42 protein-coding genes and 6 pseudogenes (1 of these 48 running past the window's edge) are annotated in these 57,671 nt (G+C 56.5%); 28 read left to right on the top strand and 20 right to left on the bottom strand.

Annotated features, from left to right (window positions below):
- Positions 1 to 660 carry the 3' portion of a diaminobutyrate--2-oxoglutarate transaminase gene (gene ectB, locus YU3_RS0125180; RefSeq protein WP_027168820.1) on the top strand. Its footprint begins 600 nt before the window's first position, so only the last 660 of its 1,260 coding nucleotides appear in the window; the start codon falls outside the window, past its left edge; its stop codon occupies positions 658 to 660.
- On the top strand, positions 650 to 1,492 hold the full coding sequence (locus YU3_RS0125175; protein ID WP_027168819.1) for a hypothetical protein: 843 nt from the start codon (positions 650 to 652) through the stop codon (positions 1,490 to 1,492). The genes ectB and YU3_RS0125175 overlap by 11 nt, the downstream gene beginning before the upstream one ends.
- Positions 1,493 to 1,552: 60 nt before the next feature.
- Here the strand turns inward: YU3_RS0125175 and YU3_RS0125170 are convergent, their stop codons facing one another.
- Both YU3_RS0125170 and YU3_RS40775 read right to left on the bottom strand, forming a co-directional pair.
- Positions 1,553 to 1,741 (bottom strand): hypothetical protein, encoded by a 189-nt coding sequence (locus YU3_RS0125170; RefSeq protein WP_027168818.1) that lies wholly within the window; start codon positions 1,739 to 1,741, stop codon positions 1,553 to 1,555.
- Between the two features lie 150 nt (positions 1,742 to 1,891).
- Entirely contained in the window at positions 1,892 to 2,164 is a 273-nt protein-coding gene (locus YU3_RS40775) for a hypothetical protein (RefSeq protein WP_156913594.1), read from the bottom strand.
- 669 nt (positions 2,165 to 2,833) lie between these two features.
- Between YU3_RS40775 and YU3_RS0125160 the strand changes: the two genes are divergently transcribed.
- Positions 2,834 to 3,505, top strand: a complete 672-nt coding sequence (locus tag YU3_RS0125160) for a LuxR family transcriptional regulator (protein WP_245273660.1) — start codon at positions 2,834 to 2,836, stop codon at positions 3,503 to 3,505.
- A gap of 65 nt (positions 3,506 to 3,570) precedes the next feature.
- On the opposite strand, the pseudogene YU3_RS37480 reads toward YU3_RS0125160, so the two are convergent.
- Positions 3,571 to 4,378, bottom strand: a pseudogene (locus YU3_RS37480) (transposase); the annotation flags it as partial.
- A gap of 675 nt (positions 4,379 to 5,053) precedes the next feature.
- Here YU3_RS37480 and YU3_RS0125150 point away from each other — a divergent pair.
- The 10 genes from YU3_RS0125150 (at position 5,054) to YU3_RS0125095 (ending at position 21,227) form a co-directional block, all read left to right on the top strand.
- Positions 5,054 to 5,983 carry a 2-oxoglutarate and iron-dependent oxygenase domain-containing protein gene (locus YU3_RS0125150; protein ID WP_027168816.1) on the top strand — a complete coding sequence of 310 codons (930 nt, stop codon included), beginning with the start codon at positions 5,054 to 5,056 and terminating at the stop codon, positions 5,981 to 5,983.
- A 493-nt stretch (positions 5,984 to 6,476) separates the two neighbouring features.
- A complete protein-coding gene (locus YU3_RS0125145) occupies positions 6,477 to 6,896 on the top strand; it encodes a DUF2267 domain-containing protein (RefSeq protein WP_036259523.1) in 420 nt (139 codons plus the stop codon).
- 637 nt (positions 6,897 to 7,533) lie between these two features.
- Entirely contained in the window at positions 7,534 to 8,235 is a 702-nt protein-coding gene (locus tag YU3_RS0125140) for a hypothetical protein (RefSeq protein WP_027168814.1), read from the top strand.
- Between the two features lie 811 nt (positions 8,236 to 9,046).
- Entirely contained in the window at positions 9,047 to 9,466 is a 420-nt protein-coding gene (locus YU3_RS39695) for an SET domain-containing protein-lysine N-methyltransferase (protein WP_084508294.1), read from the top strand.
- A gap of 1,061 nt (positions 9,467 to 10,527) precedes the next feature.
- Complete coding sequence (locus YU3_RS0125125; RefSeq protein WP_027168811.1) at positions 10,528 to 11,277, top strand: SDR family oxidoreductase; 750 nt, start codon at positions 10,528 to 10,530, stop codon at positions 11,275 to 11,277.
- 1,068 nt (positions 11,278 to 12,345) lie between these two features.
- Entirely contained in the window at positions 12,346 to 13,329 is a 984-nt protein-coding gene (locus YU3_RS0125115) for a thiamine pyrophosphate-dependent dehydrogenase E1 component subunit alpha (protein WP_027168809.1), read from the top strand.
- A gap of 35 nt (positions 13,330 to 13,364) precedes the next feature.
- Positions 13,365 to 14,366 carry a transketolase C-terminal domain-containing protein gene (locus YU3_RS0125110; protein ID WP_051334077.1) on the top strand — a complete coding sequence of 334 codons (1,002 nt, stop codon included), beginning with the start codon at positions 13,365 to 13,367 and terminating at the stop codon, positions 14,364 to 14,366.
- A 663-nt stretch (positions 14,367 to 15,029) separates the two neighbouring features.
- The gene (locus tag YU3_RS0125105; RefSeq protein ID WP_027168807.1) at positions 15,030 to 16,508 is read left to right on the top strand and encodes an aldehyde dehydrogenase family protein; all 1,479 of its coding nucleotides are present in this window, start codon (positions 15,030 to 15,032) and stop codon (positions 16,506 to 16,508) included.
- 652 nt (positions 16,509 to 17,160) lie between these two features.
- Positions 17,161 to 18,342, top strand: a complete 1,182-nt coding sequence (locus tag YU3_RS0125100; protein ID WP_027168806.1) for a Xaa-Pro peptidase family protein — start codon at positions 17,161 to 17,163, stop codon at positions 18,340 to 18,342.
- A 413-nt stretch (positions 18,343 to 18,755) separates the two neighbouring features.
- Complete coding sequence (locus tag YU3_RS0125095) at positions 18,756 to 21,227, top strand: FAD-dependent oxidoreductase (RefSeq protein ID WP_027168805.1); 2,472 nt, start codon at positions 18,756 to 18,758, stop codon at positions 21,225 to 21,227.
- Positions 21,228 to 21,541: 314 nt separating this feature from the next.
- Here YU3_RS0125095 and YU3_RS41855 read toward each other — a convergent pair.
- Positions 21,542 to 21,716: pseudogene (locus YU3_RS41855) on the bottom strand (IS5/IS1182 family transposase); the annotation flags it as partial.
- Here YU3_RS41855 and YU3_RS37475 point away from each other — a divergent pair.
- The gene (locus YU3_RS37475; protein ID WP_084508318.1) at positions 21,634 to 22,038 is read left to right on the top strand and encodes a transposase; all 405 of its coding nucleotides are present in this window, start codon (positions 21,634 to 21,636) and stop codon (positions 22,036 to 22,038) included. The pseudogene YU3_RS41855 and the gene YU3_RS37475 overlap by 83 nt on opposite strands.
- A 255-nt stretch (positions 22,039 to 22,293) precedes the next feature.
- On the opposite strand, the pseudogene istB reads toward YU3_RS37475, so the two are convergent.
- The 3 genes and pseudogenes from istB to YU3_RS37465 form a co-directional block, all read right to left on the bottom strand.
- Positions 22,294 to 23,083, bottom strand: a pseudogene (gene istB / locus YU3_RS37470) (IS21-like element helper ATPase IstB).
- Positions 23,061 to 23,402 (bottom strand): hypothetical protein, encoded by a 342-nt coding sequence (locus YU3_RS0125080; RefSeq protein WP_027168804.1) that lies wholly within the window; start codon positions 23,400 to 23,402, stop codon positions 23,061 to 23,063. Before YU3_RS0125080 ends, istB begins: the two are co-directional and overlap by 23 nt.
- Positions 23,403 to 23,779: 377 nt before the next feature.
- Positions 23,780 to 24,670, bottom strand: coding sequence for a 4'-phosphopantetheinyl transferase superfamily protein (locus YU3_RS37465; protein ID WP_245273656.1), 891 nt, complete (start codon positions 24,668 to 24,670; stop codon positions 23,780 to 23,782).
- Between the two features lie 655 nt (positions 24,671 to 25,325).
- Between YU3_RS37465 and ehuB the strand changes: the two genes are divergently transcribed.
- The 6 genes from ehuB to YU3_RS0125045 all read left to right on the top strand — a co-directional run bounded on the left by ehuB (position 25,326) and on the right by YU3_RS0125045 (position 31,443).
- Positions 25,326 to 26,207 (top strand): ectoine/hydroxyectoine ABC transporter substrate-binding protein EhuB, encoded by an 882-nt coding sequence (ehuB, locus tag YU3_RS0125070; RefSeq protein WP_245273655.1) that lies wholly within the window; start codon positions 25,326 to 25,328, stop codon positions 26,205 to 26,207.
- Between the two features lie 96 nt (positions 26,208 to 26,303).
- Positions 26,304 to 26,963, top strand: coding sequence for an ectoine/hydroxyectoine ABC transporter permease subunit EhuC (gene ehuC, locus YU3_RS0125065; RefSeq protein WP_027168802.1), 660 nt, complete (start codon positions 26,304 to 26,306; stop codon positions 26,961 to 26,963).
- The gene (ehuD, locus tag YU3_RS0125060) at positions 26,960 to 27,628 is read left to right on the top strand and encodes an ectoine/hydroxyectoine ABC transporter permease subunit EhuD (protein WP_027168801.1); all 669 of its coding nucleotides are present in this window, start codon (positions 26,960 to 26,962) and stop codon (positions 27,626 to 27,628) included. The genes ehuC and ehuD overlap by 4 nt, the downstream gene beginning before the upstream one ends.
- A 111-nt stretch (positions 27,629 to 27,739) precedes the next feature.
- Positions 27,740 to 28,516, top strand: coding sequence for an ectoine/hydroxyectoine ABC transporter ATP-binding protein EhuA (gene ehuA, locus YU3_RS0125055; RefSeq protein ID WP_280797819.1), 777 nt, complete (start codon positions 27,740 to 27,742; stop codon positions 28,514 to 28,516).
- Between the two features lie 294 nt (positions 28,517 to 28,810).
- On the top strand, positions 28,811 to 29,275 hold the full coding sequence (locus YU3_RS0125050) for an Lrp/AsnC family transcriptional regulator (RefSeq protein ID WP_027168799.1): 465 nt from the start codon (positions 28,811 to 28,813) through the stop codon (positions 29,273 to 29,275).
- A gap of 482 nt (positions 29,276 to 29,757) precedes the next feature.
- Complete coding sequence (locus YU3_RS0125045; RefSeq protein WP_245273654.1) at positions 29,758 to 31,443, top strand: GMC family oxidoreductase N-terminal domain-containing protein; 1,686 nt, start codon at positions 29,758 to 29,760, stop codon at positions 31,441 to 31,443.
- 397 nt (positions 31,444 to 31,840) lie between these two features.
- Here YU3_RS0125045 and YU3_RS0125040 read toward each other — a convergent pair whose 3' ends face one another.
- Positions 31,841 to 32,986 (bottom strand): ArgE/DapE family deacylase, encoded by a 1,146-nt coding sequence (locus tag YU3_RS0125040; RefSeq protein ID WP_027168797.1) that lies wholly within the window; start codon positions 32,984 to 32,986, stop codon positions 31,841 to 31,843.
- A gap of 34 nt (positions 32,987 to 33,020) precedes the next feature.
- A complete protein-coding gene (locus tag YU3_RS0125035; protein ID WP_036259489.1) occupies positions 33,021 to 34,211 on the bottom strand; it encodes an aminotransferase class V-fold PLP-dependent enzyme in 1,191 nt (396 codons plus the stop codon).
- A gap of 1,060 nt (positions 34,212 to 35,271) precedes the next feature.
- On the opposite strand from YU3_RS0125035, the gene YU3_RS0125025 reads away from it, so the two are divergent.
- A complete protein-coding gene (locus YU3_RS0125025; RefSeq protein ID WP_036259487.1) occupies positions 35,272 to 35,805 on the top strand; it encodes a hypothetical protein in 534 nt (177 codons plus the stop codon).
- Positions 35,802 to 37,076, top strand: a complete 1,275-nt coding sequence (locus YU3_RS0125020; RefSeq protein ID WP_027168794.1) for a DGQHR domain-containing protein — start codon at positions 35,802 to 35,804, stop codon at positions 37,074 to 37,076. The genes YU3_RS0125025 and YU3_RS0125020 overlap by 4 nt, the downstream gene beginning before the upstream one ends.
- 92 nt (positions 37,077 to 37,168) lie before the next feature.
- Here YU3_RS0125020 and YU3_RS0125015 read toward each other — a convergent pair whose 3' ends face one another.
- The 11 genes and pseudogenes from YU3_RS0125015 to dndB form a co-directional block, all read right to left on the bottom strand.
- Complete coding sequence (locus tag YU3_RS0125015) at positions 37,169 to 37,660, bottom strand: hypothetical protein (protein ID WP_027168793.1); 492 nt, start codon at positions 37,658 to 37,660, stop codon at positions 37,169 to 37,171.
- Positions 37,660 to 39,639 (bottom strand): ATP-binding protein, encoded by a 1,980-nt coding sequence (locus YU3_RS0125010; protein ID WP_156913593.1) that lies wholly within the window; start codon positions 39,637 to 39,639, stop codon positions 37,660 to 37,662. The genes YU3_RS0125015 and YU3_RS0125010 overlap by 1 nt, the downstream gene beginning before the upstream one ends.
- Entirely contained in the window at positions 39,629 to 39,826 is a 198-nt protein-coding gene (locus YU3_RS0125005; RefSeq protein ID WP_027168791.1) for a CxC ATPase DNA modification system associated small protein, read from the bottom strand. The genes YU3_RS0125010 and YU3_RS0125005 overlap by 11 nt, the downstream gene beginning before the upstream one ends.
- The gene (locus YU3_RS0125000) at positions 39,816 to 41,777 is read right to left on the bottom strand and encodes a DEAD/DEAH box helicase family protein (protein WP_027168790.1); all 1,962 of its coding nucleotides are present in this window, start codon (positions 41,775 to 41,777) and stop codon (positions 39,816 to 39,818) included. The genes YU3_RS0125005 and YU3_RS0125000 overlap by 11 nt, the downstream gene beginning before the upstream one ends.
- Before the next feature lie 1,705 nt (positions 41,778 to 43,482).
- Positions 43,483 to 43,914: pseudogene (locus YU3_RS41850) on the bottom strand (sigma factor-like helix-turn-helix DNA-binding protein); the annotation flags it as partial.
- 494 nt (positions 43,915 to 44,408) lie between these two features.
- On the bottom strand, positions 44,409 to 45,497 hold the full coding sequence (locus YU3_RS37460) for a hypothetical protein (protein ID WP_027168788.1): 1,089 nt from the start codon (positions 45,495 to 45,497) through the stop codon (positions 44,409 to 44,411).
- Positions 45,498 to 45,734: 237 nt separating this feature from the next.
- The gene (locus tag YU3_RS0124985) at positions 45,735 to 46,907 is read right to left on the bottom strand and encodes a cysteine desulfurase family protein (RefSeq protein ID WP_027168787.1); all 1,173 of its coding nucleotides are present in this window, start codon (positions 46,905 to 46,907) and stop codon (positions 45,735 to 45,737) included.
- Complete coding sequence (gene dndE / locus YU3_RS0124980) at positions 46,904 to 47,275, bottom strand: DNA sulfur modification protein DndE (protein WP_027168786.1); 372 nt, start codon at positions 47,273 to 47,275, stop codon at positions 46,904 to 46,906. The genes YU3_RS0124985 and dndE overlap by 4 nt, the downstream gene beginning before the upstream one ends.
- Positions 47,256 to 49,256, bottom strand: a complete 2,001-nt coding sequence (dndD, locus tag YU3_RS0124975; RefSeq protein ID WP_027168785.1) for a DNA sulfur modification protein DndD — start codon at positions 49,254 to 49,256, stop codon at positions 47,256 to 47,258. Before dndD ends, dndE begins: the two co-directional genes overlap by 20 nt.
- Positions 49,253 to 50,740: a DNA phosphorothioation system sulfurtransferase DndC gene (gene dndC, locus YU3_RS37455; RefSeq protein WP_036259481.1), complete on the bottom strand. Its 1,488-nt coding sequence runs from the start codon at positions 50,738 to 50,740 to the stop codon at positions 49,253 to 49,255. The genes dndD and dndC overlap by 4 nt, the downstream gene beginning before the upstream one ends.
- Before the next feature lie 21 nt (positions 50,741 to 50,761).
- On the bottom strand, positions 50,762 to 51,805 hold the full coding sequence (gene dndB, locus YU3_RS37450; RefSeq protein ID WP_198021713.1) for a DNA sulfur modification protein DndB: 1,044 nt from the start codon (positions 51,803 to 51,805) through the stop codon (positions 50,762 to 50,764).
- Between the two features lie 117 nt (positions 51,806 to 51,922).
- On the opposite strand from dndB, the gene YU3_RS39690 reads away from it, so the two are divergent.
- From YU3_RS39690 to YU3_RS0124940, 6 genes and pseudogenes are all read left to right on the top strand, one after another.
- On the top strand, positions 51,923 to 52,228 hold the full coding sequence (locus YU3_RS39690) for a helix-turn-helix transcriptional regulator (RefSeq protein ID WP_036259479.1): 306 nt from the start codon (positions 51,923 to 51,925) through the stop codon (positions 52,226 to 52,228).
- A 429-nt stretch (positions 52,229 to 52,657) separates the two neighbouring features.
- Positions 52,658 to 53,119, top strand: a pseudogene (locus YU3_RS41845) (IS66 family transposase); the annotation flags it as partial.
- A 313-nt stretch (positions 53,120 to 53,432) separates the two neighbouring features.
- The gene (locus YU3_RS0124955) at positions 53,433 to 54,911 is read left to right on the top strand and encodes an NAD-dependent succinate-semialdehyde dehydrogenase (RefSeq protein WP_027168784.1); all 1,479 of its coding nucleotides are present in this window, start codon (positions 53,433 to 53,435) and stop codon (positions 54,909 to 54,911) included.
- A 12-nt stretch (positions 54,912 to 54,923) separates the two neighbouring features.
- Positions 54,924 to 56,323, top strand: a pseudogene (locus YU3_RS37440) (aminotransferase).
- A 264-nt stretch (positions 56,324 to 56,587) separates the two neighbouring features.
- Complete coding sequence (locus tag YU3_RS0124945; RefSeq protein ID WP_027168783.1) at positions 56,588 to 57,286, top strand: CoA transferase subunit A; 699 nt, start codon at positions 56,588 to 56,590, stop codon at positions 57,284 to 57,286.
- A 14-nt stretch (positions 57,287 to 57,300) separates the two neighbouring features.
- Positions 57,301 to 57,671, top strand: a 371-nt coding sequence (locus tag YU3_RS0124940) for a succinyl-CoA--3-ketoacid-CoA transferase (protein WP_027168782.1), incomplete at its 3' end; no start/stop codon positions are given.

The raw sequence follows: 57,671 nt of genomic DNA, 5'->3' as shown, positions 1-57,671 counted from the left end.
ATCATCCTGGAGCCCATCCAGGCAGAAGGCGGCATGAACACCGCATCCGCACCTTGGCTTTCAGAAATTCAGCGCATTTGCCGTAAGCACGACGTTGTTTTCATCGTGGATGACATTCAGGCAGGTTCGGGACGAACGGGCGACTTCTTCTCGTTCGAGTTCGCGAAAATCGAACCCGACATTGTGACCCTTTCCAAATCCCTAAGCGGTTCAGGTAATCCGCTGTCCATAGTTCTGATTCGCCCCGACATGGACATATGGAATCCGGGAGAACATAGCGGGACCTTCAGAGGCAATAATCTCGCCTTCGTGACTTCCGCGGCCATGTGCAGAATGTGGTCCGATAGGCTCTTTACTACAGCCGTCGAGCGGACGGCCGTCAGACTTCAAGAACACCTTGATCGCCTCGTTGCGCAGTTCCCCAAGTGCATCGAACAAAAGCGCGGCCGTGGTCTGATGGCCGGCCTCAAGTGCCGTTCAGCGGCCGATGTTAGCCGTGTGCACGATGTCGCGTTCGAAAACGGCCTGCTGATCGAATCCTCGGGACCAAATCGCGACGTCATCAAAGTCCTTCCGCCGATAACCATCTCAGATGACGAACTCGATGAGGGCATTGCCATCCTCGATCAGGCACTACAGGAGAAAACCAATGGCGACTAACCAAGTACCTCAAACGCCGGCCATATCGCCTCTCACGATCAAAGAACGAACCGGGTCGATCAGCACTGCGGAGATCATCTCGGTCCTGAAGGGTGAGACTACGGCACTGCACGTCAGCCAAGCTTTCAGCACCGAAGTAGCCCAGGAGATCACCACGAACTTTATTGGCAGCTCCGGTCTCAAGGAGCGCAAAGATGGCGTCCCCGGACAATATGTCGGCGCATCCCACTACAGGAAGGATGCAGCCACCTATTTCAAGGAGGCGGAAAATGCGAGGCCGCAGGTTGACGCCCTTTTTGGCAATTTAGTTGACCCCGTCCGAGCCCTATTCGACGCGTTGAAGCGCGAGCTTCACAAACGGGGCGTTGAATTGCGGCTGGCCCGTTCAGAACATGGCAAGGCCAATGTTTGTCGCGGTCTCAGCTGGTCTGGCAGCGGCACGTTTTCCTTGGACCCTCACGACGATGTCGCTCAAGTGTTACGTGCGGGGAACGATTACGAGCTTTCTGCGGTGGCGCACAACACTGTCGCAGCGCTCAACTTCTACCCCAGCGTGTCCGACGAAGGTGGCAATCTGCGGCTCTGGAGTCACAAGCCAACCGTCGCGGATCGAAAGTCGCAAGGTGTCGAGACCACAGGATATCCCTATTCGGCAGCTTATCTCGAGCCCGTGCCTTGTCGCGAGTTCCAGCTCAAGGCCGGGGATATCGCCCTGATCGATGGCGGTTTCGTTCACGGGGTTACCGGTCAAGCAGGCAACGGAAAGCGTCGTCTGGTGCTGAACAGCTTTTTAGGATTTGCGCGGCCGGATCTCGTTCTCTGGTGGACCTGACGTGAATGTCGCAGCCACTGACCGATATCTGCGGGCTATCACATCGGTCGCAAAGGGCCCTCAGTCGAGGCCCACCGATCCACAGGATCGGTCGAACTTGCCGCCGAACTGGCCGCTGCTGCGGGCCTGCAGGTCGCTCATCGCCTCGATGACGCTTGGCCCATTAGGAGCGGCTACCGCTTCAGAAACACTGCTGGCCGGCAGTTGTCTCGACATCAGAGGCGCGGCGTGCCAGCCGTTGGTGTTCATCGACGAAATGGAATCAGGCGCCTAGCGTGGCTGTCGCCTGAAATGCAACAGCTAAAGGCACCGACCCAGATCTTCATCGCCGGGCTGCGCTGCCATGGCTCAACGCCCCTTTCGTGGTCGACACCCGGTGAATCGGCGCATCTTTGAGACCTACGTCGAAACCACAGCTCGCTCCGACGCTGGCAAAGGTCTGTTGTCATCCTCGACAAATGGACTGCGCACGAGATAACGGCTCTCGCCAAGCCCAAGAAGGCCATCAGAACCATCGACGTTCTGTGGCAATCCGTTACAACCGCGTCCCCTACAGAGTGCAGAAAAGGTGAGAGCTGGAACGATGCCGAAATCAATAAAATGATCGCACATAAGCAACTCTTCCGCGCTCATGCCTTGGAGATAGCCATTGCCCGCGACGATATCGATCACCCCTTACAAAGCATAGGCATCCCTGGACCAAAGTCGAACGCATAAACCGCACCATCCAGAACGCCATCCTCAAGCGCTTCGAACTCCGTCGCCATCTCGCTGACTCTGTCAGCGCTAGAATTTCTCGAAGCGCCTAAAGATCCTCAAGGCCTTCCGCCTACGAATGACGATGTGAGGTCGTCGTTCTGAGATCCTTCTTCTCGGCAGGAAGGTTGCGCGCCGACCAGTGAGTAATCTGAACGGCGGTGCCAATCGATTTATTATGATGTGAAAGCGGAAAATTGCTATTGAGCTGAAGGTTTTGTGTTGTTTGTTGCGCTCGGTCGCGAAAACGAAGCACTGTTGTAACTTAAATTAACTCTACCAATTGCGGTGAAATGCTAGAGCTCAGGCGATGTTGGCCTGCCGATGACGATGTGGAGCCGTAGCCTCCGAGCCGGAATCTGTGGTGCGCCAAAGTGGCAACATCCAAACGAATGGCTACGGAGCAGAGCCTATGCAACCCCGGCGAAAGAGTGCTGTCACTGAATTTCGAGAGCTCTCACCGAGAGTGTCCGACCAGCTCTTTTTGTTACCCAGTTGAATTTTCCTGGGGCTGCCAGGGAGGCGTTCGCGGTCGAACTTGCCCGTTTTCTCGGCCGAACTCATGGCATCGGACAACCCAAGCAGTTGTTCGACCTGCTAACTGCTTTTGCCCTGAATTTTGATTGCCAGTGGGTCGCCTATGGCTCTCTCGCACGAGACCAGAAAGGCTTAAAGCCGGTGCGAGGCGATCCGGCGGTCATGCTGAATTACCCTGATGGATGGCGGGAACGCTATCTCGAAATGGGCTATGACAAGATAGACCCTATTATCAAGAGAGGTCGGAGGCGAATAGAAGCCTTTCGTTGGAGCGAGGTGTACAACGACGAAAGCACGACTGAAGACGAGCGGCGCGTTTTGGACGAGGCTGCCACCTTTGGCTTAAGGTCAGGCATTAGCGTCCCATTGCACGGCCCCGAGGGCAGCTTTGCGATCATGAACTTTGCTCAGGCTTGGGACGGTGAATTCCCAAATAGAACAATCACGTACTTGCAACTTGCGGCGTTACATTTTCATCTGAGGGTCGCGGAATTCGCTAGTGCGACAGGCATCGAAAGCACCTCTAACCTTTCCCCAAGAGAAAAAGAGTGCATCCTATGGACGGCGAAAGGGAAATCGTCGTGGGAAATAGGAAAGATTCTAGGGATATCCGTAAATACGGTTAATTTCCACATAAAAAACGTGATGAGAAAAATGGATGCTAGTAGCAGAATAACCGCTGCCATGGAAGTCATAAAGCGCGGGATAGTAGAATTATAGTTCGCACGACAACGTAGAAATATTTTTATATCGAAGTCATCACCGGGTAGTGTGTTGTGATGGAGAACAGCGCTCTTACACTTGGGGATATCGTCAGCGGTTTCATCAGCGAGACGCGGGAGAGCCTTGTTGCCGGCCAATCCGAAGAGGTAGTCGAGCGCGTTGTTATCGCACCAGGCCATGACCTGCGCCCGGCAATAGGTGGCCGTCTGTCGCCGCGGACCAGGGTTTGGGTGGCCGGCCGCGCGCGGATGCGCTGGACAAGCGGCGCAGTATGGCCGCGGATCTCCTTACCGGTGTCTTGCCAGGAGGCAGGATCACGGCGGTCGCGGCGTCACAGACGTGGGTCGGCAGGAAGCAGCGCTCGGCGTAATGGGCGTTGAAGAGCGAGAGCTGCTGATGGCCGTGAACGACATCAAGCGTATCGGCGATGTCGAGCGTCACGCTTTCGGGCGGCGCGGCATAGCTCGACAGCCACAGATCGACCAGCCCCCACCCGAGCCGGATGACGGTGCGTAGGTCTGGCAGGTTCTCTAGGCGCGAGCAGGTCGGCTGCGAGCGCAGATCAATCCCGCTGTCGGGCAGCCGTCCGCAGGCGAGCATGAAGGCCGGGTCGGTGCGCAACCAATCGAGTTCGTTGGCATGCTCGTAGCCGCAGGAGGTCGCAAAGATGCTTTCGCGCAGAATGTCGGCCATGGCGTGTCTCACCCATTGTGGAGCGCGCGAATTCTCGATCGCAGTGGACCGCCTGTCGGCCAGTTGCAAGCCCTCGCTCGGCCGCGGTCAAAGCATGACGCCGCTATCCGAGGTGATGCCTCCGCCATCAAACGGAGCTGTGATCTTCTTGCGCGTAACGTCCAGCACGCCTCGCATGAAGTGGACGCGGTGGTTGCCATTGTCTCCGACTGCGCCTGCTGACAGCTGCCTGAGGCCATGGGGGCACTATACAATCTGTTGTGAGGTGCAGATCCTGGGAAGCTACGACATCGAGCGGGTTCTGGCTAAGATTCGGTGAACCCGGCCAGGCTTTCGTTGATCATTACTAGGAAGGTCCCTTTACCCGCGGCCTTCTGAAATCGGACTGCAAAACGGGAAATGTTAAGCAGTGGTGGTCTGGTTTAAAGCTTTGCAAAAAATTCTTATCATATCTTGTATTGATGCAGCCGGATATTCGGTAGACATATAGGTAGAGATGTCGAACGCGCCCATGTGCATTCCGACGAATGGAGGAAGTCATCATGTACTTAAAACAATGGAAGTACGCTTTATCGTAGATGGCCTTAAAGGAAACCCGCCGCAACCGCCATGTCCAAGTCAGCATCGATCCTGATAGACCGGCCTGGAATACGTCGGGTGGACGCGTTTTTCGCGCAGCGACGTCCGGTCTGTTTGGCTGTGAGAGCCGGTTCGCAGCGGCGTCGCTCCCAAGGATGTGGGCAAGATGTGCCCGGGACACTGTCGAATCGTCCGCAGATATGTCGCGATGTACTGGCAGACTACTGAGTTTGCGACGAAGTTCACAGGCCAATGGACCAAGGATGAACAATTATGACCACACTACCACAAATATCACTGGAAAATCTGACAGCCGATAAAACACGGCCTGAAGAGCGCAAGCGCTTACGCATGGCATGCGAGGATTACGGGTTCTTCTACCTTGTCCAGCATGGCATCCCGAAAGAACAGATCGCGCAAGCCATCGAGGCCTCCCGGCGCTTCTTCGCGTTGCCACAGTCAACGAAGGAGCGCTTTGGTCACGCCGCTCAAGGGATCTATCCCACTATCGCCCGTGGATACAGTCCATTGCACGGGGAAATTCTACATCCCGACGCCGGCCGCGATCCAAAGGAAGTGTTCGATCTCGGAATCGACAGCGAAGGCGACCGTCGTCCGTTTGCTGGGAGCACGCTGCTTCCGGATGAGGTCTTGGCTCCTGGTTTCGCGCGAAGCCTGCTTGCTTTGCAGGCTACCGTGCTCCACGGAGTTATCCCGCAGCTCGGAACCGAGCTTGCCGACTTGATCGGTTTGGAACAAGGCTGGTTCCGGCGCCATTTCAGCCCGCCGACGCTGGGGCAACGCGTGATTCGATACCCAGCTCGCGGCGGCACGTGCGCCAAGCACACAGATGGTGGCTTCTTCACGCTGCTGCTGCAAGAGGAACTACCCACCCGGTCGTTGCAGGTGTGGTTGCGCGGGCGCTGGATGCCAGTGCCGAGCCTGCCCGACAGCCTCGTAGTCAATTTGGGCGATATGTTCCAGGCTCTGAGCGACGACCGCTTCAAGAGTACGCCGCATCAGGTCGCGCACAATGGTCTGAGTGATCGAATTTCGCTACCCTTCTTCATCTATCCCGACATTGACGCTAGCCTGACTTCGGGGCAAGGGGGGCACACCTTCAGCGTCGCGGAGATGATGCTAGGCAACATGGCGTCAATCGAAACCGGGAATGGTGCCGGGCGCGCGCGCGAACTGCAGTAAGTATCCGATTTCTCTAACGTGCACAGACTATGGCATGACGTGGCACAGCTTGGTGGTGCGCTGGAAGAGTCCAGCCGCCGTCGCGCGTCTCCACGGGCGGCCTGCAACGCGCCTCGGGAGACGCGTGCTGATCCGGTACTTTTTCAAGCAAGCTGCAGCGCCACGGCTTTTCGCTGTGCCGCTGCGCTGGAGGTGATGATTTCGGAAAAGGGAAGTGGAGCGGTCGGGGTGATCCGTCTTTCTGTGACTGCGGCGCGTGCCGGGAGCCGCGCGAATGCCAAGGTCAGGCTTTGCCTCTAGACTCTACGCCGCGAGCGGAAGGCCGACTTCAGAATCTAGCATCGACATCGGTATCGTCCTGCAGGAGGCGAACGGGCCGATTTTATTCATCTTCTTTGCAGCGCTAGTCCCGCCTGTCCAAGTGGGTCCACCCTCAACACCGGCGAAATGCACGTAATCTGATGCTGACAACCTTAAAGACAGGAGAATGCTCATGTACGTGAGCCTCGATCCGGACTATGCGCTGCAGGCAACTCAGAATTGGATCAGCGATCTGGTGTGGAGACTTCGCTGGCATGAACGCGAGCAGGTATACCGGGCTCTGATTGCGACGCTGCACGCCCTGCGCGATTGCCTGGATCGCGACGAGGCCGTGTACATAGGCGCGCAGCTGCCAGCGTTGCTGCGTGGCTTTTACTACGAGGGTTGGCACCCCGCCTGGCGCACCAAAGCGAGAAACCGAAACTCGTTCCTCGACCGGGTCCACGAAGGCGTCCACCGCAACCCGGCCGTAGATCCCGAAGAGGTTGCCCGCTCGGTACTAGGCCAGTTGGCGGACCGTATGTCTGTAGCAGAGATCCAAGAGGCGAAGGCCGCCACTCCAAGAGTGCTAAACGACCTTTGGCCAGTCTGAGATAGACCTCTTGAGTGAGTGGCGAGTTCCGAAGGTCTGTGGGATGGCCGGCAGTTGGAAACGTTGCGGCACTGTTCCGATACATTCTATGTCCGCCGGACTTCTCAGTTTTCCGGCTCAGGGAATCGCCTGGCGATGGCCCGGGATTGCACGGGAGTTATTGGGACGTTGCGATCTAACCACTCACGAGGGCGCTCGTTGGTGGTTTCCGCGGCAATGGTCCACCTTTTCGGCCCCGTCCGCGAGGATGGACGACCAAGGCCGGCCAGGCATTCGCCGTGGAATCGCTTATTCAACGCCGCAACTAAGGTGTTGTTCGACGACGGGGCGGTTCGGGTCGAGAGACAGAGAGGGAGCACGCAACCGTCACACGGCTGAATCGGGTTGTTTTTTTGGAGGACAGTTTACGCCATCGCCGATCGGTGTTGTGCCGTCGCGGTCCAGCCCGCACATCTTAGCGTTACCCAGATCGATTGATACCCGGCCGAGGTGGTGAGATCCCGGCTGCGAATGTAGGTCCTGTCGTGCCTAGCGCCACCTCGCTTGGTAATCGCAGAAAGCTACAAAATCTGGTAGTACCGATAATGTGCACTAGTCGGTACACTGGAAGTCGGCGGCATAACAATAGGCGGGCAAAGTGAACCGAAATTCGTTTGACCCGTTCAAATATTTACGGTGTGTAAACGATGCTGCACTAAGCGCTGGACTGCGGCTCAGAACGGGCGAAAACTTCGAACAATACATTGAAGTCACATCAAGCACGATTGGAAAATCGCCGACGGATCCGAGCTTCCGGCCAGATTGCTCGCGGCTTGAAGCTGACCGCGCGTTTTGGATTGTTGGAGAAGACCAAAAAGGCAGAGTGGCGCATGTTCAGGCGCTTCGATTGGACGATCTGCGGACGACCAATTTGGCTGGACATCTCGAGTCGTTGAAAGCCTTCTACACGGATCCAAAGAGTCGCGCCGCCGCCGGCTCCTCCTGTTCTTGCCTTGCGCCGACCGCCCAGACCATGTCCGGCATGGTAGCTTATCACGGCGACCTATGGCTGCGAGAGGATTTTAGGGGACGGGGATTGCCTAGTACGCTTGCTAGCATGGCGTTTGGGCTGGCGTGGGCGAAATGGTCACCTGATTTCATTTATGCTCTTGTCCCTAGTTGGATAATCGAGAAGGGAATCGCCGATCAGTATGGCTACCTTAACAGAGAAGCGCAGGGGGCCATTTTGACTTTGCCTGACCGCGGCGTCAAAGAGGATGATTGGCTTCTTTGGCTGACGCGGAGCGAATTGTCCCAACGCATCAAAGCCGCCAAGACGCCAGTGCAGGGGCTTGCCTGACTCGCTTGCGTTCAGAGCTCACGGTCTGACTTGCAGCCGCTGTCGGGATCGCGTCGAAAGATGCTGTTGGGCGATGCCTTCCTGATGCCGATGGTCGCATTTGGCTTTACTTGGCGCTGCGAGCAGTCTCCGCAGAACCGCCTACCCCGGCGCGACCGTACCTTGCAGCACGTATCGCCAGTGAAGGACAGGAAGAAAAGAATGCTGACGAACCAGTCTGATCCGCTCGGCCGCCTGGATCGGACCAAAGCCGCCATGATACTGGTGGAGCATCGGTGGCCATCGAGGCGCGTGGCACGCGTGCGTAGAGCGCGGGATGATCAAACCCTACTGCCTGCCGGCCGAAGGCTGCTCGATCGCCGTGCGCGCGACAAGTCTCATCAGGAGCTGGCTCACCCGGTCGAGGTGCCCGCAGGAGGTGTCAAGTAACCAGCGCAGCAGCACAATACCTCTCGCTTGGCAAAAGCAGCTACACGTTTTGGCAGGTGCCGCAAGGGCGAGTGCAGCCTATGTTCGCTCCAGGGACGCTATTTTCGTCAAGGATGGAGCCCTTGAGCTTCTCCCCGGTAGAAAATGAGCGCTGCCTCCTTGGATTCGGCGGCCCTTGACTGCAGCCCGCCAAGGGCGAGTTTACGGCGAAAACCTCGTAAGCGAGTAGGGTCGGTCTAGGCCGTCTGCCGATCGGATCATTCCGTGCGTTTCCTAGACGGCAGCCCGACCGGAGACGCACGGCACTGAAGCAAAATGGCGATCCGTCCGTAGCGGACACAATGCAGGAAGCGTTTCATGCATAGCACGAGTGGGGTCCAGAATGATCGATAAGATATTTGATCGAAGCAACTCAGTGTATATCAAATCTGTGCCATACAAAGGCCGAGGCCTATTTGCTAACGTTCCATTCAAATCTGGCGATATAATTGATATCGCTCCCACATGGGAATTTGACGAGCCTGCAGCGGCACTGTTCAAAAAAACAGGGTTACTCGAGTATTATTTCGTAAGACCGGATAAAGTATCGTGCGAGAACGGTATAGCTGGGTATGTTGTATTCGGGTTCATATCTATAGTAAACCACTCGGAGACCCCGAATGCGAAGACAGTTTGGGGGGATGGAGAAGCGGGCGCCTGGGCAAGCATTATTGCCATAAAGGATATAGGCATCGACGAGGAAATTACGCATCGTTACAATAATATTTTTGATTACCCATCAAGTGTCAAGTTCGTTAAATGAGTTACATGCTTGAGCTCGGTAACTTAAATATGGAACCTTCCCGGCGCCGCCGACGACGTCATGCGAAGGCCAAAGCCAAGCCTTAGCCGATCTCGCGGGAAGTCGTGAACGGGAAGGCTGAATCGCGGAATTCGGCGGCTGACGCCCATGAGGAACTTCTTAGGCCGGCCGCGAAACCGCCGAGGCCGGCCTGCCTTTGCCTGCCGGAATGCCTCTGGCATTGGCTGTCGCAGTGGGGGCCGGGCTGTTCCGCTGCTCCGACCCACGCGCACACGCGTCCGACGGCGCTTCTGACGCACTGCCAAAGATGTACTTCCCACGCATGGTCGAACTTTTCTGCCGCTAGCCAGCGCGCATGCACTTGGTCGCAATTCTTGCGTCCACTAAAAATCCGGCTATCGCGCAGTATGAACGACAGAAGCAGCTGGCGCTTCTTGCGCGGATCCTCGTTCGCCGAGCTCCGAACGCGACCGATCGTGCACCGCTTCATGCACCACGTCGGGAACTCGCCCGCCCGAAACAGCACGCTCGGTTGCGCGACATCCGCCAACCCTCATGAATTTTTCAGGCTAGATGGCCGAAGGCATCTTCGCCCCCGATCATTACCAACACGGAGTCGCACCTCGGATGATTGTGGTCGGGTAACAATTCATCTTCAATCCCAGACAAATCGCGTACTCCCGACGACGATGTTAGACATGTGACCTACGCAGTTTCGCCAGTAGCCTGAATCTGGCGAGTTTTTATCTGGCACAGATATTGCGCGGTATTATCCGGAATGCGTCGCCCAAACTCTGACGACTTGGCAGGCCGGCTGCGAGGCCACTCAAGATCGGAACATCCTGCTGGTCAACCGGCCGGCTGTTTGGCGCAAAGGTCGCCGAGATTGGCACCGACCAGAGCCGTCACTACATCCCGCTGCTTTGAGAAGGTCATACGGGCAGCGTTAGGGGCGATCATTGGCATTGTTCGTACCCGATCTCTCGGTTTGCATCTATATGACTCGAAGTGCCGCCAGCGAAGGACCCTCACGAATTCAAGATGTCAACCCAGGAGCAAGCATGATGCATCCCGACCTCATGAAGCGTTTTGACCTTACAGGCCGTTCGGCGCTAGTAACCGGCGGCGCACAAGGCATCGGGCTGGAGATTGCGCGAACGCTAAGGATGGCCGGAGCCTCGCTCACCTTGGCCGATCTCGACCTCGACACCACTAGGAAGGCTGCAGCCGGAGTGGGCCCTGACGTTGATGCCTTCCAGTGCGATGTCGCCGATCCGCAGTCCGTGCGCGACCTGGCCGCATCGATCGGGCCTTGCCCGGATATCCTCGTTAACAATGCCGGGGTCCCGGGCAAGACGAGAGATGCAAGTGACGATGACTGGCGCTTCGTCATCTCCGTTAATCTGGACGGAGTGTTCAATTGCTGCAGGACGATCGGCACTGCGATGGCCGAACGCGGCTCGGGCAACATTGTCAATATTGGATCGATCTGTGGCTCGATCGTTGCAAAGCTGCAGAGCGACCCAGCCTACAACGCCAGCAAAGCTGGCGTGCACATGCTCACAAAGAGCTATGCCTCCAAATGGGCAAAATCAGGCGTTCGCGTCAACGCGGTCGCTCCAGGCTACGTCGCCACGAAGATGACCAATGACTCCCTCGACAGCATTTCGACCTGGGCTGAGCTTACGCCGATAGGGCGCTTGGGCCGGACAGAGGAGATCGCAAATGCAGTTCAATTTCTCGCTAGCGACGCATCCAGCTACGTGACCGGCACAGTTCTTCCCGTGGATGGAGGGTACACGATCTGGTGAGTACGGTCTCCCATTTGCGAACCCGGCTGGGCGTCACGCGGGACAAATCGTTTCTCAAAATGTCCTGCAGGACGCCGGGCCGAAGGCTGCGAATCGTGACCGCTGCTAGCGCAGCCTCGCCGTCGCTTCAGCCGGTTAGAGGGAAGCACCGACAATACGCCGGATGGGGCAATTTGCGCAATATGTTCTGAAGCGCAGGCCGACCTCAAAGCCAGGATATTCAGAGGCAGGTCACGCCGTGGCGTCACACGGCCGCCCCCACCAGCCTTTGACCGGCTACCGACATTGTTGTCCAGGCTCGGACAAAGGAAGGCTACTGAGACTTCTTCGGACCACGCTCGGTCGTTGAAAAGGAGTGTGATTGCACAGCCTTAATTCAACTGGCACGGGATTAGCTACAACTCTCAAAACTGCCGAGAAAGCACTTAGAGCGGGATAAGGCCATTGCTGCAGCAAAGCTCCATATACGCGCCCGCGAGGGCCGTCCCTGCGGCAATGGACCACTCAAGGGGCTCGTGCTTGGCCCCCATTCGGCGCGTGACTGGTTTGAAGGCGACGCGCCAAAGCGCAGCGCTCGCCAGTTTGCAGCCGAGGGCCTTCATGCACATTCTAGGACCAGTTCAAAACAAGGCGTCACCAAGCCAAGGTCGGCGTCTCGCTCGCAATGCAACAACGCGCACAACCAATTCCGTGAAGCGAGGCTTTTGCTTACTGTCAGGGTTGTTCCGTTGGACGCCGTTCTCCACTCGGTCACTTCCGATCACGATGACCCTTTCCCGAGCGGGTGATCATCGACGCCCTGGTCCTGTGCCATCAGAGCGATGCAGCCTACCAGGCGCGCCCGAACACTCTGTCCACGATGCCTTCGTGAGTGGGTGGGGAAGGCCTTGGGCTGCACAAGGCCGAGCGCATCCCGGACGGTAGGCGAATTCACGCCCGATATGGCACTTCAAGTCGCCAATTCCAATAGATAAACAGGAAGTGTTTAATTAGTCACGATGTATTTACACGGCCTGCATTGCGATCAACGGCCACATCTTTTACTTAAATACTGGAGCAACGTGGATCATGCTATTGCAGGGTGACAGGAGACTAGAGGCTTATCGGCGCATGCTTCGTATTCGCCGATTCGAGGAAGAGAGTATGCGCCAGTTCAAAGGTGGCAAGATCCCCGGATACCTCCACACGAGTGTGGGTCAAGAAGCAGCGATCGTAGGGGCATGTCTCGCTATTGGGGATAATGACGCCATGACCGGAACGCATCGTTCGCATGGCCATCCGATTGGGAAGGGTGCCCATCTGAACGCGCTAATGGCCGAACTGATGGGAAAGGAGGGCGGCATTTGCAAGGGGCGCGGCGGGTCGATGCACTTTGCGGACAAATCGGTTGGGATTATGACCGAATCGGCGATCGTCGGAGGAGGCATTCCTCTTGCCACGGGGTGTGCTTTCAGCGCCAAGGTGCGGGGCGTCGATCAGGTCACGCTATGCTTTTTCGGCGATGGAGCGGTGAACCAGGGCACCTTCCATGAGAGTCTCAACATGGCGTCGCTATGGAAACTTGCGGTCATTTATCTTTGTGAGAACAACCTCTATGCATTCACCACCTCGTTGGCGCAAAGCCACGGGCAGGCGGACATCGCGCAGCGAGCGCCGGGCTACGGAATGCCAGGCCTAACGGTTGACGGGCAGGACGTGAGCGCTGTCTATGAAGCCGTGGCGCAGGCCGTTAACCGAGCGCGCGTAGGTCAGGGGCCCACACTTATAGTAGCCGAAACCTATAGATTCGATGACCACAGTTTCCGCTCAAGTAGCCGGGCACTTGGATATCGGTCGGCCGAAGAAGTCGAGAAGCACAAACGTGACCGTGACCCGCTTTCGCTATATCGAAAGGTGCTCTTAGAAGAAGGTGAAAATGAAGAGAATCTGAGGGCAATAGAGGACGAAGTCACCGACGACGTCAAACAGGCTTTACAATTCGCTTTGGCGAGCCCGATGCCTCGGCCTGAAACCTTGCCCGATTACATGTTCAAATCATCCCTTGCAGGCTAGCACACCTTCGCGGCTGTGCTGGAGGTTTTAATCCAATGCAAACTGACGTACAGAAATTTGCCGCTACGCCCGGCACCCATATTGAGATGACCTATTTTGACGCGCTCATGCAAGCGCAGGTAGAGGAAATGGCGCGTGATGAGCGAGTTGTTCTGGTGGGAGAAGACGTCGCAGTCTACGGCGGCGTCAAGCTCCTTGAGCAATTCGGCAGGAATCGGATCTGGAACACCCCGATCTCAGAAGGCAGTTTTACGGGAATGGGGATCGGGGCCGCCATCAACGGATTGCGTCCGATCGTGGACCTAACAGTGGGCAGTTTCCTCTATCTCGCTTCGGATCAGATAATCAACCAAGCCTCGAAGTTGCGGTTTATGACCGGAGGTCAAATCGACATTCCGGTTGTGGTTCGTTGCTGTATGTACCCGGTCGGGTCCAACGCAGCGCAACATGCCGACCGGCCATATCCGTTTTTCATGAATGTGCCGGGCCTCAAGATCGTCAGCCCGACCGGTGCAGCCGACATCAAAGGTCTTATGAAGTCGGCCATTCGCGACGATGATCCGGTACTTATCTTCGAAGATAACCACCTGTGGACCGTCAAGGGCGATGTTCCCACAGATCCGGATCATTTAATCCCGATTGGCAAAGCGGATGTGAAGCGCGAGGGGAAAGACATAACCCTTATCGCCGTCGCCGGCGCCATTCGGGCGACGATGGAAGCTGTCGACGCGCTCGATGAGGAAGGCATTTCGGTCGAAGTGATTGACCCACGTACCTTGAAGCCGCTTGATCATGAGGCATTTAAAAGCTCGGTCGCAAAAACAGGCCGACTTTTAATTGTCGATAATGCCCACCGCGTTTGCAACGTTGGAAGCGAAATCGCCGCTGTGATGGCGGAAGAGGCGTTCTATCTATTGAAGCGGCCTATCGTGCGCCTAAGCGCGCCCGATATTCACGTCCCATTTAGTCCGGCTCTTGAAAGAGACTTCTACCCTACGAAGGAGCGAATTATGCAAGCTAGTCGGCAACTGCTCTGAAATCCTTGTCCGTCTCTGCGTCCGGCGTATTCCCGCCAGCGTCGGTTGCCCCAACTATCGGAGAGGCCCAGTCGACGCGATCGTATATTCGGCCGTTGGCTCTGGTTGCCCCTAGTTATCAATGAGCGCGCCACGGCCATGCACCTAGGTGGCAAATGGGGTTGAACATCACCCAGTTTGGACCGCAAAGTGCGGATTGTTTGCGTCATCTGTCGAATTGCGTTGAGAATCTGCGTTTGCAGCCAATGTTCGCTTAAAGCGGCTCGTCGAATGAAATAATATTAGCCGTGCACTACGGCCTCCGGCCATGAAGATGAACATGTTGATGAATGAAAGGGTTCATTTCGAAGGAGTCCGCCCACTTTCAATGAGCGGTTCGCGCATGTAGGCAATTTGGTCTCGTTCTCTGCGGAGATGCGTCCCCCTCCTCAGTTGCTTGCTCGCTGAAAGCCTACCCATGGTTGGTAAGGCCATAGGTTGTTCATCCGCAGAATCTTGGAAAGTCCCGGTTGACAACGTGGATCAGCTGAATCGCTTAGGCTGAGATGGACGCCCGAGGGGTAGTGCCACGGTGGTTTTTGCATGAGCACGCCGAAGGTGATGCGAGTAGCATAAGGACGCAAGCCGAGAAGATAACGAAAACTTATGAAAGAATAACGACACATGTCCAGCACTGAAGTGTTTAAAAATTACATCGATGGAAGGTGGCAGGATTCTTCGTCCGGCGGACGGATCGAGGTAGACGATCCGTCAAATGGGGAAATTATAGCTGTTGTAGCAGAGGCTGGGCCCCAAGAGGTCCAACTCGCCGTTGCCGCCGCTCACCGAGTCTTTCGCGACCGCGTTCTGATCGACATGCATCCATATGATCGTGGACGCATGTTGTTTCGGATTGCTGATGCCCTCGACGCGCGAGTCGAGGCGATTGCGACTATCAACTGTGCCGAGACGGGTAAGGCATTGGATCTCGCCTATGGCGAAGTTCAAACAGCCATTAGATACCTGCGGTACTACGGAGGCTTGGCCGATAAGCTTGAAGGTCGTTCCATCCCACGCGGGGCCAACCTGGTCGACTACACGCTCCGGAGTCCGTTCGGCGTGTCCGCCCAGATCGTTCCGTGGAATGGTCCACTGGAACTTACGGCTCGGTCGCTTGCCTGCGCGATCGCGACAGGAAATTCAGTGGTGGTGAAGTCGCCAGAGTTGGCCCCGTTGTCCGGAATTGAGATGGCACGCGCCTGCGAGACGGCTGGGGTGCCTGCCGGAGCCGTCAACGTTCTCACTGGTTATGGCCAAACGGTAGGCCAGGCGCTGATCGAGCATCCCGACGTTCGCCATATCGTCTTTACGGGCTCCGCAGCTACCGGGCGAACGGTCCTCAAGGCCGCGTCGGAGCGTATCGTGCCCTGCATCATGGAATTGGGCGGCAAGTCGGCTGCGGTTGTTTACTCGGATGCCGATCTCGACAGCGTTGTTGAGGCGGTTCGGATTGGTTCCTTTCTAAATGCCGGCCAGAACTGCAACAACCTTTCGCGCCTGCTTGTGGAGCGTTCTATTGCAGGCGAGCTGCTACATAGAATCAAGGCTTGCGTGGACGGACTTTCTGTTGGACCAGGATGCGATAATTGCGACATTACCCCCATGATCTCCCAAAAGCAGCGACAGGGAGTCGAGCGAGCCTGCCAGACCGCGATCTCTCAGGGTGCTAAAGTTGTGACCGGCGGAACTGCTCTTGCTGAGCGGAGTGGCTATTTCATGCCGGCGAGCGTGTTTGCTGATGTCGAGCGACAGAGTAATCTTTTCAAAGAGGAAGTCTTCGGTCCTGTTCTCGCCATCACTACGTTCGATGATCCGGCGATGGCGGTCGACCTCGCAAACGACACCGATCAGGGGTTGGCTGCTGGCGTTTTCACTCGCGATATTGACAGGGCACTTTGGACCGCCGATCGCCTGTGGGCTGGGCAAGTTTACGTGAATGGGTGGTATGTCGGCGGCGTAGAAACACCATTCGGTGGAGTAAAGCAGTCTGGGTATGGCAGGGAGAAGGGCCAAGAAGCGCTGGATGGTTATGTTCAGACAAGAAACGTGGGGATCACGATCTCGGCACCACGGGACCCCTTCAGGCAAAGCGGCGCAGTTTGACATTGCCTATGTAGTGCCGGAGGCGCTGTCGCTTCGGGACAGCGTTGATCTGGTCGAGCCGCAGTGACGGCGTCTGGCTGGCGGGCCGACGGAGCCGGCTGCCGGTCCGAGGAGCGGGGGGCTCGAGACCGCCAGAGGCTGACGAAGTTCCACGCCCTCATCGTGGCGAGTAGGCCCGACAGCCTGCTGCGCCACTCCGACCAGGGATCGCAATACATGGCTGCCCAGCCCTGTATCGCCCGGCATTGATGGTCTTGTGATTCCGATTTTGTCGTTTGCGCGGCTGTAGATAAATTCAGTCATGTCCTACAAGTTAAAGGAGCGGACCTTCTTTCGTCACAACGTCGCAATCGCGGCGCAATGGCCGGCCAGAACGCTGTGTCACGCGCGGGTTGTCAAAGAAGCTGTAGCCCGCCTTCGCCGCTGCCCAGCTGGGAAAAAATCAACGCTGCTGTGACACTTCCGAGCAAAACGACCTTGGCTGACAACAGGATAAGCTCTGCGCAAACAGCCAAAACATGCAGCTTTTCTGCGGCGGTGGGCCGACTTAGCGCAGGGTAGCGTTCCTAGGCGTGGTAGGCTGTTACAAAGACGCGAGCAAGTGGGGGCGCTTGGTCCGGTCAGGCAACCCCGGCGAAGAGGACGATCTAGGATGACGTATGACAAACCCTTCCTTCCCGATGAGTTTCGACGTCGTGTTCAAGACGTCAAACGGCGGATGGAGCGAGCGGGACTGGACCTCCTAGTCTGCCAGGACCCTGCAAATATGGGCTGGCTGACTGGATATGACGCTTGGTCGTTCCAGTACCCGCAGGCGGTCTTGGTGCGTCTTGAGTTGGATGTTCCGATTTGGATGGGAAGACTAGTTGATGTAAATTCCGCCTTTGTTACTACAGATTTGCCACCAGAGAACATATTCTCGTATTCTGATCACCTAGTTAATCATCCAGAGCTGCACCCCTTCGATGACCTCTGTGAGCTGATTAAGTCGCGAGGATGGGACTCTGATCGGATAGGTGTTGAGATGGACGCGCATTACTATACTGCACGCGGACATCAGCATCTTGTGAAAGGAATCCCGAATGCAAAATTCTTCGACAGTTGTGGGCTAGTGAATTGGGCAAGACTCATTAAATCCAAAGCAGAAATCGGGTACATGAGAGAAGCAGGTCGCATTGTCAGTAACACAATGTTGGAGATCATCCCAACCCTAAGGCCGGGGGTACCCCAGTATCAGATCGCTGCCGAGGTATATAGCTCCCAGATACGTGGTATTGACGGAAAATATGGCGACTACACCAGTGCATGTCCGTTGATTCAGTTCGGGGACAACACGAACGCACCGCACCTCACTTGGACGGATAAACCGTTGCCAACATCTGGTTTAGTTCTCTTGGAGCTTGCCGCCGCGCGACGACACTACCATGCGCCGTTGGCGCGCACTGTCTACATTGGCAAGCCGCCTGAAGAGGTCAAGCGCCTCGCGAAGGTTATAGTGGAGGGGGTCGATGCTGTACTCGAAATCGCTAAGCCAGGTGTAGTTGTCGAAGAGGTTGACGCAGCCTGGCAGAATATACTCAAATGCAACGGGTATGTAAAAAAAGGCCGCTCTGGCTATTCCATTGGTCTGAACTATCCGCCGGATTGGAATGAACGTACCGTTAGCATTCGATCGGGCGATCGCACTGTGCTTCAAGCCGGCATGTGCTTTCATTTCCAAACAGGGATCAGGCTCGAAGATTTTGGGGCGGCGATATCCGAGTCATTCGTCGTCACCGAGGCTGGCGGTGAACGGCTGACCGATGTCGATCGTCGCCTAATTGTGGTGGACTAGGACAGGCCGATTGGACCCGCATCGGAACAATTGATGAAGGACTCGCTGAGAAGCGCCGAGCGAGCGCCCTGATGCCCGGCGAACCAGGGCGTGTGGCGGAGAGGTTGAAGAAGCAAAGATGACGAGCGCTGTGGAGAATAGAGGGGATTAGATATCGCCAGATCCCCGGCAGTACTGCGCTTGAAAGGGGTGTACGGAGGCGGCGTCAACCGAGCCATCAACGATCACCGTCCCCTCGACCGTACGACGGCCACATGGGGGTGGGGCGATGCTGGTCTAGTTAACCACCGGCCGCCCGTACGGCGCCAGCGGCAAGCCAGAGGCCTCAGCTGCTGAAGCACCAAAACGACCTCTTACTCAGAGCAGTTCCCGCGCCCTAACAAGCCAACGCGAGCAACCGAATAAGGAGACGCATGATTACCAACTCGCCCTTCCGTCCTCGTGAACTGTCCGTTCGCGCCCACGAGGTACTCGTCATCGGTGGAGGAATCGCGGGAGCGAGCGTAGCCTTTCACTTGGCAAAAAATGGCAAAAATGATGTCGCTGTTTTGGAGCGACACACGCTTACGTCGGGTACCACCTGGCATGCGGCCGGTTTGATTATGCAAACGCGTGGCACCCACGCATTAACCGAGATAGCCAAGTATAACGCGGAACTTTACGCCGTATTGGAAAACGAGACCGGGCAAGCGACAGGATTCAAGCGAAATGGTACGCTTGGTGTCGCTCGCACCAAACAGCGACTCTACGAAACTGCACGGAACGCATCAATTGCCAAAAGTTTCGGGCTCGAGGCGCACATCATCTCGCCAGGTGACGCGAAGGAGCTATATCCAGCACTCAACGCGTCAATAATAGAAGGTGCGGTTTATATCCCTGGAGATGGGCAAACAAACCCGGTTGACACGTGTATGGCATTGGCAGCCGGCGCTAGGAAAAATGGTGTAAAAATCTTCGAGAATTCTGAGGTCACCGACCTCTGGCGAACGTTAGATGGCTGCTATCAGGTTCGCACTGGCGAAGGCGTCATCGAAGCCGAAGTTCTCGTACTCGCTTGCGGTCTCTGGACACGAGACTTAGCTGCCAGACTAGGTGCGAGGATACCACTTTATGCGGCAGAGCACTTCTATGTGGTAACTGACACTGTCGACTTTGTGAAGCCAACCCTACCTGTGCTACGAGATACAGATGGCCATGTGTATTTAAAGGAAGATGCCGGCAAAATATTGGTAGGCGCTTTCGAGCCTTGGGGTAAAGCACTACCCATGGAGAAGCTTCCGAAGGAAACGGCTTTCATCGAGCTGGCCGAGGATTGGGATCATTTTGAGTTGCCTATGACCAAAGCGACAGAAATTGTTCCGGCACTGGCAAATGCGGGAATAACGAAGTTCTTCAATGGCCCAGAAAGCTTCACGCCGGATCTATTATTCATGATCGGCGAGGTGCCGGGAATGAAAAACCTTTTTGTTTCAGCTGGCTATAACTCCGAAGGCATTGAATACGGGGCAGGGGCTGGGCGAGCTTTAGCGGAATGGATCGTCGGAGGGGCGCCACAGATGGACATCAGTTTTGTCGATGTGGCCCGGTTTCATCCTTTTCAAATCAACAAAAGATATTTGCATGACCGTACTCCGGAAGTCTTGGGGCTTCATTACAAGATGCACTGGCCGGGTCACCAGCTTCAAACTTCCCGCGGGGTCCGAAAGAGTGTGCTTCACGACCGGTGGGCTAAACTTGGCGCTAGCTTCGGCGAAGGCATGGGCTGGGAACGTCCTATGTGGTTTGCTGGGCTAGGAGAGCCGACGGAAAACGTCTATTCTTACGACGAACCAAACTGGTTCAAATATACGAGCGAAGAGTGCAATGCCGCTCGAAACAATGCCATTTTATTAGACCAGAGTTCCTTTGGGAAACATCTAGTTCAGGGCCGAGACGCGTGTCGCTTCCTCCAATGGTTGTGTGCGGGTAACATAGATGTACCGGTAGGGAATCTTGTCTATACCCACATGCTTAATGAAAAAGGCGGAATTGAAACAGATATCACGGTAAATCGTCTTTCGAAGACGGAGTTTTTAGTTATCTCGTCTGCGACAGTACATCCGCGCGATAAGGCATGGATTGAGCGGCATATTACTGGTGGTGTGAATGTTACACTGACCGATGTTACGTCAGCTTATGCCGTCTTATCACTACAAGGACCGATGTCGCGTGAGATATTGTCCAAAGTTACAGACTCTAACCTAGGAAATGAGGCATTCCCATTCGCCACAAGCCGGGAAATCGATATAGGCTATGCGCGGGTAATCGCGAATAGACTTACTTACGTTGGAGAGCTTGGTTGGGAGCTTCATATTCCAACCGAAATGGCACAGCATGTCTTTGATGTTGTCTGGGAGGCCGGCCGGCCATTTGGTCTCAGAGCCGCAGGATACCATGCGCTTGAGCATTTACGTTCCGAACGCGCCTACCGGGAATATCAACTCGATCTTACGCCCGTTGATACGCTGCTTGAGGCAGGACTAGCGTTTACGATCGACTGGAACAAGGGTAGCTTTATCGGAAAGGAGGCGTTGATAGCCCAGAAAAACAATATTCCGTTAAAGAAACGACTGGTATCGTTTAAGCTGCACGACCCCAATCCAGTGCTCTTTCATGAAGAACTCATTCGCTGCGACGGCCGTATTGTAGGATATATTTCGTCGGGGGTAAAAAGTTTCACGATCGGCACGTCGATCGGAATGGGATATGTTCATCACTTGGCGGGTGTCACCAAGGACCTAATTGAGAACAGTCGATGGCAAATTGAGATCGCGGGGAAACTCTACGAGGCCGACGCATCGCTGCGGGCTTTTTTCGATCCAAATGGTGATCGGGCTAAGCGGTAATGAGCGAAGGGTAGAAGGAGCTGTGCTGACGTATGATAATTATCTCGAAACGGTGGGCCAATGCGCCTGGCCCGGCATTATGACGGAGCCGAGGCCGCTTGTGGTGTACTGAAAAGGGTCGAAGAACAGGTTTTGCATGGCTAATCGTCGACGGCCAGCATGCAGTTGGACAGATCGATTTGCAGCGGCTTTTGAACGGCAGGGCGCACAAACGGGCGCGGTTGGCCGAATCTGACCCTATGACAAGATCGTCGGCGCTTGCCTGGGTGGATGGCCGATTGACTTCGGCGTTGCGTCAATGGTTTTCGCCGCCACGCGGGCGCAGTTCGCCCCTGGTGCCATGCGAAGCGGGTGAGATTGTAGGCGAGGTCGGCCATGCCGATCTTGATCCTGGCCTGCCCGCGCGATGCTGATCGTGCGCACGAACAGGCTCATCCTGGATTTCTGCTGCGCGAAGACGTGTTCGACGAAGGCGCAGGTTTTCGCTCTACCGCCCATTGGCCCGCGACGTCGCCTCGCTCATGAGCGCTGGTCTCGCGAGGAGAAGGAGCGGTTGGTCGCGGCGACATTTGAGTCTGGGGCCAGTGTTTCCGAGATGGCGCGGTCGGCCGGAATCCATGTGAGCCAGCTTTTCCCGTGGCGCAACGAGCTCTGCCGGATTCCCGCGCCCTCCATCGCGCAACTCGTCGCCGTGGAGGTCGCCGCAGCGCTACGAGTGCCGCCGACGCCGGCGGAACCGCCACCGATCCCACAGTGGAAGCCGATGTCCACTCTTCGTCGGCGCCGCAAGCCCAGCATGGTGACGATCTAGCTTGGCGGTGGCCGGCGCCTGCGGGTCGAGAGTGACGTCGACAGCGAGGCGCTCGGCCGGATCCTCGATCTTCTGGAGCGGCGATGATCTCGGTCCCGAAGGGTGTGAAGGTGTGGCTCGCCACTGGCTATACGGACATGCGCAAAGGCTGAAGCGCGCTCCGCACCTATGTGTCGGCCGAGATTATGTGGCGGAGCCGTCCTGGCGCCAGCCTCTGGGTCGTTTTTGATATTTGTCGTCGAAGTCGTTTTCCGGTCAAGCGGGAGCAGCGTCTGTGACTGGCAGGACCTTGAGTTTGCGCATGCTTTCGCCGTATAGTTCGATGCGATAGGCGTTATGAACAAGGCGGTCGAGAACGGCATCGGCGATGGTCGGATTGCCGATCATGTCACACCAGTGATCCACGGAATTTGACTTGTGAGGATGGTGGAACGCTTCTGGTAGCGATCTTCGGCGATTTCCAGGAGATCGCGGCGTTGTTCGTCGTTGAGCTTCTCGGGCCCCCAATCGTCTAAAATAAGCAAGTCGGTTTTGGCCAGGCTCTTGAGCAGCTTCGCGTAACGGCCGTCTCCGCGGGCAAGGGCGAGCGTGGCGAAGAGGCGCGGCACACGGTGGTATGCGACCGAAAGGTCGTCGCGGCATGCCTTGTGTCCGAGCGCGCAGGCCAGCCAGCTCTTTCCGACGCCGGCCGGTCCGATCAGGAGCAGGCTGTGGCGCTGTCTGATCCAGCGCATGTCCCAAGCTTCATGAAGAGACTGCGATCGAGACCGCGCGTTGCACGGAAATCGGCGTTCTCGATCTGGGCGTCATGACGTAGTCTGACGGCTCGAGCTCTGGCCTCGAAGCGCTTTTGACGGCGCGTTGTCGCCTTCCGTTCGAGCAGGAGGGCAAGCCATCGCCGTGATCGAGGGCCCTTGCCTCCGATTGCATCTCCAGGTCCTGGAAAGCGTTGGCCATGCCGCAAAGACCGAGGTCGCGCAGCATGTCGATGGTGGGATTGGTCAGCATCGTTGATTGTTTTCTTAATAAAAGTAGCCGGGGCCACGAAGATTGGCGTGCGCGCCGACTGCGGCAGGTTCGGCAGTCTGCCTGGACGCTTTGTAGGTTTTGATGAGGGCGCTGATGCTTTTGCAGTTCAGGCCGCCGATCTCGAGCGCACGGGCCGAAACGGCTTCGGCCTCCGCCGTGTCGATCACCTGGTAGAGCTTGAGAACGCCGAGGTATGTTCTGAAGCCCTGTTCCGGATTCGGCCGGCTGGCAAGGATGGCGATGACCAGCCCCTCGGTCTGTGGACCGATCGAGCGAGCCCAGCGTCGGAACCGCTCCGGCGACCATTCCGCGTAGCGACGGTGCGAACTGGGCATGTGGTCCGGATCGGTTCCGAAACGAGCCCTCGCGGCCTCGTCGAATGGTTTCGAGCGCCTTCAGATTGCGCGAGCACCTCCATATGGCTGCGACCCCGCGTCCTCGGTGCAACGAAGTCCAATCGCGTCGGAAACGGAAATCGGCGCCGCCCGACGGTCCGAGATGCTCGGCACACCCTCGCAATACCTGCAGACATGCGTCCATTGCTTGTCCTTGCGCTCCGCGGTTTGACGATGGAAATGCCGCAGCAAGATGTTGGACGCTCATTGACATCCAACACGACACGCTCCGAGCTGTGACGCCTTGCCTTGAACAGAGACCGGCCTTTGAAATCTGCTCGAGCCGGACATCGCTTGGCGCAGCACCGCGCGCAAAATCAAGCGGGCGAAGATGATGCGTCTTTTTGGGACCTCGTAACGAAAACTGCGGTGAGTATCAGTCTATTGGCAAAGGCGAACCGGCCGCGAAGCTCCCGCGCATGAACGTCGACCGGCGTGTGAAGAACGCGAGCACGAAATGTGCCATCATTCGGCACGATGGTGACCACGGCGTCCTCGAAGCCCAGCCATTCACGTGTGAGCGGGAACCATGCCTTAAAGATGCTTTCCTTAGCACTGAAGAGCAACCGGTCCCAATTGAGGTCCCCAGGTGCGTTGGCCAGCCAATATCGCTCCTCGTCGACCGAAACGAGCTCCAACACACCAGACGGCAACTTCTCGTCGGCTTCTGCATCGATTCCAAGCGCAGCGTAGTCCTCATGCTGAGCGACGGCGGCGGCATAGAATTCAGCAGTGTGCGTTATGCTGCCTACGACACCAGACGGCCAAACTGGTTCCCGGTGGGGTCCACTTGGGATCGCGCACGGAGGGAAGCCGAGCTTGGACAATGCCGCCCTAGCACAGGCTCGCCCGATCGAGAATTCACGTCTTCTGCTCTCGACTGCAGTGGCGATTGCACTCTCTTCTTCGGCCATCACCTGAACCCGGCTGAGATCACTTGCCCGACAGGTTTGCACGGCAACATTAGGGGGGAGCAGCGTATCCAGATTTCCTCGCTCTCTCGGCCATAATGTGCTGCTGGGCCGTTTATGCACGCCGCGGCAACTTCCGTCCTTGCCCCAGCGAGCATTACAAACAAGAGCAACCAGCCCGGTCACAACTCCCAGCAACAGTGCATGGCTGGCCAACAGCCCTTTAAAACCCCAAGGATCAGGAAATAGCAATATGGGGAATGAAAAGTATCCCTCTAGCGAGGGAAACGACTGCACTCAGACCTACCCCGCTCTGGCGAGAGCCGCGGCCCGGTCGGGTTCCTCCTCCGATACGCCAATCCGCTCGCCCCACGCTGCCTCCAAAAGACACCTTCGCTGGCTCGAATGAGCCCGCACCCCACTTGAGGGGCTCCCTCCCAGTTCTCTCGCACTGGCGGCCTCTTGGGCGCTTTCAGGCGTGTGACCCGGCTTTTCCTGGCTCTGGCTCCGCTGACCATCCCTCCTATTTTGGCCGGCGGGCCCAGCTTTTGTAGCAAGCGCCTCTCCGCGCCGATTGGATTTTGGATACAACTGGTAGCGCCTGCTCATTAGCGGAGCCCAGGGCGATGTGTGGACTGCATCACTTATTCGTTGTCGCTGCAGTTTCCTATCGGCGCCTCTCGACTTGATCGCCGCGCAGCACTTTGCCGTTCAGAAAAGCCGACTTCCTGCGTCAATATTGAAAAGTCGCGCAAAACCGGCGCCTTACGGCTGTTAGATTCACTAGGCGAGCGTGGTGATCCGTTGCCGGTTGGACGACAGGTCCAATGGGGAGTGCGATAGCCTCGCTCCAAATGGGAACTGCCGTGGCGGTCAATAAAAACGCATGCAGCGTCGTCTCACGACGTTTTACACTGCGAAAAGCGGCCAACGAAATGGAAGGAGTTACCACATGAACAAATGGCATTTTTTCGAGCGCAGAACACGCGTCTTTAGGTGCGTGGTTCTGAACGGAATGGCTGCTTTGGGTGCAGCGATGTTGGCAATCGGCTTGGTGGCCGGTTCAGCCTCGGCGGGTTCGCTACTCGATAAGATTAAAAAGGGAGAGCCGATCCGGATCGGCTATTCCAATGATGCTCCATGGGCTTACTCCGGATCCAACAATGAACCGCTCGGCATAAGCAATACGATTATGCTGGCCGTCTTAAAGAAAATGGGGGCCGGCAAGGTCGAGCCGGTCAGTGCTGAATGGGGGGCGCTCATTCCCGGCCTGCAGGCCGGCCGCTTCGACATTATTGCCGACGCCATGGGCGTCCTCCCTGCACGTTGCCGAAACGTGCTCTTCACCGATCTGATCGCTACTCTCAGGGATGCACTCGTCGTGCCAAAGGGCAACCCGAAAGGGCTGCATTCCTATGCCGATATTCGGGATAAGGGTGCGACGTTCGTCACAGGCGTTGGGTTTGTTGATTTGGCGACCGCGAAGAAAGTCGGAATTCCCGAAGACAAGATCTTGCAGGTTACTGACTATACGGAGATCGTCCAGGCAGTGAAAGTCGGCCGCGCCGATGCCGGTGGCTCCGAATATTTGACCTTGAAGAAAGCTATCGCCAGTAATGACAGGCTTGAGCTAGCAAATCCGTACATCCCCGCCTGGCACATCTCCCCCGCTTTCGCCTTCCCGCTCAACGAGCAGGCCGCGGTCGACGCCTTCAACTCGGCGATGAAGGCTTATATCGGCTCCGATGAGATGCTGGCGTCTGTCAGCACTTACGGATACGATAAGTCGATATTGCCGGGCAGCGAAAAAACCGCCGATCTCTGCAAGGATTGAAGGAAGACCACAAAGCGACACTTGGCGTCTAATCCCCTTTCCGGACTGCCCGAAAAGGGGATTACGAGAATTACCATAAGGAAGGGAAGCGAATACATGCTGAGCTTCGGCGTGGCGGCGCTCGCCAAGGGGATGTTGGTCACTTTGATCGTCACTCTTGGGGCGTCGCTGGTAACGAGCGTACTGGCGCTGATCGTGGGCCTGATGAGAGTCTCGCCCATCAAACCGGTTCGTTGGCTCGCCATTGGCTATATCGAATTCTTCCGTGGGACATCGTTGCTGGTGCAGGTCTATTGGTGGTTTTTCGTGTTGCCTATCTTCGGACTCGCCCTTTCTCCATGGACGGTGGCCATCTTCGGAATCGGCCTCTGCGCGTCCGGCTATGGGGCCGAGGTGGTTCGCGCCGCCATCCAGGCGGTCGACCGCGGGCAGTATGAAGCCAGCATTGCGCTCAACTTTTCACGGCTCACTATGATGCGCCGCATCGTAATGCCGCAGGCAATCCGCGCCTTGCTGCCGTCCTGGGGTAACATGCTTATAGAATTGCTTAAAGCGACGTCGCTCACTTTCTTCATCACCATCGCCGAGTTCACCTCAGCCGCCAAACTCGCAGCTGACACGACGGGCAACTATCTGCTTTTCTTTACTGTGGCGCTTTTTGGATACTACATCATCGCGCGCGCACTTATCACGCCCTTTGTCCGTTGGCTGGAACGCCGGCTCTCGCCGGGGTTCGTGCGGGAGGCAATGGCATGACTATTTGGGATTGGTCTTACGTTTGGGAGGCATTGCCGTATCTTTCTCTTGGCGCGATCGTCACCGTTGAGGCTACTCTATTCGGCTTCGCGATAGCATCGATCCTGGGTCTGGTTTTCGCGCTGATCCGCCAATCTCGGAACCGCTATGTCTCCACTGCCATGGCGGAAGTCGTGGAATTCATACGCTCGACTCCGCTGCTGCTTCAGGTTTTTTTCATCTATTTTGTCGGACCGGAATTCGGGATGTTTATCCCCGCTTGGATCGCCGGCGTAGGTATGCTCGGCGTCCACTACGCCGCTTACTGTTCGGAATGTTACCGCGCGGGAATTGAAACTGTAGATGGCGGACAGTGGGAGGCCTGCACTGCGCTTAACCTTTCGCCGCAGCGCAGCTGGCGAGCTATCATCTTGCCTCAAGCAATTCCCCCCATCGCGCCAGCCCTAGGCAACTATTTCGTCGGCATGTTCAAGGATACACCGATACTCGCCGCGATCGCTATCCCTGAGATGCTACAGCGGGCAAAGAATTTCGGCGGGGAAAACTATCGATATATAGAGGCGATCACCATGGTTGGTTTTTTCTACCTCGTGTTCAGTCTGGTCGCCTCAGCGATCGTCCAAGCAGTTAGCTTCTGGCTCAACCGCCGCTACCATCTGCAGTAGGAGATCTCGATGAACGAGCCCAGGGTTCGTCTGCAAAATGCCGCAATGTACTACGATGCGCTGACGGTGCTGGGGCAGCCCAATTTCCCCATGGCGCAAAACGAGAAAATCATGAATCAACCTATGGTCCGCTTCGAGAACGTTACCAAACGCTACGGTGCGCTGACCGTACTAGACAAGCTCAATCTAGATATCTCGCGCAATGAGAGGGTGTCGATTATAGGGCCCTCCGGCTCGGGGAAGACTACAGTGTTGCGCATGCTAATGACGCTGGAACGCATCAACGATGGAGTAATTTGGGTAAACGGCGAGCCATTGACGCACATGCAAAGGAGTGGTCGGATGGTGCCGGCGAACAATCGGCACCTCAGGCGCGTGCGCGGCCAGATCGGTATGGTGTTCCAGCACTTCAATCTCTTTCCTCACATGACGGCATTGCAGAACTGCATGGAGGCGCCGGTATCGGTACTTGGGCTTTCCAAGCCCGAGGCTGAGGCCCGAGCGGCGGATCTGCTCGACATGGTGGGGCTCGGCGAGAAGAAAAATCACTTTCCGATTCAGCTATCCGGCGGTCAGAAGCAGCGCGTGGCGATCGCCCGCGCGCTAGCCATGCGGCCCAAGGTGATGCTGTTCGACGAAGTGACCTCGGCTCTCGACCCAGAGCTAGTCGGGGAGGTGCTAAACGTCATCCGCAAGCTCGGCGCCGAGTTTGACCTCACTATGCTGATGGTCACGCACCAGATGGGCTTTGCTAAGGAATTCTCCAATCGTGTCTGTTTCTTCTATGGCGGCAAGATCGCCGAGCAGGGCTCGCCTGACCAGCTCTTCGGGGATCCGCAGAACGAGCGAACCCGTCAGTTCCTTAGCGCCGTATTGGAGGCAAAGTAATAGCTTAGGCCGGGCTCTACCATCCTGCAATGATGGCGGTGCGGGGGCACCTAGAACTCGCGATAAAGGTGCTTACACTCTCCGCTGGCCCGGTCACAGTTGGTCGCCAGTTCTAAAAAAGCGGACTCGCAACTTACGACCGTCCTCGGGGAGAGGGCGATACAAAATCCCTGCTTCGGGGAGCTGTTGGAAGCCTAGCTCTTTGTTGATCCTTGAGCATCGCGCAAAATGGCTTTATATCTGGGGTCAACGCAGATTTTCTGCGCGAAGCCCGGTTTCTTGCAGGTATCGCAAATGGAACTCGATAAAATCGATAGGAAGCTTCTCAACGCCGTCCAACACAACAATCGCCTCACGACAGAAGAGTTGGGCGAAATCGCCGGCCTTTCCCCCACCGCCTGTCAACGCCGATTGAAGCGGTTGCGGGACGCCGGTGTAATTGAGGCTGATGTAGCGATAGTCTCGCCAGGAGCTGTCGGGAGGCCGATGCTCATGCTCGCGTCCATTACACTGGAGCGCGATCGCCCGGACATAATTGATCGTTTCAAGCAAGCGGTTCGGCGCACACCTGAGATCATGAGCGCATATTATGTTACAGGGGAATCTGACTTTCTCCTCATAATTTCTGTACGTGATATGGCCGAGTATGAGGCATTCACCCGTCGCTTTTTTCACGAACATTCGGAAGTGAAGGCCTCCAAAACAATGGTGGTAATGGATCGAATCAAGGCGTCGCTAGCACTGCCAATTGAAGAATAGCGTCGACCACGCAGGGAGTCTCAGAGGGGCTTCCCGCAGATCCTGCGCGGTCTTTATCTGCTGCGCGATCTCTCGGCCTGACCCATACGGTTGGGAGTGGGTGCGACGGTTACAGCCGTACTGTACCGAAGTTTTCTCGCGAACTGAGTTAACCGAATGTATTGGCCAAGCAACACCGGTCACGATCGGCAGTTATCGCACCCCATGCAGAATAGCTAACTCGTCTCGTAACCCGTAGCCGATATCGCGCAGCGCTGACATCAGAGTCTACGCTGGCCGTCGCGGCTTGTTAATCGTCTACGATGGGGACGGATCAAGAGAAAGGTAAGCTGCGATCGCGCCAGTGCACAATGTCGTAAAGGTACCTAGCGGGGATTACGCGGACTGTAACCGTATGCGGCAGCTTTTCTGCGTAGAATGCCTCATTTTGCAGAAGGATGCGTTCGCATCCCTGCTAGGTTGAGCGTGGAGATTTGAATGGAGTGTATCCTTTGTTTTTCGACTACCTCATTGTAGGCGGCGGCTCTTCGGGATGCGTTATGGCGAACAGGCTTTCTGCTGATGGAAGTCAAGTGCTGCTCGTCGAGGCTGGTCCCGACTTTGCCCCAGATGCCATTCCTGACGATATCCTTGATGGCAATCCGACGCGCGCCTACTACAATACTCGTTATCAGTGGCCGTCACTCACTGCGACAATAGTGCAGAATGTCAGCAGACAGACTCATTACGAGCAAGCTCGTCTCATAGGAGGGGGTTCGAGCATTAATGCTCAGGTAGCCAACCGCGGGGCTCCGGCCGACTACGATGATTGGGCATCCGGAGGTGCCGAGGGCTGGGATTGGGAGAGTGTGCTGCCATTCTTCCGTCGGCTTGAGAACGACCTGGATTTTAGCAACGAGTACCATGGAAACGACGGTCCGCTGCCCATCACGCGCGTGGGAAAGGCGGAATGGTCCGGATTTATTTGCGCAGTGTCGGAGGCTTATCAAAGCAGAGGCATACCATTTCGATCCGACTTCAACGGGGAGTTTGGCGATGGACACTCAGTTGTTCCGTTGACAAACCGCAACCGTCGCCGCGTCTCGGCTGCGATGGCCTATTTGCCCGCAAGCGTGCGCGCTCGCCCCCACCTTAAGATTTTGCCGGAGACAACTGTCGTACGGCTAATCTCCTCAGGACGTCAAATAATAGGCGTCGAGACCGAGAGCAAAACGGGTCAGCAATCTTATTTTGCGGAAACAGTGATTCTGTGTGCCGGCGCTATTCATTCGCCCGCTTTGTTGATGCGTTCCGGGATTGGACCGGCGGGGCAGCTATCAAAACTCGGCATTGCCATTGTTGCGAACTTAGACGGGGTTGGCAAAAATCTGCAGGAGCACCCCGGTGTCGCCATCTCGGCCTATTTAAAACCGAACGATCGCATGGCACCGAATGCGACCGGCTATATCCAGATGCATGCTCGTTACTCCTCAGGACATGAGGGCTGCCCCTCAACAGATATGGCAATCTCGGCCTTGGCGAAGTCTGCATGGCATCCCATTGGCAAGCGCCTTGGCACTCTCAATTTCTGGGTTAACCGCTCCTTCTCGACGGGAACAGTCTCGCTCAAAAATTCCTCTCATGCCGCTGAGCCGGAGGTGAACTTCAACATGCTAAGCGACAATCGTGATGCTGATCGATTGAAGAAGGCGTTCCGGTTCGTAGCGCAATTACTCGAGCACAAGGCGGTGGCGGCCGTCGCGCTCGACCCATTTCCGTCTACCTGGACCGGGCGAGCAAAGCGGATAAGTAGCTACAACCGTATAAACTACGGAATTACGGGTATTGTCGCCGCGTTAATGGATAGTTCTTCGCGGTTGCGACGAGGGATAATAAAATCCGTCATCACTGATGGACGCAGTATCGCCGATCTCCTCAATAACGACGAGCTTCTCGACCGCTTCATACGCCAAAATGTCTTTGGCAACTTCCATCCAACGTCCACATGCAGGATGGGATCATCTGAGGACCTAAACAGTGTTACAGATGCGTCGGGGCGTGTTCACCGGGTAGCGGGCGTGAGAGTCGCCGATGCGTCAGTTATGCCATTTTGCCCACGAGCGAATACCAACATTCCGACGATTATGATTGCTGAAAAAATGTCTGATGCCATCTTGAACGACCGCTAAGGACGCGATCTAAGCCGCATGAGCAGTTCAACCTCAAGACATAGAAAGCCGTCCACACTCCCTGGTCTGCACTCGGCACCGTCGCCATCAGGCCGTCGAGCAGCGTTGAGCAGTTCTTGTGCGCCTATTGCTAGCTATCGGCAGGTGAGCCGGTACAGCGCATGCCACATCTATGCCGGCTTGGTCGCAGAGGGGCGGCCCTTGAATCTCACGTCGGCCGCGTCGCAGCCTCCTGAAGTTAGCCTAGCGAGCTTGGAGCGGGCCAGAGCTGAGAGTTCTGCGTATTCGCGGAAAGCGCGCGGTCAGGCGGTCATGACCGGCTGGTAATGTTGAAACTCACAGAATTCCAGAAAGGAACGCCACCAAGACAGAAAGTAAGACCACGTGCGTGGAAATTCTAGTAGTTAAGCATTATATGCTGGTATATCTCGACCGCCTTGCCTAACTGATCTATTTCAATGAACTCGTTGTTCGTATGGGCCTGAGCATCACTTCCCGGGCCGAGGACGACGCAAGGAATTCCCGCCAACGACAGCTGGCTTGCATCCGTGCCCCAGGGCGCTCCTACGTATTTTCCCGATCCAACAACATCAGCGCAGGCCGCTGCTGCCACCATAGCAATTTTGCTCGACATTGCGTTAGGCGGAGCTGGATCCTCTAGGGCAGGTAGCAAAGATCGGACTTTGATTTTGTCGTCGCCCTGGCGGAAACTTTCCAGTATGTCTTCTACCTCCTGTATCGCGAGCTGCGGCGACTCTCCTGGTATGAGGCGTCGATCAATCCAGATGCGGCACCGCGGCGGCACCGTTGTAATCTCTACGCCCCCTTCGATAAGGCTGACGGTTAGAGCGGGGGGGCCGACGAAAGGGTCCGCTCGTAGCGCCAGCTCATTACCATGCTCATCAAGCGCCAGTACTATCTTAGCCATTGCCGTGATTGCATTTACTCCGAGATGGGGCTTCGAGGTATGCGCGGCGACGCCTTCAACTTCGACTTGCCAGCGGACCGATCCCTTGTGAGCGACAACGAGCTCTAAGTTAGTGCATTCACCGACCACAGCGGCGTCATAGGACACGCCTGACTGCGCAATGGCACGAGCGCCAATTTTGCGGCCCTCTTCGTCAATGTCCGCCGCCACGACGACCGTGGCTTCGGGTTTGCGGTCTCCAAGGGTGCTAAGTGCCACCAACATAGCTGCAAGCGGCCCTTTGTCGTCGCAAGCACCGCGACCATAAATGCGCCCCTCCCGTTGTTCACCAGAGAACGGGTTGGATTCCCATTCACCTGTAGGCACAGTGTCCATATGGGCGATAAAAAGGACGCGCTTGTCAGGATCCTGCCCAGGGACCCAGGTTAACAAGTTCGAGCGCCCTTCCACCACGGGCTGTATTTCATATGGGAGATTTCGTTCTCTACAAAAATGCGCCAGAAATTCGACGACTCCTTGTTCTCCACTTCCCGTTGACGACAAAGCTGGGTTGACACTCTCAATTCTAATAAGCTCTTGTAGGAGCGCCGCAGTCTCTGCGCACACGGGGGGCATAGATTCTCCTATCGTAGGTGGTTTACCGCTTCGGCTACTTCAGCCAGCTCTTGGCCAACTCGACAACACGATCCACCTCTTCTTCCGTATTGTACAGATGAAGAGAAAAACGCAATAATCCCCTGCGTGTTGAGGCGGTCACCTGGTTGCTCATCATATAGGCGTGAAGCGACTGTATACGGCTGCTGATAGGTCGCCCGTCGGAGAGCGCTGCCATATCGCCAACCGCCACTATGCTTCCAGTGTGGCTCCCGGGAGGTCCCCCACAGACGGGCAATCCAAGTTCAAAGAGGCCGGAAGCCAGTCGTTTAGTAAGCGACGTAACCCTGTGGTCGATTGCTTCGGTCCCTATTTCAAGTAGTTGCCCCATTGATGCGTAGGCAGCTAGCATGGCCGGAAAGTTGTAGTGTCCAAGGTCAAAGCGGGCCGCCCCAGACCGCAATTTCACAGGGTCCAGCACCGGAGCCGATTCTGGCGCGTTCCCGAGATCCACACTGAAACGAGAAAGGTAGGCCGGATTTAATCGATCGGCCCATTCTTGGCGGCAATACAGAAATCCCGACCCATAAAGCCCCATCAACCCCTTCACGGTCGAAACCGCCAAACCATCGATGCCAAGTTGAGCGACATCTGTGTGGAGTATTCCCACGGATTGAGTTGCATCAGCTAAAAGGAAGGCTCCAAAATGCCTGCACGCCTCGGCGATTGGTCCCACTCGGGTTCGAAATCCGGGAACCATTGTCATCGTCGACAGTGAGACAATACGCGTGCGCGAGTCAATTGCCCGAATGAAGGCCGCAGGCGGAACCGAGCCGTTCTCCGGCTCTATGAACCGCAGTTCAACATTGTGGCGGACCTTGACCTGAAACCACGGTAGGATGTTATTTGCGTGCTCCAGTTTTGGGCACAGAACTATATTATCGCCGGGCTTCCAGTCGACGGCGTTAGCGATTATATTAATGCCTTCTGATGCGTTCTTCGTGATGGCGATCTCTTTTTCACCCGCACCGATAAACCGCGCAAAACGGGCGCGAGTTCGCTCGACGTGTTCCATTAGTGCAGGCTCATCATTCGTCCCGCAAAGCCGATTCTCCAGATGCGGTCCTATGGATGCCAACGCTGTTCTTGAGATGAGCCCCTGATTAGCAACATCCATGTAGATCGCGTTTTCCGTTGCCGGAAACTCGTATCGAATAGTATTAAGGGGAAGCAAAGTGCTTTTCATTCGGTAATTAAGGTCCTTCTAGCAGGCTGTTGAAAAACTGTTTTGTTCACGGAACGTATCGGAATCAGACACGGTACAAACCAGATTCAAAACGGGTATCTCTGGGACTTTTTCATCAACCTGCTAGGGATAGAGAGGCAGGAAGCGAGCACAAAATAGATGTTTGCAGCGCCCCGACTGGGGGATCGTTCGGCGAGCGGCTTTAGCACGATCCGTCGAACAAAAGGAACTCATAGAACGCACGTTCATAGCTTCATTCTATGCCTGGAACATTGTGGAAGTCAGGCTAATACCACCCCAGGCGTGCAGCTTTGCGGCGAAAAAGACGCAGCTTTTGCCGAGATCGTCGTCACAGGTGTTGGACGCCCAAAGGAGACAAATTTACGCCAGAACGCGAACCTTTTCCACGTTTCGATCTCAAGCAAACGAACAGGACAAATCTCTCGTCTGGTTCACCTGGCGTCCAAGAGCGCCGCAAGGGTCTTTACGTCATCGAGCAAACACATCAACCTCCATCTCGACGACATGGCGCTCAAGGCCGTATCTCTCTATACGCGGCTGCAACATGTGGGCTCGAGACGCAACTTTCCAAGATCGTAGAGGTATAAGACCATCCCAGCATGTGAGACAACGTTCGCCGTGATAGATGGAAAGGTCCCGTTCCGGACTCCGTTTTTTTGACAAATTTACGCCAAGTTCCCGCGCCCATCACAACGCAACTTGCACAAACAACAATTGTGGCGATCCGTAAAATTGACGTAGGCGATAGAGACTGGACCGCAAGCGCATACCGCTCTGCGAGTCGAAAGCAGGGGGATTATCGCTACTGAGCGCCAGCGGTTTTTAAACTGGAGATTCCAAAAAAGTATGTTGCCATTGGTACTTGTTGATCTCGAGTTAAATTGATGGTTATGGATTGGCAGTTTAAAAATCAAGAGCGGAATGTATATGCTTCTCCTGCGCGGGCTGGCTGCCGTGGCCATGCCGAGATCACTGAGATCGCACTTCCTCCGGCGACTGCTCAAGCGACTGATAGTGAGGAATGGTGGCATGTGGACTCATGGTGAAAGGTGATATGGGAGCGGTTGAAGGAGGGTGGAGTGAACTCCGCCGTGACGTTTGGCGTCGGACTACGCGACCGGCGGCGCATGCAACCTTTGTCTTTTTCTTTTTCGGCAGCGTAGTGCTGATCGGCGGCCTAGGAATCTGGGTGGAATTGATCAACGCGGCAAAGGCGCCATCGCCCACAGATTTTTTGCCCGTACGCACAGCGATGGCAACATTTTTTCCGGCGCTGATCGGTTCCACATGCTTCCAGATTGTGTTGGGGAAATATCTGAAGGCGCTGCGTGCGGTCGCGTTTGTCGGCACAACAGTTATCGCCGCTGTAGGTTTTTGGTTAATCCTAGACCGCAACCTTTCGACCGCTTTGTCGCTGTCCATCGGAACGCTGGCTTCGCTTGTCTCGCTTTGGTTCTGGTGGATAGCAAACGCTGACAACCCCGACTTTTTTGACGAGCCACTGGACCAAGCGGCCTTAGGAGGCAGCACCGACCGCCCCCTTGGTGGCGACCTTGGAGGTTTTGACGCATGACCACGTTCCCATATCGAACCAAGGTCCTTCGCGTTCGTCAGGAACTCGCAGAATGTTGGGTAGTAGCACTGCCGGCTCGCCTGCTTCTCGATGTCTGCTTCAGCGACGTCCTCACAGCCGAGCACACTGGCGACGCAAGCAGGCCATACAATCTCGGCGGAATTCAGCGTGAATATCGCGAGAAAAGGCTGCAGGAGATCGGCAGATATATCGATAGGGACGACACCGCGTTCCCCAATTCGATCATCCTGGCGGCGAATTCGCGGCCGAGTGACGGCATGACAGAAGACGATCCGGTTGATCAAGCGGAGGAGGATGCCGAAGACGGTAAGCCAGCTGACAATTTGGAAGTCGCCGATGGCGACCCAAGTCTGATCGACCGACGCTGGCGCATTGAGGTGGGAGACGATGGTTGCCATGAGCTGGTGATCCCAACCAAAGACAAGCTCGCCGCCGTGGTGGACGGCCAGCACCGCCTATTCGGTTTCGCGAAAGCGAAAGTGGTCGAGCGTCTTGAGATGGAGATGATTTGCGCGATCTATCTCGATCTGCCGAAGCCGTTTCAGGCACAGATCTTCGCCACTATCAACTCGAACCAGAAGCGAGTGGACAAGAGCCTGACGTATGAGATGTTCGGCTACAACATAGACGATGAGGATCCGTCTTTTTGGAGCCCAGACAAGCTTGCAGTGTTCCTGACACGCCGTTTGGGCAGCGACGACGCCTCACCTCTTAAGGGACGGATTGTCATCGCTCCCAAGAAGGACGCTCAACTTGCAGCGCTGACCGGTCACGGCGGGTGGAAGGTCTCGACTGCAGTTGTTGTAGAGGGAATTGCGCGACTCTTCACGAGCAACCCGAAGACGGACGCGAACGATCTCCAGACACCTGCCAAGGTGCGGCGCGCCGACATTCAAGAGCGCAGAAAGGATCGAGCGCCTCTGCGCGCGGCCTACTTCGCAGGTCAGGACATCGTGATCTATACCATGGTTCTGAATTATCTCATCGCTTGCAACGAGGTATTCTGGTCCGCTGCGCCCGCAGACTCGTTCATATTCAAGACGGTGGCCGTGCAGGCGCTTTTCGACATTTTACGTCGGTTGGCCCCCGACGCTTACGAACGGAAAGTCATCTCAGTCGAGTACTTCCGATCAATTCTACAACCAGCACGCGGATTGAACTTCAGCGAGGACAAATACCGCAACGCGTCGGGATCGGGCCGAAGCATCATTCGTCGGGCAATCGAGGAGCAAATTGGACTTGCGAATTAGGTCTATCAGACGTTTTAATCTAAGCAGGGTGGACGACGCCAGCCGTGGCTTTCGTTAGCATGCTGGCCGTCGCCTATCCCATTCCTCATGCCTCAAGATGGCAGTGAACCCGTTGGCAAGCTGTCGGCCGACTTCACCGCCTGATCTATTAGCTGAACATAATCTCGCAAAAACTCCTCGCCTGAGTACGGTTTGGTTTCTCGCTTTTCAGACAGATAATCGTAGCCGCCGCTTGCGTACGCGTTCATTCGACGCATACCCTCCTCGGTCAATTGGTTGGGACTATGCGGATCTACGAGGCGCTTGAATAGTGCACGCACGGCAGCGCGCTCCGTGACTCCAATTCCACTCTTGTTGAGTTCCGCGATTACCAATAGCCCTATCAGAAAGCGGCTGGCGGGCTTATATTCCTTGACAAAATGATCCACCATTTCCGTCGTGGGAGCGCTATCGTTGCTTCGTCCACTGGCGAAGCCCGCCATCAGACAGAGGTAATATTGATCAAAATCGACTTTGAAATGCTCGAAATCCTCAATTTTGTTGAACCAAGCTTGAGCATCCTTTCGAATACGGAACCGAGCCATCAGATGTCCTTTTCATCCGTGAGGTCGAAAGACATAAAGTAGTCGCGGTTGTTGACTAAAACGGCATTGTCCGTCTTGGTCACGCCAACTGGCGGCAGGGTGCGCTCAAGCCGCTTTGTTCCCTCGGTCCTGCGGAACACCGTTAGAAACAGGCAATCCTCGCAGACCTTTTCCAACGCCTGGACGAAACCCGCTCGCTCAGTGTTGATCGTGAAGCCAACGAATTGAGTGCAAAGCTCGGGTATAAGCTTTCCGATATTGCGTCGCACGCCCTCGTCAATCGAATTGGCAGGACTATCGACTATGAGCGGAAAGTCATTGTTCCCGCGATTTAGGGCGCTCATTAAGAAAGTGTAACCAACAGATAGTTTCTGCCCCACGCTTGCACCTGACTGGTTGGCAAGGTGCAGCGACTTATCGATGCGATCGATGCGAAGCGGGTCGTTGGCAAGGATAACCGAAAGCCTCTTGTTTGATTCCTGCACCAGTTCGGCGCGGATCTCATCCCGCGCCAGACGCGCGGCTTGCTTGAGGATTGCTTCAATTATATCCGTTTTGCTTCTAAGATCGACAGTTTCAGATAATTTGGCTATGTCCTTCCCAACCTCATCCAATTTCTTCTCGACGAGCTTCATGGACATGATCGGCTCGTCAGTGTCTTCCCCTGACGGGGCATTGATCTCCTGTAGGACTTGCTTGCAGCGGGCTAACTCGGTTTCGAGAGTCCCCAAGGTATCCTGCCACTCTTTGAGCAACTCATCGCCTTCATCGATAAGCTTCTTCGCCAGCGCACGCAGCGTCTGATCGGCCTCTCTTTGCTGCCTGCGAGCTGATGTAAGTTCTTTTAACACCCTCTCGAGAAGCACGTAGGCCGGCTCATCGCCCGGAGCGGCCACGAACATGGTGATGTCATGCTTCAGCGCGTTGATCGTTCCGGATTCCTCCATGTCGAGATAACCCTTCGCTCGCTTCAGGATTTCGTCGCGAGCAACATCACTCATCGGACGTCCGCAAATGCAGTCGGGCTCTTGAACGAGATCTGCGAAGAACTGGGCTGAGGTGTTCTCCGGAAGTTTCAGATGGTCAAGGTTATCCCTGAGTTCGACGAGGCTCTCGGAGAAGCTTTTGTGAACGGCCAACGGCATTCGGAGAAGATCCATGACCTCGCCCGATGCCTTGCTTACCGCATTGTTGGCACCCTGGAGGGCAAGTATTGCCTCAGCGTGCTGAACCCGAGTGGCTTCAACACTGCCAAGCCGATCGGCAATTTTCTTGGTAAGATCAGCGGCTGCGACTGAGCCTGCATCGATTTTTCGCTGCGCGACGTCGCGCGCCTTTTCGAGATCACTGCGGCGCCTGAGCAGTGCATCGCGCAGGCCATTGAGCTTGGTCAATGCCGCAGCCGTCTTCCCTCCGCCCTGGCTGGTACGCTTTTTCCACTGCGATTCAGTGGTTTGAGCGACAATGTCGAGGAGGTCCAGTTGACACAGCGCGCTAATAGCCTCGTCAGCGCGTCCCGCATCCTGCTTCAACAATTTGTCGGCAAACTCACCGTCAAAGATGAACAGGTGCAGAAAGTCAGGCGTCAGAAATTTTAGAACCGATGGAGGAGGCTGCCACCGGCCAACCACGCCTCCGCTGCCGGGTGTTGTTGTGCGGTACGACGCGGTGCCGTTTTCGAAATCCAAAATCAGTTCGATGGTGAGCGGTCGCCTGTCGAGCAGCAACGCTACGCGGAACTCACCTTTGTCCCGATTGTCCCCAGGTCGGCGATAGTCTCGTATTCTTGTCGGTGGCCAGGTGCTCGCCTGGCCGGTAAGGGTAGCTCGAATGAGCTCCAAAGTTGTCGTTTTCCCGGTGCCGTTCGGCATTTGTACCAATGCGACCTTGGCCGGCTCACCTGACTTGCCGGCTAGCTTGATCTCAACGTCAGGACACCGCAAACCATTGCTGGCCCAGCCACTTAGACTAATCCTCATCGGTTGTGTCCTTGACCTTAACAGCTTCCAAGACGTTTTCGTAAAAGCGAGCGTTTTGGTCCTCACTGCCTTCGCCATCACTCAATGACTTGAGCCAGGCTACAAGTCGTTGTGCAACTGTCTTGGGCTGGCCAGCAGCATTGACGGAGCTGTGGAGCGCTGCCTCGAGGGCTGGATCAAGCGGCATTAGAGTCTCCCTTTCTCACCGCAGATAGCGCTGTAAGCCAAGCACAGCGCTCCTGATCAGCGTTCGGAACCGGATCGGTCGGACTGGCCGGCCTGACAAAATCGACGACCAGAGCACGTTTTTCAGGCAATAAAGGATCTGTCCGCAGGCAGCGGCCGATCCGCTGAATTGTCTCGAGTTTTGCACGAGCCGACGCGAACAGCACGACCGTGCTCAACGAGCGAATATCAATCCCTTGGGATATTCGGTGACATGTGACGAGGCAATCGATGTCGCCTCGGGCGAACGCTACCAAATGGTCTCGATCGTCTTCGGCATAGTAGGTTCGGTAAAGGTGCGTGTAGTCATGCAAAATATCGAGAATTCTGGAGCCGTATTCTTTTGTCTCAACGAAGATGATGCACCGCTGGAGTATTGAAGGGTTCACTTTAAGATACTCGCAAAAGACCACCGGCTTCATCTCGGCGGTCTTGTATATCATGGCAATTTCGGTCCAGATTTCCTCGTCGCTCATCGGGTTGCCATTGTGCAGGCGCGCGGCCTTCTTAGTATAGACGCCCTGCAGTCGCTCTCGATCGCTGGTCGTTAGTTCATACGCAAGCGGTAGATAATCGAATTCGCTCAGCACCCCGCGCGCGATCGCCTTTTCAAGCGGAAACCGATACAAAACAGGACCAAGCTCGGTTGCGATGAATTGATTGCCATCCTGGTCGTAAGCCCGGTCCGGCGTGGCGCTGAGCCCCACTTTAAACGAAAAATCGTTGTGGCTCCCGCCAAGGGAACCGACAAGACTCGGTGTGCCCAAGCCGTGAACTTCGTCGTGAATGACTATCATACGCGACTTTACGGCGGCCGGCAGCCTGCCCAGAAGTTTGTGGAGTTGGCCGCGAGAAATGACAATCAGCCCGCGATAGGGATCAAGAGCAAACTCGCCAAGCTCATGATAACGTTCATAGTTTCGGTAGATGAGCCAATGCGGGCCACCGGCGAGGTTCCATTGTTCGAGCTCCTCTGCCCATTGATCCAGGAGGTCGGTCCCGTCCATTGCAACAATCGCGGCGTCGATCGATTTCGAGGCGATCAACGACGATAAGATCTTGAGTGCTGTGCGGGTCTTACCTGTCCCGGTTGCCATCTCCAGGATCCCGGCCCCGCCCGCCAAAAACGCTGAAACCGCTTCTTCCTGATGCAGCCACCGTTTGTCGGGCTCCGGCTGCTGCTCCGGCTTCTCTTCCGCCACGGGTTTTCTGTGGCGAGGTGCTCGCTCTCGCAAACGGCTGATTACGTCCGTCGATGGCGCTAAAACATCGAGGCCTTCGGCTTTGTTGTTCCAGGCTTCGTCGAACTGTTCGACTTTCGTGGAGACCCGCTCTTCCTCTGCGGGCACCCATGACCGGTAAACGTCGATCGATTCGTAGTTCCTGCTGTGCCCGCTTCTGGTTTCGTTGGCAGAACCTGTGAACGCGGCGCGTGATCCGTTTGGGAAATCGAAGATGCCGATCTTTTCATGAAAGATGCCCGGTTGGGCGACATGTTCTGGAAAGGCGAATTTTATCTGTAGACGGTCGTTTGCCAGGAGCCAGGCAAATACATGAGCGAGACGTCCGGAATCGGTCGGGTCGCCAAGCAGCGCAATGATTTCGTCCAGAATTCGCTCGACAATAATTGCCTGATACTGCGCGATCCTTTCGGGATTGTGGAGCGCTCTCAAGGTCGCGGCATCCCCTGGGGAAAGCTCCGGCGATGCTACCATTTGAACAATCAGCTCACCGTCAGCCGCGACGCGAGTCAGCGCATCTGTCCAGCTTAAAAGTGCTGAAGTGGAGAAGTATCCCACGGCCCGACGATAAAGGGTAGCAACCCGTAGGCATGGCCGAAAAAAGTCAACGGCCAAGTCGTCTTTGCCACTGCGGTAGTGGGATTTAAGCTCTGGGACTTCCGGCGCGATCATTTCCGCACCCCTTTAAGGCTAGGGGACTTCATTCCGCAAGCAACCATTGCAGATTGGCCTCTCTTTGCCGGGCTTCGCGAGACCGGCGACGCTCTGCCATCAGCAACTCAAAGGGATCGTCACTTGCCTCGCTCGCGACGGACGCTGTCTGTTGCCCGAACATCGCCACGACAGCACTGTGGCTGACCCAGCTTTTTGGATGGAGTATTGCATGAGCGACTTGTCCTGCGAGTAACACACCGGCACCGCGGCTCCAGTCGAGTTCTCCCGTATGCGCCAGTTCCCCTGTTAGCTCACTGCGCACGACATCAAGGGTGGAAGTGACAGAATGTTGCATTTGCCATTGAAAGCCCTGCGCGTCGGGTTCCTTCAAGGCACCTAAGCAAACCAGCAGAGCCACCAGGCCGGCCCCGGCGTGAGAGTCGATCCTTCGACCCGACAGGCGATTCGCGGCAATCCAATTCAGCCCACCTTGACTATGAGCATAAACGCAGGCTGCGAGGATCCTATCCAAAGACGGCAGCTCATAGGCGGCATCGCGCCGAAGAGTCATTCCGATCGCAAAACGACCTTGCTGATATTTGAGACGTTGCCAATTTGCGCATTCAGTCGAACCGACAGGCCAGTCGGCGGGATCAGCTACGGAGAGCAGCGAGGCAAAGACGTCTGCATCGCTGGAATGGCGAGCCCATCGACATAGTTTGAGCTCCGCCGTCGGCGTCCAAAATGGAAAGATCGAGCGAGGCTCTCCGGCATATCGCGCATGGGCATAAAGCCGAGCCTGGTTGTCATTGAAAAGGATCGGCAGGTCGTCTGGGAGGTGAGCAGCGATTGCCGAAACATGTTCGGACAGTCCATAGACCCCGGGAAGCACACGAATAAAAATTTCGCGACGGGTGATCAGAATAGGCCCTATACTGTTGGCGGACCGACCTTCTGGTAGAATGGCTTGGGCATCGTCGAGCAGGTCTCCCAACCTTGTGGGGCCGCGAGCTTGAAGCGCTACCTGCAGCGCGTGCGCGATTGTCCCTGGTTCCTCCTCTTGCGGTTGATCGTCCCGTTCCGCTGGCGCCAAGCTCTTAAGCGTCGTGCCAGCGGCGCCGATTGCCAGCCAGCTACCCTCTTCGATTTCCAGAAACAGATGCGGTGCGGCGCCCATGACGATCTCAGCGTCACGTTCGGAGCAAAGATCATTCGCAAAATGAGCATGATAGATCGGCAGCAATTCCTCGATGGGCTGGGCTTTGCCCGCAACGGCAAGGAGGGTGTGCAAGCCGATCAAGCGCGTCAAGCGAGCTCCGACACGCGGCGGCATCACGTAGCCAAGTCGAATCGGGTGCCCAAGAACAAGTTCGCATGCCGCCTGCACAACTTCGGGATTGGCATTCGTCAAAGCACCCAATGCTTGAGGCAGCGGAGCGCGAGCAATCGCCTTTTGCAAATCCTCTGCAACCGCTTCGACCAGTGATGCGTCACCCAGGGGATGAATCCAGCCTTCTGGCAGAGGCAGCGCAATACGATCAATCCACTGGTCAAGCCGGACATCGAGGATGCTTAACGCTAAAGTCACGTAGGCATCGACATCGCGACGGCGGGAGGGCAGCTGAGCCTTGGTGAGGACTGGCGCGTTTTTCGCAATGACCAACCATTGCCCCGGTCCCTCCTGTTGCAGCAGCTGTTCAATTGGGTAGCGCCGAATCTGGGTTCGCAACCTGCGCAATGATTTCGATTCAATCTGGCGAATTCGCTCCCGCGTCACACCGAAGTCGGTACCGATTTCCTCTAGTGTTTCCCTGCCTTGCTGCCCAATACCGTTGCGACGTCTGAGAACAGTGGATGCTCGCTGGTCGAGCTGTGACAAGAGCCATTCGAGACGATCCGCCAGTCGCTCCTGCTCTGCGGTGGCCACCTCGTCGGGCAAGCCAGGATTGTCGGGCGCTGTGTCCAGCTTGTGTTCGCGGTCAGCGCTTGAGTTGTCGAAAATTAGCGATACGAACCGATCCTGCCTGCCAAAGCCATTCTCTGTCAGACGGCGACGAATGTGACGTTCACATAGGCGTCGGAATTCCTCGACCGATTTGCGTCCACAGTTTCGCGATTGCGTGATCCTATGGGTGGTGTTGAAGAAGTCTTCCATGGCTTTCGCAAACGTCATATCCAGCAAAGGCGGCCGAGAAAGGACGGCCTCAAGCCGTGTCGACAGGACTTCTTCACGGGCGATTGAGCCAATGGTGTCGCCGTCGAAGAGACTGATGAGGTCTGATCTCTCGGATGAATTGGCGGTAGCTGAAATCTCAGTGCGACTTAAAGGATGAACGCCGTTGGACGCACACTCGGCCCGGATGAGCGCCTCTAGTTCGTCCGCGCTCTTGCGTCCGAAATTTCGAACGTCATGCAGCATCCTAGTCTGGGCTAGCGGCCCCGCATCGAGATAGTCCCCGATCGTCGCATAAGGCAGACTGCCGGAGCTATCTGCGACAGTCACAGCATTCCTCAGGCGGACCGAGACGTCGTTTTCCGCAACAAGCTCGACCAACCTTCGCATTCGAATGGCGTTCGGGGTGACGGACTCGTTGGGATCCATCTCCGCGGGCCGATTATCACTTATAGATGAAAGGATATGGTCGCTCATCATCTGCCAGGCACATTTTTATCTATTTGTTGTGCCTGCAAAAACTCTCGATATTTGCGGACCAGGTAGTAAATGCGGCCCGGGCGCCCTTTTCCCCGTCCTGCCGGATGGTTTTCCTCGATCTTCTGGGAACATTTGGCAAGCATCCCTATCAGAATGAGATCCGCGGAACGCCGGTTGAGGGCAAGTTCGGGACTGCCAGACAGCTCCAGAAACTTATTGAAATCATCAATGCGTGTCGAGGCAACGTCCGGGTTGACTGCCTCAGGTCCTAGAGCCTTCTCGATCTTGCCAGCCGAGGTGAGCCCCAGAAGCACAGCTTCGTCAAATGCCAGTCCAGCATTTACCGATAGATCGGCTTCGGGAAAATGCTTGCGCATACGCGCGACAAAGTCATGCACATCGCCAAAATCGCCGGTCTGCACAGTCATGCGTGCGTAATTGGCGGCAAGGAGTTGGGTAATTGCGGCATCACCCGAACGCGTCAGATGACCAAGGGCTCCAAGCAGACCGCGTTCGGCTTCGCCAGGTCCTCCCCCCTCAGGTTTGTAGCCTATATCATGTTCGATCTCATTCCACACATGCGCCATCATCGAACAGATCTGGATCTCGCAGCTTGCACCGCGCAAGTTTCCATAGTCGCCGACCAGTTCCTCTTCGCGTAGGAACACTTGACAATGCGTGGCACGGTAAAATTGGCAGTTGGCGGGGTCGAGCTTGTCCTTTTGATCGATCTCGACCGCCTCTCCGTCCCGCCCGACGAAAAGCGTCTTGATCGCCTCGGTGACGCGTGGTTCGTCCTCGGGACGATACGTCGCCACGCGAACGCCGGCGAAGTCTCCGATCTTCTCGAAAACCTCGTCTACCGTTTTGAAGTTTTTGTCGGATCTTTTAGCGAACCGCCGGAGCTTGCCGTCAAAACTCCGAACGGTCTTTGTGCGCGAGGTGATTTGCGCACGGATCGCATTCCCTTCCACGATGTTGGATCGGCAGATATCCGCGACGCGCGCAGCAAGTTTGATGTAGCGATCACGCTCGCGATCATAGCGAGATACCGCAGCGTCTATCACGTCTTCCGATATTGACATCGCCCCCCCCACTCCCAAGGCTAGATTCGCTTGAGATTGGCCGTCTGTCTACCAGAATTGTAGTAGACCCTAACAGTAGGGGATTGGCAGGAACCTCAGATATCGCCGTATTTCACAGTTGCTGCGGCATTAGGATGAACAAATAGTAGAGAAGCTAACATTGGATCATTGTCTGCCCTTTGGCGCCGGCGGCGAGACGGGTCAGCTATCTCTCTAGCAAAGGCACTTTTTGTAAGTTCAGGCGGCGAACCGGCGAAGCTCTTCAACCGCCTCGATCAGAGCGATCGTAAATTGCGCCATTTGTTCGGCGGTTGAAAATCTACCTGGCGAGACCCGAAAGGCTTGTCGCGCTCTCGGAGTATCACCGAACATGGCGAGTAACACGGGGCTTGTTTTAACTTTGTCAGTCGCACAGGCACTGGACGCGGAAAAACTAGCGACAGAGTTTAGTCGGTGCATGAGGGCTAACGGTTCGACCCCGGCAATCGATAGCGAAACGTTTCCAGCAATACGTTCTAAGGGATGACCGTTGAAGCTGACGCCGGCAATTGCGGAAGAAACCTCCTGAACGAATTTCTCGCAAAGCGCGCGCAAGCGCGCATCGTCGGCCCGACATTCCTGACCCGCGATCTCAAGTGCGGTTCCAAGACCGACTATGAGGGGCACATTCACGGTGCCGGAGCGAAGCCCACGCTCCTGTCCGCCGCCAAAAGAAACAGGCACGAGCCGAGCGCGCGGCGAGCGCGATCGAACGTAGAGGGCGCCCACACCCTTTGGCCCGTATGCTTTGTGCCCAGAAATGCTCGCAAGGTGGATGTGTTCGGCCATAACGTCGACGCGCCTATGAACCAGCAGCTGCGCGAGATCGGCATGAAACAGGACGCCGCGTTCCTCACAAACAGCGCCGATTTCAGCGATGGGTTGAATGGTCCCCACTTCGTTGTTGGCGCCCATGATTGATACTAGGTTCGTGTCGTCCCGGATTGCCGCGGCCACGTCGGAGGGTGATACCCGACCCTGTTGATCGACCCCGACAATTGTAACCTCGAACCCTTCCCGTTCCAGCTCCCTCATCGGCTCCACGACAGCGGGATGCTCGATAGCGCTCGTTATCAAGTGCTTACGCTCCGGCCGTGCCCGGGCGGCACCAATGATCGCTATATTGTTGGCTTCGGTGCAGCTGCCGGTCAGGACTATTTCGCTCTCACGAGCGCCCAACGCTTCTGCGATCTGCACACGCGCAGCCTCCACCGCTGACCTGGCGCGATTGCCGTGGACATGCTCCACACTCGACGGATTTCCGAACACCTCGGTGAAAAACGGAAGCATGGCCTCAAGGACCCTGGGGTCCACCGGGGTGGTCGCGTTGTGGTCGAGGTATATGGGCTCCTTGTTCGCCTCACGTTTCATGCGGCGAGCACCAGACGACCCAGGTCCGCCGCAGATTTGGCCCGCACAGACAAAGTACCCACGCCGCGGTGAATGTGAGCACGAAGACGCGCAACGAGATCATCGTTCGATAGGGGGCTGGCGCCGCCCTCGTCCTCTTCAACGAAGCGCAACAGAGCGGCAATCAAGCCAGTATACTCGCCCGTAAGCGTGTAGGCGTTAAACTCCTGGCCGCCCTCATCAGGAGCTGGCGCAATCGCCGGCCCTTCTTCAAGGGAGAGCATGATCGCGGTACGGCAAAGAAGGTTGGGGGTGACCCCAGTGCGCTGACGGATCGAGCGTAGCTTGCTTGTCGCCTCTGTTGAGATCCTAAGCTTGTTGTAGCGCAAGCTGACCTCCTTCGTCGCCATCGCCGAAGTAGCCTGGAATGGCTCGCGTTGCGCGTTGATCGGGCTCGTAGTCGAGTCTGTAGGAGTGGCTGATGCTCGGTGTGAGCTCCTTAAGCAGCCGCGCATCAACTTCGGTATCCGTGGATAGAACAATGACCTGATGGCTTGCCTCGGGGAAATACCGTTCGACAATGGCTGTTCGGTGTTCACTATCAAGTCGCGCCAGGGGGGTGTCGATAATCATCGGGAGCGCCCGGCCGCTGGTGCGAGCCAGTGCCCACAGCATGGCGATTGCATAGACCTGTTTTTCCCCGGCAGATAGGCTCGACTTCGGAATCTCGGCTCCCGTCTTATCGATCAGCGTCGCATCAAAAGATGTGCGGTCAATGCGAACATTCGCGACAAATCCCCCTTTGCGGGCCAGGTGATTAAACCTGCTAACAAACTCTGTCTGGAGTTGCGCAAGCTTCATATCGAGCAGCCGTTCCTCATAGAATTGCAACGCTCGGCCCACGCGCGTTGCCAGTGCGGCACGCTCTTCACCGGCCTTAGCCTCAGTCTGTGCTTTAAGCGTGCGGTCGCGCTCGCGGGCCAGTCCAGAGCGTTGAAATTCCAGAGTGTGGAGTTCGTCAGTCCGTGCTCGCAACACGGCTTCGGCAGTCCCGACAGACTTTTCAGCCGAGAGCAGCTCATCCAGAACGATCCCTGCTGCGTGCCCGGAAGCACGCACCAGATCGGCATCGACACGACGAAGTTTGCGTTGCAAGGAGTCCAATTCGGAGACAGCCAGGGCTGCACGCGACGCAATGGTTTCACGAGCTTCGACAAGCCGTGCAACAAGACGCCGCCGTTCGCCGGCCTCCAACTCCGAAACGGTACCAGCAGCGGCACCGGCCGCTCGTTGCTGTTCTGATTCAAAAAAAGCATTCAGGTCACGCCAATGACTTTCCTGCCACCGGGCCGTGCGCGTCGGTGTGTTGGTCTTTCGCCATGTACCCACACGTTCTCGAAACTCGACCATATCCTCGCGCGGCTTTTCCCCGGCGTGCGCTAAAGCAGCTGAAAATCGCCGGAGCAATCTCGGAGCCGATGCGAATGGGAGGAGACCGCCGGCGAATTCTCTGATCTCAGCTTCGCGGCGGGTAATTTGTTGGCGCAACTCATCGCGCGAAGCCTCAATTTGAGCGCGGCGGTTTGCTGCGTCACCGCCTTCAGCAATAAACCGTTGACGGACATTGAGGGCCACTCGGGATTGAGACGCATGGCGCGAGGTGAGTTCAGCAACGTCCTCAGCCATTTCCGCAATGCGACGATCGAGCACGGACATCTCGCGAACAATCGTCTCAAGCCTAACCGCCTCGTCATTGCCTTCACGACGACCATGTCTAGCAAGATAGAGACCCAAGTCGGTCCGGAGACGTCCAACAAGCTCGATACCCAGGAGACCGCGAACAGCCTCGGCAAGACCCTCGTCGGGATCGTCTCTGGCGATTTCGGCAATCTTTTCGCCATCAAAGAAGAACAGCTGAGACACGCCCGGTGGTATCATTTCTTGCAGGAAGCTATGCCATTCGTCACGTGGCACGGCGTCGACCGGCGCCCCGTCTTTTTCCAACGTCAAGGTCTCGACGGTTTTCGTCCCGCGCGTCGCCCAGCGCCGCAAGACCTCATACCGATGAACTACACCACCCTCGGCATAGTCGAACTCGAGCCCGACCGATCCAAAAGGCGCCGGGCGTCCATCCGACCCAACATGAAGCCGGCGCCGTAGATGCTCCTCATATTCAGATTGCGCCACCCGATAGCCAAGCGCACGCCTCCCATAAAGGGCAAGCCGCACCGCTTCAAGCAGAGTGGTTTTGCCGGCGCCGTTCTTGCCGCCTATCAGGACGACGGGCCTTGCTCGCGCCGGCAACAAATCCAGACGCTGGCGACCGGCATAAAGACCGAAATTCTCAAGTGTGATTGATCGCAGCCTCAACGCCCATCCTCACCGACCATATCGAACGGAAGTTCCAAATCGTCAACAACTGCCAATACGCTGCCGTCCTCCAGCCCAAGTGTGCGTCGCCGCTCGGCTACGAGGACTTCAAGATCTCGCCATTCAAGCCTGAATGCGTCCTCAATACGAGTGTGCACGGCATGCCTACGCTTAAGACCATGTGAAGCTCGCTCGATATCAAGCAATTTCATCACGAGTTCGGGCGGAACCTCATTGTCCGCGCATACGGAAGCCAAGAGCTCACCGTCGTCCGCGGTGAATGCAACAGAATCTTCCGTCACCCACTCGATGTCATCGCGTCCGAGCGTCTCGCGTACGATACGCGGAACGGTGTCCGCCCAGTCACCACGCTCCGTGCGCCAGAGCCGCCGGATTTCATGTAATTCGTTCTCATGAATCAGAATTGGCGCTTCGCCTGCAGGCGCCTCTCGCGCAACTTCTTTTTGTGTTTCGAGCAAGCGACGAAGCAGAGTCCGACAAAATTCCATGGTGTACGGGCCGGGCATGACGCGGTCAGTCTCACCGATGAAATTCACTTGACCAGATTTGCGCCGAAAGTCCCTGAATTCATGCTTGCGCTCCGGATCCTGGGTCTGCGAAAGCATGTCACGGTACTCAAGAAGCGGTGTCAGCCACTCCTCGCCTGAATCAATCATCGACTCCATTGCCTTGTCACGCTGCACCACGGTGCAAACCCAGCACCCAAAGCGGGAGTTTCCGCAAGACGGAGTCGATGTGTCCACGACCAACGGACACTCGCCCGCGCTGGCGTTGCGGTACATTGCAACGAGATCGCGGTTGTCATTGCCCCAGGGAGATTCATTCTGAAGCAGGTAAGTCCAGACGTCGTCAGTCGAAAAATCCGCGATCGGCGCGTACACAAAGGCGTTCATCAGCGATGAGTGGCGCCGCAGCTGAGACCCCTCTATCTGATGCAATGACATTACCTGGGCGCGGGTCGCAGATTCTTGTGACCGGACGCCGAGAACCATGACGACTTCACCGAACTCAGCGACGCGGCTTTTGATGAAAGCATCGGCTGGCTGGATCTTGAGCCGCTCCGTGCACCACCGAAAGCGGCGTGACGGGGCTGGGTACCCCTTCCCGATCAAGCTCACCCAAAAGCTATCTTCCAGCTCCGGGACAACCTTGTGCGTGACGACCGGCATGTTTTGAGCGGCCGCAGCCGATGAAATGCGGTCAAGTGTGACGTCTATATAGCGCGACACCACAGGCGTTTCGACGAGCGTGTCGGAGCTGATAACATAGATCGTCTTGGTCCGCCGTTCAGACGGCAACGCAGCGATTGCCGTCCAAATCAACTGCAGGGCGGTGGTCGAGTCTTTTCCTCCTGAATAACCAACCACCCACGGCCGAGCATCGGAAAGGTAGATGTCCCGAATGTCGTCCAATATGGCCGCGATTCGGCCTGCCCCGTTGGAATTGTTATTCTTTTTGCTCACGGCATTTCTCCTGAAAGGAGTCTAACCGACTTGCCCGGGTGCGTCAGCGCCATTCGTGGTGAGTGACCAGATTTTTTCCGCAGTGAGCATTACGCTGGTACGCGATCGATTGATGCGACCGATCAGAAGTGCCCGCCCTTCCCAAAGGGCGCTATTTGACCGGGCCCAATCAACGTCGCCCAAACGGTTGATTGCTGTGCGCCAGTCGAGTCTCGGGTCGTTGAGTAACCGCGCGCCTGCTATTGCGATGGCTTCCAACGCAACACCATGGGCGTGGACCTTTTCACGCCTGAGGGCTGCGGGTGTCATTTGTCCGCGGTGCGCAAGGCCCCAGTCAGGAATTGATTCCGCCACCGCTGCCCAAAACTCTATGACCCTCGCCTCATCGACTTCGCCCGTCTCTGATGCAAACGTCGAAACAGCTGTGTGAAGGTTGCTGAAAGCGAATAGCTTCGGCGAACTGGCTGTGAGATTAGATCGACCAAAGTCGGTCATGTCTCTGAAAAGCGGCACCCAGTCAACGACGGCCCGGGACAATTTTGCTCGCTCATCACGCGCGTCATACAGCAGGCGAATTGAACGCGAGGGCTTCACTCCGTGTTGATTGAGGTCAACGAACATCTGCCGTGAGCGCTCCAACCCGTGGTCTGGAAACAAAGTGACGGCGACTGTCTCGTGAGCAAAATGGGGGCGCTCGCGAAGCACCTCAATAATTGCAGCCCTGCGATGCTGGCCATCATTCACAAGGATTGTCGCAGTCATGTCGACCGACAGCGTTCCGATTGATCTCAAGGGTCCGTTCATGTCGCTCGGCTCAAAATGAAACCCGCCGTCGATCGTCGCCGTCAAGGCGGACAGTACGTACTCCTTTGGGTTGGACGTGATGTAACGAACGAGTGCTGGAATGCGGCTCTTGTTCAAGCGACGCTGAGCGCGAAGTTCGTCCGGAACAGCTCCATCATTAAATCGCAATAGCGATCCCACAGCACCAAGCGGAACCATCACTACGTAATAGGCTCGACCTGCCTGAACGCCCCTTATGGCAGGGAATGCAAATGCATTCATGGCCAATCTCTCCGCAACTAATTCGCACATGATATCGCGATCAATGGCCATGGTCAATATATACCGGGGATATATATACCGTGGACGATTAGCACCATATCCGCAATCTAGTGCGGCATGGCAGAGCATTTACGTGTCCAGCTTGGTGAGCAGCTTAGACGCCTTCGGGAACAGGCCGGCTTGTCCCAAGAAGGGTTTGCCTCGCAAGCAAACATTGACCGCGCAGCTTATGGGAAACTCGAACGAGGTCAGGGCAATGTGACATTGATCACACTTGCCCGAATTGCTGTCGCACACGAAATGAGCCTGGCTGGCTTGCTTTCAGGCATTACGCTGAATCCTGCAGATATCCAGGCCATACCGCGAATTGCGCGCGGAAATCGTCACGCGAGCCGATTTAGCAAGAAGGAAAACGGCAAGTGATGACGCCCAAAACGAGTTCCAACTCACGACGCCAGATTGGATTCGGTGAATGAGAGAGTTCAGTCGATGTCGCGGCCAGTCTGATCCATAACTGGTGCCGCACGGTGAGAGCCCGCGAGACGGGCTTTGTCGAAAGTGTCGAGGTTACCGACAAGCCTGTCGACGCTTCGCTGCCGGCGGCGCCACCAGCGCAATCGAGCTGGGGATTGCCTGCATGTGGCTGCCGGTCGACTTGGCGGCAGCGATGGTGAAAGCGTTTGCCGTTTCATGATCCCAATTCAGAGCCAAGTGGCGGATCTGGTTGGTGACACCTTCGTGGCCACTGCCTGTTCGGCGGCGAAACTCGTCTGACGTTGCCGTGCTTCCTCGAAAGTGAGTTCCATTTCGTCGTGCAGGCGCGATGAGCGTTCAGAACTCTGAACACCTAGGGCGGCTTATGTTCGCAAACGACCGGCGCGCCAACAATATCTCGAGCATCTGCCGCGCGAACGCGTGATAGCCGGCGCCGGCGGCTTGCCATTGCTGCGGCGGTCATCGGCTGAGCAAGCCGGGAAGGTGATCCAACACTTGCAGGCGAAGTTCACTTGCGATTAGCCAAGCTCGGCGGCGTTCCAGGCCCCCCGCGCGGCTGGGCCGGTCCCGGCCTAGTGGTGATGATCCTGTTTGAGAAGTTCGGCCGGCATCAGCCGCAAACCAAGCTAAACCTGTGACCGCGCGTGCCGCTTAGCCAGTTGATGCCGGCCGACCAGGTCAGCGCCCGGCGCCGCGGCGCTGGTGCCGCTATTCATGCGGCTCGAGGCCATGTGCGTTGCTTCACGTTTGCACGGCGACGACGGCTCGGTCGTGGCCAAGGCAAGATCGACACCCGGCCGATCGTGGACCTTTCTACGGACGGCCTGCTTTCTGCAGGTGCGCTGTAGTGATCTGACCAGTACATAGCAGCCCGGGATCGCGGGCTACGTCGACGGCCACGGTCGCCCGATAGGTCCAATGGATCCATTGCAGGCAACGTACTTCCAAGTCGGGAGTTCCAAGCAAGCGGCCTGCCATATAGTATCGCTGGGTTCTCATCTGCCGCAATCTAGCGAAATTATGCGTCAAGCCATAACATGTTGCAGCCAATATGCGCAGCGGTGGCTAACTCCGCATACCGACGGCAGCAGGCCCGTTCTATCTATTACCCATCAGTTTTGGAGCTTCAAAAATGAACGGTCTTGCAGCGTCGGCTTTGAAGGGACTAAAACGAGCAGATCTTCTTGAGCATCGCGCCTTCTTTGGGGGTCAGTGGATCGGCAGGAATCGAGTGCTCGAGGTGCTCGACCCGGCCACCGGCGACAAACTTATTAATGTTGCTGCTTGTGATGAAAAAGATGCTGACCTGGCTGTAAGAGCCGCACGGGAGGCCTTTGCCGGCTGGCGCGACATGCGGCCTGTCGAGCGGGGCGGTGTATTGCGCGCTTGGGCGGATGAACTGCGTGCGAATGCAAATGATCTGGCGGTCATAATGACAGCGGAGCAGGGAAAACCGCTCGCCGAAGCGAGGAGCGAAATCTTCTACGGAGCCGGGTTTATCGACTGGTTTGCGTCTGAAGGTGAGCGGGCTTATGGCGAAACAATCCCCAGTCATTTGACCGGCAGTCGAGTGTCGGTTCAGATGCAGCCAATCGGTGTAACTGTCGCAATTACGCCTTGGAATTTCCCCTCAGCGATGATTGCCCGCAAGGCTGGAGCGGCGCTTGCGGCCGGCTGCACGATGATTGTCAAGCCAGCTCCGGAAACGCCTCTTTCGGCATTGGCACTCGCCCGCCTAGCCGAGGAAGTTGGCATTCCCGCCGGCGTCTTCCAGGTGATCACTGGAGAGGCTCCGCCGCTTGCCAAGCGCCTGCTTCAGCATACCGAAGTGCGCGCCTTCTCCTTCACCGGGTCGACAGAGGTGGGGCGCATCCTGCTTGCCCAGTCCGCGGCAACAATCAAGAAGGCCTCAATGGAATTGGGCGGCCACGCGCCGTTCCTGCTGTTTGGCGATGCCCCATTGGATGCAGCGGTCGCTGGCTGCATTGGTGCCAAGTTTGCGACGTCGGGGCAGGACTGCCTGGCCGCGAACCGGATCTATGTTCAGCGCGGAATCTATGATCAGTTCGTCGCTAGATTTGCGGAGGCGACCGCCAAGCTGAAAGTCGGGCACGGTTTGGAGGAGGGGACCGAAATTGGCCCCATGACCCGGCTTTCGGTTGCGGAAAAATGCAGGCAACAAATCGCGCAGGCGATCTCGGCCGGCGCCCGGATCGTATGTGGTGGTCAGAACAGCCCGCTCGGCGGCAACTTTGTCACACCAACAATTCTGGCTGATGTCACCGACGACATGCTGATTGCTCGAGAAGAAACCTTTGGCCCTGTCGCGGCCATTCTTGCCTTCGACGACGAGTCGGAAGTGCTGGCGCGCGCCAACGACTCCGAAATGGGCCTCGCCGCCTACGTCTACACCGCCGACCTGAACCGCGCCATGCGGCTGACAGATCGGCTGGAATACGGCATGGTTGCTGTCAACACGCCGAAATTTACCGGCGCACCTATCCCCTTCGGCGGCTGGAAACAGTCCGGCCTCGGGCGTGAGGGCTCCAAGCACGGCCTGGCCGAATACCTGGAACCCAAATACGTCTGCATCGGCAATATCGCTGCCTGAAAGGAATAAACCATGACCATCAACGTCAAAGAGATCAGTGACAAGGACAGAAACTCGGTCCTGCATCCTTTTACGCAGCTCAAAGCCTTCGCCAGCGGTGAACTCGGCGATCCGACCATTGTCGAGACGGGCAAGGGAATCCGCATCCAGGACGCGCATGGCAATCACCTGATCGACGGCTTCGCCGGGCTCTACTGCGTTAACGTCGGCTATGAGCCGAGGTTGCCGAGGCTATCTCGCGTCAGGCCTTTCGTCTGGCCTATTACCACTCCTACGCCGCCCACACGACGGACGAGCTAGCGATCCTGTCCGATCGCCTGGTCAAGATGGCACCCGGCAGGATGAGCAAGGTTTTTTACGGCATGTCCGGTTCGGATGCCAACGAAACCCAAGCCAAGCTCGTCTGGTACTACAACAATCTGCGCGGCAAACCCTCCAAAAAGAAAATCATCTCGCGTGAGCGCGGCTATCATGGTTGCAGCATCGTCTCCGGGTCGATGACCGGCATGAGCTTCTATCATGACCACATGGACCTGCCGCTTCCTCAGATTGTTCACACCGGTGTTCCGCACCACTATTGGGGTAGAAACCCAGGCGAGACTGAACGCGAATTTTCAACGCGGCGCGGCGAGGAACTTGATCAACTGATCGAGCGGCTGGGACCAGAAAATGTGGGTGGCTTCATCGGCGAGCCGGTGCTCGGCACCGGCGGCATCACGCCTCCGCCGGAAGGCTACTGGCAAGCAATCCAGGCCGTGCTCAAGAAGCACGACGTGCTGCTCATCGCAGACGAAGTCATAACTGGCTTTGGTCGAACTGGCTCCATGTTCGGCTCGCAGCACTATGGCATCGAGCCCGACCTTGTTACGATCGCAAAGGGTCTGACTTCGGCCTACTTCCCGCTTTCAGCGGCAATCGTCGGCGAGAAAGTGTATAAGGTCATGGAGGATGGGGCCGACAAGGTCGGCGCATTCTCGCACGGGTACACCTACTCTGGTCATCCCATCGGCGCCGCCGCGGCCAACGCGGTTCTCGACATTGTCGAGAAAGAAGACCTCCCCGGCAATGCGCGTGACGTCGGCGCGTTTTTCCAGGCGCAGTTGCAGGAGAAGTTCGCGCAGTTGCCGATCGTCGGCGAAGTGCGCGGCGTCGGTCTTATGGGCGCACTCGAATTTGTCGCCGATCGCAAAAATAGGAAGCGTTTTGATCCCTCGCTCAAAGTTGGCGCACGCGTCTCTAAGGCAGCGCGCGACCGAGGACTGATTGCCCGCGCAATGCCGCACGGGGATATTCTGGGCTTTGCCCCGCCGCTCGTAACCACGAAGGGCGAAGCCGAAGAGATCGTCGCCCTCGCCGAAGGCGCCGTTCGTTCAGTCATGGACGACTTGGTTCGTGACGGTGAGAGAATCTGAAGGGGTGATGACCAGACTACAGATCCAAACGGACAATGCGTTAGCTGCACTTTTGAACAGGTCGGGCAAAAGCAAAGTGGGCCTCAAATCCAGGCCCACCAAAACCCTTCCCGGCTTTCATAACGCTTGCTGCTCAAGAGCTCATGACGATCTGTACAGGCTGCCGTTGACGAAGATGCCAGCGGACCCCGTTGGAGCTGCGAGCCATGCCTTAACTGCCGCACGGATCGATTCTAGATGATCCGCGCCAACCTGGGAGGCTATATGAACAAAGTCCATAATGATGCCAGTTCTGCGTTGGAGGGTCTGTTATTCGACGGGATGCTCATTGCGGCGGGCGGATTTGGGCTCTGCGGTATACCGGAGCTGTTGATCGGTGGCATTCGGCAAGCGGGTACGAAGGAGCTGACGATCGCGTCGAACAATTGCGGCGTCGACGATTTTGGGCTTGGCATGCTGCTCAAGACCAAGCAGATCAGGAAGATGATCTCCTCTTATGTCGGCGAGAATGCCGAGTTCATGCGCCAGTATCTGAGCGGGGAACTGGAACTTGAGTTCAATCCGCAAGGGACGCTGGCTGAACGCATGCGGGCCGGCGGCGCTGGCATCGCCGGCTTCTACACCAAGACCGGCGTGGGGACCGTCGTGGCAGAGGGCAAGGAGCACAAGGTCTTCGACGGGGAAACCTATATGCTTGAGACCGGCATCGTCGCCGACCTGTCAATTGTGAAAGCCTGGAAGGCAGATGCCTCGGGCAACCTGGTGTTCCGCAAGACAGCGCGCAACTTCAACCCGCCGGCTGCCACGTGCGGCAGGACCTGTGTCGCCGAAGTCGAGGAGATCGTTCCCGTCGGCAGTCTGGAGCCTGACCAGATCCACCTGCCGGGGATCTATGTGCATCGCCTAATTGAGGGCAAGCACGAGAAGCGCATTGAACAGCGCACGACGCGTGCTGCGGCTTGAAGGGGAGGTGACAGATGGCCTGGGACAGGGACCAGATGGCGGCGCGGGCCGCGCGCGAGCTTGAGGACGGCACCTATGTCAATCTTGGCATCGGCATTCCGACGCTCGTCGCCAATCATATTCCAGACGGCATTCACGTGACGCTGCAGTCGGAGAATGGCTTGCTTGGCATCGGTCCATTCCCGACCGAGCACGAGATCGACGCCGACCTCATCAATGCCGGCAAGCAGACGGTGACGGCGCTGCCGCATTCGGCCTTCTTTGACTCTGCCCAGAGCTTTGCGATGATCCGCGGCGGCAAGATCGCAATGGCGATCTTAGGCGCCATGGAAGTGGCCGAGAACGGCGACCTCGCCAACTGGATGATCCCCGGCAAGCTGGTCAA

Source organism: Mesorhizobium sp. WSM3224, from assembly GCF_000427725.1.
GTDB lineage: Bacteria > Pseudomonadota > Alphaproteobacteria > Rhizobiales > Rhizobiaceae > Mesorhizobium.
The sequence above is the reverse complement of the archived record's forward strand: the minus strand, read 5'-3'. Positions and strand labels throughout refer to the sequence as shown.

Bases quoted from the DNA above. Each gene is read 5' to 3' on its own strand.
- dndB (WP_198021713.1), bottom strand. From the start codon at position 51,805: ATGAATGCATTTGCATTCCCTGCCATAAGGGGCGTTCAGGCAGGTCGA.
- YU3_RS0124985 (WP_027168787.1), bottom strand. From the start codon at position 46,907: ATGAAACGTGAGGCGAACAAGGAGCCCATATACCTCGACCACAACGCG.
- YU3_RS39690 (WP_036259479.1), top strand. From the start codon at position 51,923: ATGGCAGAGCATTTACGTGTCCAGCTTGGTGAGCAGCTTAGACGCCTT.
- YU3_RS0125080 (WP_027168804.1), bottom strand. From the start codon at position 23,402: ATGCCCAGTTCGCACCGTCGCTACGCGGAATGGTCGCCGGAGCGGTTC.
- YU3_RS0124945 (WP_027168783.1), top strand. From the start codon at position 56,588: ATGAACAAAGTCCATAATGATGCCAGTTCTGCGTTGGAGGGTCTGTTA.
- YU3_RS0124955 (WP_027168784.1), top strand. From the start codon at position 53,433: ATGAACGGTCTTGCAGCGTCGGCTTTGAAGGGACTAAAACGAGCAGAT.
- YU3_RS0125035 (WP_036259489.1), bottom strand. From the start codon at position 34,211: ATGAAAAGCACTTTGCTTCCCCTTAATACTATTCGATACGAGTTTCCG.
- YU3_RS0125015 (WP_027168793.1), bottom strand. From the start codon at position 37,660: ATGGCTCGGTTCCGTATTCGAAAGGATGCTCAAGCTTGGTTCAACAAA.
- YU3_RS0125010 (WP_156913593.1), bottom strand. From the start codon at position 39,639: ATGAGGATTAGTCTAAGTGGCTGGGCCAGCAATGGTTTGCGGTGTCCT.
- YU3_RS0125040 (WP_027168797.1), bottom strand. From the start codon at position 32,986: ATGCCCCCCGTGTGCGCAGAGACTGCGGCGCTCCTACAAGAGCTTATT.
- YU3_RS0125110 (WP_051334077.1), top strand. From the start codon at position 13,365: ATGCAAACTGACGTACAGAAATTTGCCGCTACGCCCGGCACCCATATT.
- YU3_RS0125175 (WP_027168819.1), top strand. From the start codon at position 650: ATGGCGACTAACCAAGTACCTCAAACGCCGGCCATATCGCCTCTCACG.
- YU3_RS0125105 (WP_027168807.1), top strand. From the start codon at position 15,030: ATGTCCAGCACTGAAGTGTTTAAAAATTACATCGATGGAAGGTGGCAG.
- YU3_RS0125000 (WP_027168790.1), bottom strand. From the start codon at position 41,777: ATGATCGCGCCGGAAGTCCCAGAGCTTAAATCCCACTACCGCAGTGGC.
- YU3_RS37460 (WP_027168788.1), bottom strand. From the start codon at position 45,497: ATGTCAATATCGGAAGACGTGATAGACGCTGCGGTATCTCGCTATGAT.
- YU3_RS0125145 (WP_036259523.1), top strand. From the start codon at position 6,477: ATGTACGTGAGCCTCGATCCGGACTATGCGCTGCAGGCAACTCAGAAT.
- ehuB (WP_245273655.1), top strand. From the start codon at position 25,326: ATGAACAAATGGCATTTTTTCGAGCGCAGAACACGCGTCTTTAGGTGC.
- ehuC (WP_027168802.1), top strand. From the start codon at position 26,304: ATGCTGAGCTTCGGCGTGGCGGCGCTCGCCAAGGGGATGTTGGTCACT.
- YU3_RS37475 (WP_084508318.1), top strand. From the start codon at position 21,634: ATGCTGATCGTGCGCACGAACAGGCTCATCCTGGATTTCTGCTGCGCG.
- YU3_RS0125095 (WP_027168805.1), top strand. From the start codon at position 18,756: ATGATTACCAACTCGCCCTTCCGTCCTCGTGAACTGTCCGTTCGCGCC.
- YU3_RS0125050 (WP_027168799.1), top strand. From the start codon at position 28,811: ATGGAACTCGATAAAATCGATAGGAAGCTTCTCAACGCCGTCCAACAC.
- YU3_RS0125150 (WP_027168816.1), top strand. From the start codon at position 5,054: ATGACCACACTACCACAAATATCACTGGAAAATCTGACAGCCGATAAA.
- YU3_RS0125005 (WP_027168791.1), bottom strand. From the start codon at position 39,826: ATGCCGCTTGATCCAGCCCTCGAGGCAGCGCTCCACAGCTCCGTCAAT.
- ehuD (WP_027168801.1), top strand. From the start codon at position 26,960: ATGACTATTTGGGATTGGTCTTACGTTTGGGAGGCATTGCCGTATCTT.
- YU3_RS0125170 (WP_027168818.1), bottom strand. From the start codon at position 1,741: ATGAACACCAACGGCTGGCACGCCGCGCCTCTGATGTCGAGACAACTG.
- ehuA (WP_280797819.1), top strand. From the start codon at position 27,740: ATGAATCAACCTATGGTCCGCTTCGAGAACGTTACCAAACGCTACGGT.
- YU3_RS0125025 (WP_036259487.1), top strand. From the start codon at position 35,272: ATGGTGAAAGGTGATATGGGAGCGGTTGAAGGAGGGTGGAGTGAACTC.
- YU3_RS39695 (WP_084508294.1), top strand. From the start codon at position 9,047: ATGATCGATAAGATATTTGATCGAAGCAACTCAGTGTATATCAAATCT.
- YU3_RS0125115 (WP_027168809.1), top strand. From the start codon at position 12,346: ATGCTATTGCAGGGTGACAGGAGACTAGAGGCTTATCGGCGCATGCTT.
- YU3_RS0125125 (WP_027168811.1), top strand. From the start codon at position 10,528: ATGATGCATCCCGACCTCATGAAGCGTTTTGACCTTACAGGCCGTTCG.
- YU3_RS0125100 (WP_027168806.1), top strand. From the start codon at position 17,161: ATGACGTATGACAAACCCTTCCTTCCCGATGAGTTTCGACGTCGTGTT.
- YU3_RS0125020 (WP_027168794.1), top strand. From the start codon at position 35,802: ATGACCACGTTCCCATATCGAACCAAGGTCCTTCGCGTTCGTCAGGAA.